Origin of the sequence: Serratia sp. JSRIV004, from assembly GCF_019968705.1 — a bacterium.
In the GTDB taxonomy this organism is placed as follows: domain Bacteria; phylum Pseudomonadota; class Gammaproteobacteria; order Enterobacterales; family Enterobacteriaceae; genus Chania; species Chania fonticola_B.
Genome location: NZ_CP074140.1, coordinates 4,879,951 through 4,937,621 on the forward strand (window position 1 = coordinate 4,879,951; position 57,671 = coordinate 4,937,621).

Consider the following 57,671-nt stretch of genomic DNA (forward strand, 5'->3'; position numbering starts at 1 on the left):
GGCGCCGTGCAGCTGTATATTCGGGAAGTCGAGCAAGGTATTTATCCCGACGAAGCGCACTCGTTCAACTGAGTGACCGGCCACGATTGATAGCTAACTAGCTTATCCCTCGGTACTTCACACCGAGGGGGCACCGAGGAGTTATGGAATGGTAATTATCGAAACCCTGCCACTGCTGCGCCAACAGATCCGCCGCTGGCGGCAAGAGGGCAAACGCGTTGCGCTGGTGCCCACCATGGGCAATCTGCATGAAGGCCATATGACGCTGGTGGAAGAAGCCCGCGCCCGTGCCGACGTGGTAGTAGTGAGCATTTTCGTTAACCCGCTGCAGTTCGAACGTGCAGACGATCTGGAGCGCTATCCGCGCACCTTGCAGGAAGACTGTGAAAAGCTCAATCGCCGTAATGTCGAGCTGATCTTCGCCCCTGCCCCGGCCGAAATTTACCCCAAAGGGCTGGAAGAACATACCAGCGTTGACGTACCGGTGATCTCCACCATGTTGGAAGGCGCCAGCCGTCCGGGCCACTTCCGCGGTGTCTCCACCATCGTCAGCAAACTGTTCAATCTGATCCAGCCGGATCTGGCCTGCTTTGGCGAGAAGGATTATCAGCAGTTGGCGTTGATCCGCAAGATGGTGGCGGATATGGGCTATGACATTGATATCGTTGGCGTGCCGACGGTGCGAGCTAAAGACGGGCTGGCGCTAAGCTCCCGCAACGGCTATCTCACCGCAGAAGAACGCAAGATCGCGCCACAGTTGAGCAAAATCATGAACGCCCTGGCAGAACAACTCGGCAACGGCGAACGCCACATCGAAGAGTTGCTGGCGCAGACGGCCGAAAAGCTGCGCGCAGCAGGTTTCACCCCAGACGAGCTGTTTATTCGCGATGCAGACACGCTGCAACCGCTGGACGTAGAAAGCCGCCGTGCCGTAGTGCTGATGGCCGCCTGGTTGGGCAAAGCCCGCCTGATCGATAATCAGCAGGTCGATCTGACGCAGTAAGCCCTTTATTGTACAGTCGTTGCCGTTTTTACCCGGTTGGCGGTAGACTGGCCGGGTTTTCGGTGACGAAAAATAGTGCAAGGAAGCAGTTCTTCTTCAGCCGCCTGAAAAGGCCGATATTCAGTTAGGTAACGCTATGATACGTACTATGTTGCAAGGCAAGCTGCATCGGGTGAAAGTGACTCAGGCTGACTTGCACTACGAAGGCTCCTGCGCCATTGACCAGGATTTTCTGGAAGCCGCCGGGATCCTGGAATATGAAGCGATCGATATTTACAACGTGGATAACGGCCAACGTTTCTCCACCTATGCCATCGCCGCCGAACGCGGTTCGCGCATTATTTCGGTCAACGGTGCGGCCGCCCGCTGTGCCTGCGTGGGTGACAAACTGATTATCTGTTCTTACGTGCAGATGAGCGATGCCGATGCCCGCCAGCACCACCCCAAAGTCGCCTACTTCGAAGGTGACAACCACTTGCAACGCAAGGCGAAAGCCGTCCCCGTTCAGGTTGCCTAAAAAATCGGGCGCTTTCAGCGCCCGTCTTCTCTCTATTCTGTTACCGTCACGCCCGGTAACGCACCTGACTTGTTGGCTATCCGCTCCGCCATGGTGGGGATGGAGTCGGTACGCAGGATATACAGCCGTTTTAAAGTATAAGGATTATCACCCGGTTTCACTTTCCCCTGCACCGTGGTCACGGCTAAATGCAGCCCGGCATCTTTTGCCGCCTGGATCGCCTTTTGGTTATAACCACCAAAGGGATAGGAAAGGTACAGCACATGCGGATTAAACTGCTCTAACGCCCGTCTTGAACGCTCAAAGTCGAATTCGATATTGTGCAGTGAACGGCTGAGCAGGATCGGCCGACGGTTGCCATCGGTACGATGTAGGAAATGGGTGTGTGACTGGATATCAAACACATCCTGGATCGCTTTCAGCTCTGAAATGCTCATAAACTGCAGCGAATCCGGGTTCCATTTCTGCGGATGACGTTTAATACGTGAAGAAATGATAAACGCCGTAGCGCGGAAACCGTAATCCTTCAGTACCGGATACGCATAGCGATAAACCGACTTCAACCCGTCATCAAAGGTCAGCACCACCACTTTGCCCGGCAGGTTGATTTGATTATTCAGGTAGGCTTCCAGCTGATACATCGAGATGGTGTCATAACCCGTCTGCTTCAAATAGGTCATCTGGTTGCTGAAGGCCACGTCCGAGGTGGTGGTTGAGGTATTACGGAAACGTTTGTTCTCTTCATTTTTCAGCAGGTGGTGATAGGTCAGCACCGGAATGCCGTTGTCGACTTCGCAGTCCAACTCACTGACAAATCCCAGACGATCGCCGATATTGACCTCGTACCAGGTATTATTCAGCCGATCTTTCAGCTTGCCGATAATCGGATAGCGCAGGTTCTCTTCCAGTACGCCAAAAATTTCACTTTTGTTATCCGCCGCCGTGTAGACGTTAATTGCGCGCTGGGTGATCAGATTCTGATTGGTCAGCGGTTTGTTCAGATCCCCCAGGTCGTCCTTCACCTTACGGGTTTTGCTGATGGCGCGAACGTCGTTTTTATCAATAAAGCCGGTGCCGTAGCCAAACTTAAGCTCGTAATATTCCGCATCCGCCGGGAACATCTGGATCAATTGCCCTTTTTTCACTTCACCGACCGGGATCACATGCTCACCGATCAACGAATAAACCTCGCTGTTACGCTGCACTTCCATGTATTGGGCTTGAACAGCGCTGTCTTCTGACAGTAAATCCGCCAACGCCGCCGGTGCCAACAACGACATAACAATGCCGAGTAGCCCTGCTGCTATCTTATGTTGAGGCTGCATGGTTTGTTCTGCTTACGAGTGCGTCATGAAAAAATGAAGAAAAAGTGGAGCGCCAGCATAGCACGATTTAAATCGCCGGGAGAAAGGGCTTATTGCCTTAATTCTATAGATTTAGATGATGTATGTGCTAAATCAATAAACTCCCTCCCCCGGCAACGGAGGAGGGAAATGACATCAGGAACGCAAGCCGCGGCCACGCTCAATCAGATACCAGGCCAGCCCGTAGAACACCACAATGAACGCCACCAGCACCAGCATGGTCAGCGCTAACGGCACGTCGGAAATGCCCAGGAAACCGAAGCGGAAACCGCTGATCATGTAGACGATCGGATTCAGTTTGGAGACCGCCTGCCAAAACGGCGGTAACAGCGTCAGCGAGTAAAATACCCCGCCCAGATAGGTCAGCGGCGTCAGCACAAAGGTCGGGATCAGGCTGATATCGTCAAAGGTGTTGGCAAAGACGGCATTAAGCAAACCGCCTAGCGAGAACAGGATCGCCGTCAACAACAGCGTCACCGCGATCACCCACCAGGAATGGACCACCAGCGGAACGAAGAACAGCGAGATCACCGTCACCAGGATCCCCACACAGATACCACGCGCCACGCCACCGCCAACATAACCGGCAATCACCACATGCGTCGGTACCGGTGCCACCAGCAGCTCTTCAATATTGCGCTGGAACTTGGCACTAAAGAATGATGCCGCCACGTTGGCGTAGGAGTTGGTAATCACCGCCATCATGATCAGGCCCGGCACGATAAACTGCATATAATCAAAACCGTGCATCTCACCAATACGCGACCCAATCAGGTTGCCAAAGATGATGAAATACAGGGTCATGGTGATCACTGGCGGTACCAGCGTCTGGATCCAGATGCGGGCGAAGCGGTTGATCTCTTTGGCCCAGATGCTTTTCAAGGCCACCCAATACAAATGCATCATGCTTGTTCTCCATTGCCGTTCACCAGGTTGACGAACAGCTCTTCCAGCCGGTTGGCCTTGTTACGCATACTCAGGACCTGGATCCCCTGCGCGCTCAGTTGGGTGAACAGACCGTTCAGACCTTGCTCACGCATCACTTCCACTTCCAGCGTGGAGGTGTCCGTCAAACGGCTGTTGTAACCCTCAAGATGGGGCAATGGGCTTTTCGCCGCCAGATCGAGGATAAAGGTTTCGGACTTCAGCTTGGCCAACAGCCCCTTCATCGAGGTGTTTTCTACCAGCTCACCGTTCTGGATGATGCCGATATTGCGGCACAGCATTTCTGCTTCCTCCAGATAGTGTGTGGTCAGGATAATGGTGGTGCCCTGGGCGTTCAGCTCTTTGAGGAAGCCCCACATCGAGCGACGCAACTCGATATCCACCCCGGCTGTCGGTTCGTCGAGGATCAGCAGTTTGGGCTGATGCATCAGCGCACGGGCAATCATCAGGCGGCGTTTCATCCCGCCAGACAGCATACGCGCCCGCTCGTTACGTTTACCCCAGAGATCGAGCTGATTGAGGTACTTTTCTGCCCGCGCCATCGCCTCGCGGCGTTCCACGCCATAATATCCCGCCTGGTTGACCACAATCTGCAGCACGGTTTCAAACGGGTTAAAGTTGAATTCCTGCGGCACCAGCCCGAGCTGGCGCTTGGCATTAACGATATCCTTATCGATATCGTAACCAAACACTCGCACCGTGCCCGCCGTCTTGTTGACCAGTGAGCTGATAATGCCGATGGTGGTGGATTTCCCGGCGCCGTTCGGCCCGAGCAGGGCATAAAAGTCCCCCGCCTCCACGTTCAGATTGATACCGCGCAATGCCTTGACGCCACCCGCATAGGTTTTGGTCAGCTGCGCTATTTCCAGTGCATAATTCATAAGTTATGAGAGTACCTTTTGATGGAGTTGGCTGCCGAACTTGTCTAAGAGGGAGTTTATCATCAGCGGCCCGATTACCGAGTTGAATCCGTGCGAATTCCAGAGGGCAGAAAATTGCTTAACTGTTCCGATTTCCAAATTGTGACGCTTGCCATATATTACATCAACGCAATTCGTTCATAACAGGCCAATAACCGCCATGCAAGAAATCGAAAGGCTTATCGCCAACAACCAAGCCTGGTCCGCTAATATCAACAAGGAAGATCCCGGCTTCTTTGAACGTTTGGCCCAAGCGCAAAAACCGCGATTCTTGTGGATCGGCTGCTCCGATAGCCGCGTGCCTGCCGAACGCCTGACCGGCCTGGAGCCGGGTGAGCTGTTCGTTCACCGTAACGTCGCCAATCTGGTGATCCATACCGATTTGAACTGCCTGTCAGTGGTGCAGTATGCCGTCGACGTGCTGGAGGTGGAACATATCATTATCTGTGGTCACCTGGGCTGCGGTGGGGTAGAAGCGGCTGTAGAGAACCCGGAACTGGGGTTGATCAACAACTGGCTGCTGCACATTCGCGATCTGTGGTACAAACACAGTTCCCTGCTCGGCGAGCTGGAACCAGAACAACGTCTGGATGTGCTGTGCGAGATCAACGTCATTGAACAGGTGTATAACCTGGGCCACTCAACCATCATGCAGTCTGCCTGGAAACGCGGCCAGAAAGTGATGATCCACGGGTGGGTGTACGGGATCCAGGACGGTCGTCTGCACGATCTGGAAGTCACCGCCACCAGCCGTGAGAGCCTGGAGATGGGCTACCGCAAAGCGATAGCCACACTCAAACAGGAGAAAGGCCTGTTCTAGCGCCTGATCGGGGTTCAGCGCCCAGCTGAACTCCGGCCGGATTATTCGTCCAGCATCACCACTTTGCCGATGTAAGGCAGATGGCGATAACGCTGGGCGTAATCGATGCCATAACCCACCACGAACTCGTCCGGGATCGGGAAGCCGACATATTCCACCGGCACTTCAACCTCACGGCGCTCAGGCTTGTCCAGCAGCGTACAAATCGCCAAAGACTTCGGCCCACGCAGCGCCAGGATCTCACGTACCTTGTTCAGAGTGTTGCCGGAATCGATGATGTCTTCGACGATCAATACGTCTTTACCACGGATGTCTTCATCCAGATCTTTGAGGATTTTCACGTCACGGGTGGTAGACATGCCGCTGCCGTAGCTGGAAGCGGTCATAAAATCGACCTCATGCGGCACCTCAATGGTGCGGCACAGATCGGCCATAAACATGAAAGAGCCACGCAGCAACCCGACCAGCACCATGTCACTGCCGCTATCGCGGTAGTCTTCGGTGATCTGGCGGCCAAGTTCAGCAATACGGGTCTTAACTTCCTGCTCGGAAATCATTACTTCTACAGTGTGTTTCATAGTTTTCAGGTCAGTTGCCGGAAGAAGGGCGCAGAGTTTAGCATAGCTGGCGGGCGGTGGCGACGCGAGTGCGTCACCACTTTACAGACTGCGGCGTGACAAGCCGCAGTCTGGGATAACTTAATCGGCTACGGTAAAGCCTAGCATCATGCCGGTATCTTCATGTTCCAGCAGGTGGCAGTGGGCCATATAAGCCTGATCGGCACTAGCCAGATGATTGAAGCGCACCAGCACTTCGCTGCGCCAACCTTCTACCAGCACCGTATCTTTCCAGCCTGCCCGGTGGGCCGCCGGTGGCTTGCCGTTTTCCGACAGAATGCGGAACTGGGTGCCATGGATATGGAACGGGTGCATCATCACGTCGCCCTCGCCGGAAATGGTCCATTTCTCGTATTTACCGCGCTTGGCTTCAAACGCCGGCTTGTGCATATCATAGGCTTTACCGTTGATGGTATTGGCATGGCTGAAATCAAACGGCTTGCTGCCATGATCCATTTTGCTATGGTCCATTCCCGCCATGTTGCCCTGATCCATGCCTTGCATCTTACTATGATCCATACCAGCCATGTTGCCAGTGGCATTGCCGTGATCCATGCTCATCCCGGCCATTGCCTGGTGACCATAGCGATCCATCAGAGCCTGCATCCCCAGCATATCCAGCTTAGGATCCATCATCAGTTGCAACCAGCGTTCCTGCACTCCGGCCAGCGATGGCAGCGCAGGCAATTTCACCAGGCTGTCCGGCATGGATTTCACGCCCTGCGCCAGCGATGGCTGAATATGCAATACCGGCAGCGGCTGATCGAACGGAGCCAGCGTCATACCCATTTGCTTCACCGGCAGGGTAACGATATCGAACGGCTTGCCATCGGAGGCATCAACCAGCACTTCAAAGCGCTCCCCCATCAGCATCGACAGTTCGGTCAGCTTAACCGGTTCGACCAGGAAGCCACCGTCACTGGCAATCACGTATAATGGCCGATTGTCGCTGGTGGACAGGTTAAGCGAGCGGGCGTTACAGCCGTTCAGGAAACGCAGACGCAGCCAGCCGCGTGGCGCGATGTGTTGCGGATAGCTGGCACCGTTGGTGAACATGCGGTCACCAAACCAGCCCACGGCCGCGCTCATGATGTCCAATTGATATTCGATTTGACCGTCTTTGCCCAGGCGCTTATCTTGCAGGATCACGGGAATATCGTCGGTTCCCCAGGTCTTCGGCAAGGGTAGCTGGCTGCTTTCTTCATCTTCCAACAGCACCAGTCCCCCCAGCCCCTTCATCACCTGCTCGCCGGTTTTGCCATGCGTATGGGGATGGAACCAGCAGGTAGACGCTGGCTGATCGGCAGTGAAACTCACCGTGCGGGTAGTACCAGGTTGGATCAAGGCTTGCGGGCCACCGTCGACATTACCGGGGATCTCTAAACCGTGCCAGTGCACCGTGCTGGCCTCTGGCAGTTTATTACTGATATCTACCGTCACCGGCTTACCCCGTTGCAAACGGACCGCTGGGCCAAGCAACGCACCGTTAATCCCCCAGGTGCGGGTAGCCACGTTAGGCAGCCAGTTCATCTCACCGGTTTGCAGCGCCAACGCGATCTTTCCTTGCGCATCTGGCGTCAAAATCGGTGGGATCGGCAAGGCTGGACGATCGGCCGCCCAGGCGGCACGGCTCCATAATGGCAAGGCGCTTGCGGCACCTATTGCGGCGGTCAGTTTGATAAAATCACGGCGTAACATCGCTGGTTCCCTTTTCTCAGTGATCGAAAGCTTAAGATCCGCAGCCTAAACCCTCCCCTTAGTGGAAGGTCAAGAGCTACTATTAAGGAGTGTTAAGCCCACATAATTAATTTGGTGCCTTTACAGCCAAGTGTGGTAACGTCAGCAGATATTGAACAGGTCTATTTCATGATGAAAAAAACAACGTTGTTAATGCTATTGCTGACTATGCTGGGCTTTTCCAATGCCAGCCTGGCGCTAAATGAATCCGAAGCGGAAGATCTTGCCGATCTGACCGCGGTGTTTGTCTATCTCAAAAACGATTGTGGCTACAATGATTTGCCTAACGCGCAAATCAAACGCGCCATCGTGTACTTCGCCCAGCAAAACCGTTGGGATTTGACTAACTATAATAGCTTTAATATGAAATCCCTGGGTGAAGACAGCTACCGCGATCTCAGCGGCATTGCTATTCCTACCCCCAACAAGTGCAAATCTCTGGCGCGCGACTCCTTGAGCCTGCTGGCCTACGCCAACTAACTTCCCCTGCTTTCTCTCAGCCTTGCCAACGATAGCTGGCAGGGTTTGCTATCGCCTATCTGTTGCCCTGCCGACAATGCTGTAATTTGCCACACGGAGGGTTTATGATGTTGCGCTCATTTTTCATGGTTGTTATTACGGAGTAACCCGCACATGACCCAGAAAGAGATTTGGTATGAAACGCTGCATGCCAACTTTGGCCAGTACTTCTCAGTAGAGCAGGTACTTTACCGTGAGAAAACCGAGCATCAGGATCTGGTGATATTTGAAAACCCGGTGCTGGGCCGCGTGATGGCTCTCGATGGCGTGGTACAGACTACCGAACGCGATGAGTTTATCTATCACGAAATGATGACCCACGTGCCGCTGCTGGCCCATGGCCAGGCCAGGAAAGTGCTGATTATCGGCGGTGGCGACGGGGCTATGCTGCGTGAAGTCTGCCGCCATCAGGGCGTTGAACAGATCACCATGGTTGAGATCGACGCGGGCGTGGTGGAGTTCTGCCGCCAATACTTACCGAATCACAACGCCGGTGCCTATGACGATCCCCGCTTCAAGCTGGTGATCGACGATGGCGTCAATTTCGTCAGCCAGAGCGACGAAAAATTCGACGTGATTATTTCTGACTGTACCGATCCGATCGGCCCCGGTGAAAGCCTGTTTACCTCGGCGTTCTATGAAGGTTGCGCACGCTGCCTCAACGAGGGTGGCATCTTCGTAGCTCAGAACGGCGTCTGCTTCCTGCAGCAGGACGAAGCGGTCAACAGCCACACCAAGCTCAGCCAGTATTTTAACGACGTCAGCTTCTATCAGGCGGCGATCCCAACCTATTACGGCGGCATCATGACCTTTGCCTGGGCCAGCCAGAATCCGGCTTTGCGCCAGCTGGATGTCACCACGCTGCAACAACGCTTTCATCAAAGTGGCTTAGACTGCCGCTACTACAATCCGGCAATTCACGCTGGCAGCTTTGCCCTGCCACAGTATTTGCTCAATGCACTGAACGTTTCACGTTAAGCGAGAAGATAGGGGCTAAATCTAATTGCAAAAGATCAAACTGCACGGCTTCAATAACCTGACCAAGAGCCTGAGTTTTTGTATTTACGATATTTGTTATGCCAAAACCGCAGACGACCGCGACGGCTATATCGCCTACATTGACGAACAGTACAATGCCAACCGCCTGACCGAGATCCTCAGTGAAACCTGCTCGATCATTGGCGCCAATATTCTCAACGTCGCCCGCCAGGACTACGATCCGCAAGGCGCCAGCGTCACCATCCTGATGAGTGAAGAGCCTGTTGATCCGAAAGACGTGGATACCTCTGAGCACCCGGGACCGCTGCCAAAGACGGTGGTGGCACATCTGGATAAAAGCCATATCTGCGTTCACACCTATCCGGAAAGCCACCCAGAAGGCGGCCTGTGTACCTTCCGGGCCGATATTGAAGTCTCTACCTGCGGCGTAATTTCACCGCTCAAAGCGCTGAACTATCTGATCCACCAGTTGGAATCCGATATCGTCACCATGGACTATCGCGTACGCGGTTTCACCCGCGATGTCGCCGGCGTGAAGCATTACATCGATCATGAGATCAATTCGATCCAGAACTTTATGTCCGAGGATATGAAGGCGCTGTACCACATGATGGATGTCAATGTGTATCAGGAGAACATCTTCCACACCAAGATGCTGCTGAAGGATTTCGATCTGAAGCACTATCTGTTCAACGCCAGGCCGGACGAACTGAGCGAGGCGGAGCGAAAAAGGATCACCGATCTGCTGTGGAAAGAGATGCAGGAGATCTACTACGGGCGCAATATTCCGCACCTGTGACTGCCCCCCGCCGTAAATTGGGCAAGGTTTACGGCGGACCTTGCTAAAGATACCTTATTAGCCTTGTGAAGCAAATCAGGGCAAATCCATGGAGTTTTGCTTCTTCGGTGACGATTTATCCACCCGCAACAACGCAAACCCATCCCAGCCCTTTTCGCCCACCGTTTGTAACGCGGTTGCTGTCAATTCTGGAAATTGTTTCACCACTTCAAGCGTCTGGCAGATCCCGTCAGCATGAACATCACGTTCAGTATCAATAATCGCACCACCGCGGATCACATTGTCCATGATGATCACACTGCCCGTCCGGCCAAGCCTGATGGACCATTGCAGATATAACAGCGCATTCTGTTTATCAGCATCGATGAAAACCAGGTCGAACGGAGCTTGTTCTTGTAACTCAGGCAACAGCTCTGCCGCCTCGCCAACCTTGATCGTCACCTTGCCGGACAAGCCAGCACGCGCAATATTTTCACGAGCAACAGCGGCATTTCTCTCTTCTTTCTCCAACGAGATCAAGCAACCATCAGGGGGTAACGCCTGTGCCATGAGCTGAGTGCTGAATCCACCCAAGGTCCCTATCTCCAGCACCCGCTGCGCCGCGCTGATCTGCACCATCAACAGCAAGAACTGCCCCTGTAGGGGAGAAACATCGTGCGGCGGCAATCCTTGCGCCGCGTTGGCCAGAAGCGTTTGCGCCAGATTTGGATCCTCGTTTAGTAACTGTCGCTTAAGGTATTCATCTACTTGCTGCCATTTTTGCTGCATCCTGTTTCTCCAGTAAACATTCCGGTAACAGTATAACGCAAAGGAAAATACTAGCCGCTTAACCCCAGATGGTCTCGCAAGGTGCGCCCAGTATAATGCTGGCGAAACAGCCCACGCCGACGCAACTCTGGTACCACCAGGTTGATAAAATCGCTCATTCCCCCTGGCAACCACGGTGCCATCACATTAAATCCATCGCTCGCGCCAGTACTAAACCACTCCTCCATTTCATCGACAATCTGCCGTGGCGTGCCAATCAGTTGCCAATGACCACGTGCGCCTGCCACATGCCGGTACAGTTGCCGTATAGAATAATTCTCCCGCGCAGCCAGTGATACCAGTAACTCACGTCGGCTTTGGCTGGCATTACTGGGTGGAATAACCGGTAATGGCCCATCGAGATCGTGACCGGAAAGATCGATGCCCCCCAATTGAACCTGCAATAATGCCAACCCGACCCGATCATCAATCAACGCCTGGAGTTGCTCAAACTTGTCCTGCGCTTCCTGCTGGCTACGGCCGACGAAGGGGAACATGCCCGTCATCACCAAAGGTAGCTGGGCGCGCCCAGCTTGTTGTGCCCTTTGTTTAACATCCTGGTAAAACATTCTAGCGGTTTGTAATTCATGCTGTGCCGAAAATATGACCTCACTGGTACGCGCCGCCAAGCTACGCCCGGCCTCGGATGCGCCAGCCTGTACGATCACTGGAGCACCACCAGGGCAAGCAGGTACGTTTAAAGGTCCCTTAACCTGGAAAAAATCCCCCTGGTGATTCAGTGGGCGCATTTTTGCCACGTCAAAAAACACCCCGCTTTGTTTGTCGAAACAAAAGGCATCATGGTCCCAGCTGCGCCACAATCCGGCCACAACATCAACAAACTCTTCTGCACGCAGGTAACGACGATCATGTTCTGGATGACTATCCAGACCAAAATTATCGGCTTCAAATGGGTTTTGAGAAGTCACCAGATTCCACCCCGCTCGTCCCTGGCTAAGATGGGCCAAAGAGGCAAATTGACGAGCTAGATTATAAGGATGGTGATAGGTGGTCGTTGCCGACGCAATCAAACCGATACGTTCCGTGCACGCACTCAATGCTGACAGCAAGGTTAACGGTTCAAACTGCCCCACGTAGCGATGTGCCCCACGGCTCAATTCTGCCCAGTCATCCCCTTTTACAGCCAGACTATCGGCAAGAAAAATGAAATCAAATGCCGCACTTTCCGCCATACGGGCAAACTCGGCGCAGTGCTGAAAATTGATACCTGCATTAGCCTGAACACTGGCATGTCGCCAAGCTGCAATATGGTAGCCGGTGGGATACCAGAAAGCCCCCAGTTTCATCATCGTATGGTGCTCAATCATCCTGCTTCTCCTCTAATATTACGCCAGGGCGCAATGCCTCCCTTGTCAGATAAGCCTGTAATTGTTCAACTTCCTCATCACTGAACAGGCCACAAACACCGAGCAGAAACGTGCCTGCTGGCGAGGTTAGCATCAGGAATTTTTTGTAACGTGTCAGGCCGATCGCTGCGCAACGTTGATCAATCAGTATCGCATTGACAGTCATGCCCCAACGTAATGCGCAGCGTATGGCCCAGGGACGATCCAGCAAACTGAGGACATTGAGTTGCCAACTCCCCTCTTCACAGGCCCGATCAATGGCCTCGCGAGCACGTTGCTGCCACAAGAGCGATGTCGCTCCACTATCGCCGTGAATATTTCGCGCCAGATGCTGCAACAGCAGTGGAGGGGATTGCTGGTAGCGGTGAAACCCTGCCAGCAGTTTTTCCACCTGCGGCAACAACCGTGCTTTCGCAAGCTCATCAAACAGTGCCTGCGGAGCTATGCCAGCCCCCATAAACAGGCAATGACCGTCATACAGATCGCGTAGCATGCACTCAGGACGTGTTGCCAATTCCATAAAGAAAACTTTCAGCATCGTGTTCACATCTGGCACACACAATGGTATCCCGGAAAATTGCTGTTGCACCGCATAAGGTTCCAGTTCATCCCAATCAATCAGGTGGTATTGGTCAACCGCAAACTGCCCAATGTGTAATTCCACTCCACCATCCTCCAGGCCTTGTTCGAAAATGAAACGAGCAATACCACACCATTGCGCAGTATCGGGGTGCTGATAGAAACGAGCCATAAAAGGGAGAGAAAAACCGCGGCGAAAGAGCTGCGTGGCAAAACGGCAAAACGCCGGGAAATCCCGGACGACAATGTCCAGATCCTTGGCAAAACGCTCGATGCGTTCCGGGTACAGTAGCTCGTGACCAAATCCTTTCATCAACATGGCACGAGGTTCATTGCTGTCAAACTGCAAAGCTCGGATTGCCTCTAGCCAGCTATTCCGTTCGCGCCGATGCGCCGCAAGGATCTCCGATAGTGCTGGCGTCAATGGTTGATCGCTGACATTGTGATAATAATCGGCCACCAGCGGCAGAATTTTGTGCCGTACCGCTGCCTCCAAGCATAGTTGCCACTGTTCTTGTGACAGCGTATTGCTCAGCACCTCCGCTTGAGAGCGATCAAATAAAAAAATCGTTAATAGCTTATCGGTATCCATCGGTTCCCTCGCTATCGGAATAAGATGTCATGCAATGTTGTAAACGAGCCATTCTTGCTGGTAATAATGGGACGCTCAGACGTAGCAAAGTGATCGCTGCATCTCCTCCCCGCCAGCAGAGATGATGCTTTCCTTTGACGCCTCTTGCTTCCAACGCTTCCCCCATTTCCGGCCCAAGAAACCAGTAAGGCAGGGCGCTACTGGCCGCGACCAAGGGCTGAGCATCAAATAGTTCGAGAACTTGCCGTTTATGGCGGGTAATCTGTGCTCGCAACTCGGCGGTGGAATCACCTAGCGCCAAAATGTTGGCGGCGATACGCAGCGACAATGAAGCATTGAGCAACGGTGGCAACGTCTGGCGCACCCGGGCCTGCAGCTCACTGGCGCACAGGCATAACCCCACGCGTAATCCCCCAAGCCCCCAGCCTTTTGACATCCCGCGCAGTACAATAAGATTGGGCATCTCACCAAGCAGAGTCACCGCGCTATAAGTCGGCGAACAATAATTGGCATTAGATTCATCGATCAACAGCAACATACCGCGCTGCGCCAATCTCTGGCACAGTTGCCGCAGTTTCACGAGATCGCCATAGTCATCATTCAGCAGCCCCGGACGCTCCAGAAACAACATATCAGCCCCAACGGCACACATTGCGGTACCAATGTCCTGCTCGCTTCCTGGCGCCATGTGATAAGGCTCCCGTCCTGCCTGACGCAGATACCAGGGATAATCCGGGTAAACATCACCGATAATCGCCACACGTCGCCCTTGCGATAAATATGCCAACGCGGCCAATAACGAAATGACCCCCGCACCACAAGACAGAGAAAAATCATCATGTGCCAGAGAAAAAAAATGTTTTACCGCCTGGCGTAACGTCATATCTCCCCAAGGATCGGTGACGGCATAGCGGTAGATCTCGGGTAGCCCTGTCTCAGTTTCCAAGTGCAAAGTCTGTTGGATGACAGCACTGATATCCGGCTGGATAAATGGCCGTTCATCCTGGGTCCAGGAGAGATTCAGTATTGTTGGCGTATCGTCCAGCGCGACCATGCTCTGATAGGAATCAATGGCTCTGGCAATCATAAGTCCTCCCATACCGCATAGGGGACTGACATTTCCTGAGCCTGCAGTGAGCCATGTTCATAGCGGTAGGAGGGGGGGGAGATAAAACGGTTCTGTTGCGCAATCAATAACAGGTTACCCATACGCGATGAACCTGAAGTTGAAAACAGGGATGTTCGCGGCATCACCAAGGCGATATCGCCAATAGCGCTGGCCAAACGTTGCTGCATCGCAGCTTCATGTTCCTGCTCAACATAAAACCAGCGTGTGCGTCCAGCGCCCCCCATCGTTGCGCCAAATTCACCACAAATCTGCTCTATCGACCGGGCAATGTCAGAATCATGCTGTGTCGGCACCAAGCCATGATCGGCATAGGCAATCACATCACACCCCTGCGCCACCAAACGCTCAGCCAAGGATGCTAACCCACAGAGGAATGCCTCTACCCGGTCGTCATAACCGTTAAGGTGAATATATTGATCGACGTCGATAAAACACCATAACAGGGTCGGTGCCGCACCGTTCAGTCTCTGCCCGACCGCGCCTTCCAGGCGCGCGATCATCTGTGCTGGCGGCACCAACGGCTGGTCCGTATAAAAAGCATGATTATCAACATGTGCAACGCCCGTCAGCAGCGCTCGCGTCCAGCTTCCCTGGATGGGCAACAGATCGCCGGCTATCGCCTGTGGGGTGAACCCATAGCGGTAACAATCGGTAAACAGATTAGCCGTGGGAGGCGTGATGGCATCCCCCTGATAATCACAGATGTTGATCAACGTTGCCTGCGCCGGATCAGGCCGAAACACGACGCCGGGAACACCATGCTGTTCTATGCTCTGCCCCGTCAAACTACTCAACCAGCAGCTTGCCGAGGTTGAAGGAAATATCGCCTGCCATGGTTCCTGATGGGCATAACGCCAGCACCCCTGTGCCAACTCGGAATAAATACCGTCGACAGCGAAGATCACTTGATGGCGTGGCTGCTTTTGCCGCTGTTGATAAGCCATACGTGCCGCAATACGTTTGCGAAATTGACGCAAGCTATTTACACTGTTTTCAATTGGTAACGTCATACCAAGGCGTCCCCTCAGCTTGCTTCACCGACTCTCTCAACGCCTGCAGTATTTGAGCTGCCCACCGATGGGCCACATTTAGCACCGCGCTGTTGGCTCGAGGACGAGCCGCAACGTTCTGAAAGAAACAGACCCCTTCGACAGGAGCACCAAGAAATGTCAGACGGGTTTCAATAGTGTTATCCAGGGTTCGTGGATGGAATGCTTCAGTCAGCATCAACCCCCCCGGAATAAACCGCTCTCCCTCCGGATCACGGTTTTCCCATAGTTGGATCAGTCCTTCGCGCAACATTGAAGGATAGAGTGGACTCTGCTGATAACGAGCGTCAAACGGGTGCAGACGAGCACAAGCTAAATGATCGATCTTCAGCCGTTGCCCACGGCCATGCAGTATGAAACCCTTTCCGGAACGCGCAGAACTAATGTGTACACCAACTGGGGCCAGCACGACTAGCCCCTGGCGAATAAGGGCCGCCATTTTCTGCATCGCTTCAACACCCGCACCATTTGACAAACGGTTGTAATAAGACATCCATAACGTCGAAAATTCGCGTTGAGAGGCGGGTGTTAAGCCACCAAAATCGGTGACAGCAGAAAATACGGCGCGTAAATCACGCCAAACACCATCACAGGCAGCCTTCAATGGATTAAATCGGTTACCTTGACGTGCCGCCGCCAGATCTAACTCTAACCAGCGTAGTACCTGGTGCTGCCGTTGCGACACGCTCCCTGTTGGCTGGCCGGTGAAAGGTTCGAAAATACACAGCCAGTCAAACCGATGTTCAGCCAGGTAGGGCGAGTGCCCCCATTTCACCTGTTGCGGCGGTAACGCACGGAATGCCGTCACTACCTGCTCAGCAGGCAGCTCCTGGTCAGTCAATGTCCGGTAAAAAGCCGTGGCCAGGCGCATCAGTGCAGGATCGTCGCTGTCTTGCCTGGCGCAAAACCTCTGAAACTCTACAACTGCCTGGTCAAATAACTGCTGGGCGGGTTGTAGTAACCGCTCAATATCCCGTTCAACTTGATGGGGGACGGTGGACAGGAATGATAGATATGCAGGGGTCACGGCCTCGATCAACCTCTGGCCCCAATCTTCGCCTAATAAAGTGCGGTAATAAACCAACGCCATCTCCAGCACCACCAGTGGAAATACATCACGCCGGAAATCGAGTTGCCGCTGGCAAGAACCGTCAGACAAGGTAGCGCTGCGCCCATGGTTCTTGCGCAGTAGCGTAATCGCGGACTCACTAAAAAACTGGGGCTGATGAAAGTGTTCCGGCAAGACTTTGGCATTAACCGGGCGGACAGAATACATTTTTCCACTTGGGCTAATTGCCTGGATCTGGGCGGGTTCATTACCACTGTGTAGATAACGCAGCTCACCATCATCGCCAGCAACAAAGCGGCCGCCGCGTCCTTCGGTCAGGTACAAACAGATATCAATAGCCGTCAGCCCCATACCAAGCAGCCCTATTCGACTGCCAGCATCGACAGTTTGCAGGCTGAATCGCTGTTCCAGTGGATAGGGATAGGAAATATACCGACTGTTGCGTGCGTAGCGTGCTTCATCCGTCCCTGGCCTAGGACGGCAAGGAGTATGGCCAGTAACGAATAAAACATGATCGGCCAGCAAGGCGTCCTGGTTGCTGGCAAACGACATTTTGAAACCGGAATAGTGACGGCGTACATAAGTCACTTCGTCATGATGCGCGATAACCTCGACTCCGGGTAATTGATTGAGCAGTTCGGCGTAAAGATTAAAATGATCGCGTAATGCCAAGCCATGCAGATATCGGTGTGGCACATCATGTGCGGCAAGATTGAAACGCTCATCTCCCGTTTGCTGATAACGTTGTTGACACCATTGATGAAAAGTCAATCTTAGCGGCAGAGGCAGCAGTACCGAGGCAGCCTGGACGGACTCATCCGCCGCAAAGGCTATTTGATCAACGCACCGGTTGAGATAACTGCTCGATGGCTGCTCATCACTATGTGCGACGCCAGCGCCTGCCCTGCCATGCGACTCAAACACATGGATGTGCAATGAGCCTGAAACCGGTTCTCTGCGTAGCAAAGCCAATAAGCGTTCCAGGGCATAAACCGATCTCGGGCCACCACCCACTATCGCCACCACATAGTTATTCACCGGTTATCTCCTGCCTGCGCTATTCAGCTTTTCGGTTTTTTGTGCCAATGCAGACCTTGGATAGTCATGGCATCGTTATCGTTGGCAACATCGAGCAGAGATTGAGCCCAAAGACGCAGGCGTTTACGGTTATCCCCTTTCTTAAAGTTGAGCATGAAATCCATGTCTTGATAGTCTTTGAATTTCTCGCCAAAGAATGCCGGGAACGAAGAATAATGCACGGTAATAGCATCCATGCCGGTCTGTTTGGCTATGTCGAGGAACTCCGGTTTCATATAGCCGGCGATGCTGATACGACCATGACTCAACGTTTGGCGTAGCGATTTCAGCATACCAATCAGAGCAGGATGGTTGTGGCGATCGTAGCCGCTACCCCGGCTGGCACCAATGGTCAGACTGCTGAGATCGTTCATCCCCACCAGAAAATGTTCAATGCCAAGTTTCTCGATGTCCGATGCGTGCCAAAACGCCGCTGGTGTTTCCATCATGCAGGAAATTTTGTTAGGGAAAGCAAAGCGGCGGGCATAATCCATGCCGAACTCTATTTCAGCCATCTCACAAACGTAGGGAAAGATGATATGCAAATTCGGGTGTTGTTTTGCCAACTGGGTAATGACATCGAATTCAATTTCGAAAGTATTGGTCAATTCCATCGCCCTGCGCATACCGCGCAAACCAATGGTTGGAAACTCTTCCAACACATATTCGTCATATCCTTCCAGCATGTTGATTTCATTGGCTGGCGCATCAATAAAGCGATACCAAACGTCCTTGTCTGGAAACACCTTTAACACGTTCTCGATATAATCAATCATCAATTGGCGCCCATCCGGGGCGGTAAGATACTTGCCCGCGCGACGGAAAATATACTCGCCACGCAGCAACCCAATCGCAGAGACCTCCTGATAAATACGTGGATCAATCAGCTCGCCACTTAAAGAGACTTCAATCTCCATGACATTGTCCTCACTCAATAAAATTAGCTATTTTTAACCGGTAGAAAGGCGGCACCCGCCGATGGAGCGGCTAAATAACGCTCCACCCCGGCACATAGGGCTTGGAAAACCTGTTCAGGGGGCTGACGGCCATCAACCCTGGTCCAATCCTGTTCGCGAGCATGGCGTGACAAAATGGAATAAACCTTGTTCATCTGTTCGAGGAAACGTTCATCACTGCATTCAAGTTGGTTACCACACTCGTAAGGCGCGTGCGTATCACCGTTGTCACGCCGCCAAGCGATAATCACGTTAGGTTCAACATCGAGAAACAACGTAAGATCGGGGGACGGGAAAGGAGCAATCAGCTGCGATAGCCAAGTCTCGCTCAACCCCAGAGCCATTTCCGTCGCGACGTGTTTTTGCCAACCACCATCAAGCAACACGATTTCATCCGCGGCTGGCGGCTGGTGGCAAAGCTGGATGGCGAAAAGGTTAAACAGAAAAAGTGCCCGGCTCTCACCACGCATTTCAGGCAATATTTCATACATCAAGGTACGGTAGCTACACCCAAAATACCGAGCTTCAGGGTACTTTTCAGCTTGCAGGGCATCACGTTTGGCTAGTGTACGCACCGGCAATCCTGTCGTTTTCTCCAACCAGGGGATCAGCCATTTTAACTGCGTTGATTTTCCTGCCCCGTCACATCCGAGAAGATTGATCAGCATGGCGGATCCTGTACAAAGAGACGAAACTCCCCTACTGCAAGGCGGCAGGGGGCCATTGCATTACTCGACAGAACGTAATATTTCCTCAGATTGTTCATCCAGGCTTTGCCCACATGAATCCTTGAGCATTTTCTGGAATTTATGGCGCAATGCCAACGGCACCATACGCTCGACATAAAACCCCAGTTGTTCGTCAAGCTGGTATTCAACCGGATCCTTGGCGGCCAGTTCCGACAACCCGCGCGCCATCTGCTCAGGGAAACCCGGATAGCTGGATTGCAGGGTATAAATCACGCTGTAATAGAGATTACGGCCCAGAGAGAAACACGGATAACGTGCCTCATAGTTGTCTAAAGAGTATTTAGGGAAACAACCATCGATAATACGTTTCGGGCACATCCATAATGGCATGACCAACGTCATATCACCGATCTTGCGTGCCGGGCTGGAAGCAGGTTTCAAGCCTGTTGAAATACGGAACAGGTTCTCGCACAAGACATCTTCCAGATTAAGCCCCGTGCTAATGAAGCGGGTGCCCAGTTCGCGGGCATAACGTGTCAATGAGAGGCGAATCAATAACGTGCCAAGAAACTCGAAGTCATCCCCCGCAAAGGTGCGCTCAAAACGGTCGATCAGACTTTCGCCGTCTGCTGGAATACCGAGCAGAGATTTGACCTCGTCCTCTTTGATAATTTTCAAGTCCAACTGATAGTTACGGCACAGCTCCACGGCACGTGGCACACCTTTATCCCAATCAGGGATACCCATAATGATCACCGGGTGGACATTGACGTAGTCACGAATCAGGCTCAGGCCGTGCAATAGTGAGTTACTGTCGCCACCACCGCTAACCCCCACAACCAGATCGGCCCCTTGAGGCAAATGCTGTTTGATGGTTTCTGCCACCCGTGCAGCGATAATATCGCAGCACTCATCAGGTGATAGTTTTTTGAGGTAGCTCTGCGCGCTGGCATCGCTATTTTTCAGATTCTGATAGATATACTCTGTTGACTCTGAGTTCTGATCGGTACTGTTAACAATTTGGAATTTCTCTGGGGAGAATTTGAAGGGGTTTACATTACGGTTAAAATAAAGCAGAAGCTGGTCAGCATCAAACTCTGCCATGGTTTTTTCCAACCCGGAACATAAATGCATAGCCTCTTCGCCGTCACGGCGCTGATAAATAGAGACCGCAGACCAGGGCACGTTATTTCTGCCTAAAACATCAATCAGGCGCTCATCAGGGCGACTGGAAAGTAACTGACGGCCATGCGCGGTCACGACGGCAATTTCAGGGCCCACAGAATTTAACGTTGACTTTGCAGACATAGCTTCACCTTAGGATTCATCCTGATTTTTATAAATTATAAAATCTCACCGTTCATTGAGATAAGGCCACATAGGGTATGTGGCCCTAAAGTGGTTATTGCGCGCCAGTCTCGCAGCTCGCACCACAAATGGTTTCAATACCATGACGTGAAGCGGGAATAAATGCACGCTCAGCACGCATTGATTCCAGTTCACTAACAGAAATGTCAGCATACTTTACATCAGCGCTATTGCTGATTAGGTTAATGATTTCATTCTTCAAATTGAAGTTACTGCTTGGGTTTTGTTTAAGTGCATTTTTCATACTTACATCCTCAATAAAAATTGATATTCGCTAAGTATATTACATGTGAAAAACTCAAATAAAACGACATGCAACCAAGCCAGTTTTAAAGCACTTGGAATTTTTGTCAAACCACCCTCCATAATAAAAATCGCTTCACAAAGGCTTACCCCACTTAAAAACAAAAAAGATAAACACCTGTTATAAAAGGATAAAACACGCACAATAAAATGGACGAAATATAAAATAATTATTTTTCAATTAGATACAATCAAGAATGCAAAATGAGAACAAAAACCGTCGTATTAAGACAGGCAACCTATTGAATAAAAAGCATTAACTCTCGTTATATAGGTAAATTCCCGCATTATTTTTTAATTATGTAATGAATAAAAAATAAACTTTATATTCCAAAAAAGTATAAAAATAGTTAAGATAATGTTAAGTTTGGATATTTGAATAATTTCAAACTTAAATTATTAACCTGAAAAATCATATCCAAACTTTAAGGTAATTATTTTTTATATCTTAAAATCAATATGTTATAAAAAAATCAATGCGCAATACTTTGTTTTTATTTAACTTTAACACTTAAGTTTATCAAAACAATTTCGCAACTTTTCATTGACAGAACATGACACTGTGATAAGACTCTATCCGTTGCCAATTTTTTATCCTGAAAGATTGCGCAGCAATCCCGAAAATAGATAATCACTTTAATGGAGAAATTTACATGAAAGCGAAAAAATTGAAGAAAGTACGCCGCGCCAACGCAGCTCTGTAATCGTGGTAGGTTCAATGGTGCATGCGCATGCACCATTGAACCTTACAACCTTGCTTCCATTAATCCTAACTCCATTCAAAGGTATCTTCGATGATTTCTTTACCTGACTATGTTCATATAAAAGAAAACAAAAGGGATCGAGTCCTTCAGCTGTCAGTTTTCTTGCAAACTCATGAGCTTATTTTCGACGATGATGAAAAGTATCGCAATGCAGTTACTCAACTGAATAAATTGATAACAGGACCTGTTCAACTAACTCAGGCTTGCAATCAAGAAAACGCTCAGTTCTATGAGTACCTACTCGAAAACAACCTGGCTTTTGAACTCCCTGAACAAGATATCACGACCAATGATACAGGTTGTTCTGGCAGTGAGTTCTACAACCGTTTATACAACTTGGTCAATAATCAATGGCTACTCCAACGGGGTGAAACACCACTGGCACAAGCCATGTTGGAACCCGAAAAACATCGCATCCTCTTGCTCGGTTGGACATTGGAATACTTTCACGTCACCCGACTAGCCGTCTCTTCTCTGATTGGTTTCCTAGCCGATCCACTGCCAGCTGCACTCCAGCAGTTAGCACAAGAATTTGTAAAGGAAGAATTGTTTCACGAACGTATTATGGCCAAGGCATTTAGCGATACGCCTTGGCAGGAGAAGCAACTGTATGCTTCATCTCCCCTGCCTTCTACTTTGGCCTATATGGATTTTCTGAAGGATATGGCACTTCGCAGACCTCATTCATTCTTCGCCAGCCTGTTCTTCTATGAAGGCGATGATGATGATCTGATGGCGTTCTCTGAGTGCATTCCCGATACTCCAGAGTTTCACAAAATCCGTGATAGTCATCTCAGCCATGCCCGCATCAATATGCAAGGAGAACATGCTGATTTCACTCAGCACTATTTCAATTTGATCCCCTTATTATCTCATCAGCAACAGCAGGAGATAGTGGACGATATGGCTTACCTCTGCTTCCTCTACTATGACATGCAAGATGAAATCTTTGCCTGCTATCAACATGAAGATGACTTGGAGAAGCGCCTATGTGCCAATCAATGATGTTTAAACTGGTCAGTATGGGCGTAGCCATCAGTGGGGAGCCTTTGGTTGATCTGCGCAACCTTTGGAAAAAAATGACGTTGCAGGAAGGCATTAAGGACGAACTCAGCCATCCACAGCGCGCCTTGGTCACTCGCGGACGTATTCTGATGCTGGAAGGGCAGGAACGCTTTTTTTCCTTTTTACTGTCATGTAGCAAGCATGTGCCAGCCACGCCGCTCAGCAGGGAACTCACTGAACTGCTCTGTACCACACCCTTGCCGATCTATCTGGAGGATCAAGCATTTATCCGTCATTTTTATCGGATGGAGCCGGCATAATGACGCTACTTTTACTCATTACCGCCCTCAAAGCCATCGCTGAGAAAATTATCTACTTCGTGCTGCCGCTTTGGGCGTTCCAATTAACACAGTCAAACGATCTGATGAGCCATGTACGGTTGTTTGAATATCTTCCCTTTCTGGTCCTGGGCTTTATTATTGGTACCCTCGTCGATCGTATTGGTAGCCGAAAAGGTTTTATCGGCGGAACCCTAGGGCAAATAGTCGTGGTCATGCTGTTGGCATTGAATGGTGTCAGCTCGCAACATCTGCTATTTTTATTGGTATTCATGCTCATGGGAATGACCTATTTTGCCAACAATTCTCTGATCGTCCAATCAAAAGTAGCGTTACCAGAAAATCGACTCATTATATATAACAAATACAATAACATGGTGACCAATGTCTTCGACAGTGCTGGTCCAGCCATTATCGGCGGTATGTTGTTATTACTCACTTACACGCAAACACTGAGTTTATCCTATGCCTTGCTGTTTATTGCCTTATTACTGAGCGTGTTCAGTTTTCGCCGCACCCCGCCAGCGGAAAACAAACCCTTTATTCCCGATATCATTTACGGTTTCAAGGCGCTGTATGGATTACGTAATTTATGGATCCTGTCTTGGTGGACATCGTTTGCCAACGCGATTGTCGTCGTTTCTGAAATTGCCGTGATGTATTACGCCAAATCGCAGCTCAACCTTTCTGATTTTCAAGTCGGCCTATTATTTGCCGCGGGGGGTATCGGCGCAATCATGGGTTCCTGGTGTTCCGATCGGGTTGAAAAACGCGTTGGCGTGATCCAGGTACTGGTCTATTCCATCCCACTCATTGGTCTGGCCTATGTACTGATCAGCATACATCTCAATATCGTAACGCTAGGCATCCTGCTGTTCTGCGAATCCTTTTTGTTCTCCATCTATATCGTCTGTGTCCGTACTTACAGACTGGTGGTGGCTCCAGCGAAAGATCTGGGCAAAATCAATGGCATTACTGGCAGTATTTTCAAAATGTTTATCCCTTTCTCTCTGGCCGCTTATGGAGCCTGGGGAAATACGATAACGACCAACGAAGTGCTGCGCATCATGGGAGGATTGTTCCTGATCGGCTCTATCCTGCTATCAGCATCCAATATGTTGAAAATGAAAGAAAAGCTTTCAGATAACTACTGATATTGGGGGATGCGTATGTTCACTGCCCAACAGGTGGCCTGGGTGCTGCAACACAGCAGCACCTCACGCCTTATGCAACCCATTGATGCTCTTGGAAAGTTTGACCGTTATCAAGCGTCACTAGGCATTGAACAAGCGGCAAAATGGGTCGCGGAGGCGGCACAGCAACGGGACTTGCGACAGGTAGAAACGCTACATTTTCCTGCTGATGGCAAACAACATTGGTGGCACTTTACTGCTCCACTGGCTTGGACCCCACTACAAGCCTGGTTGCACGTACCGGCAGCCGATAATTTGTTGATTGACCATCAACAGCACGCGTTTGCCATTGCCACATATTCCTGTGCCGTAAACCAGCAGCACTTCACACTGGCGACGCCCGAAGAAAGCGAATGGCAAGGCAAGGTCCTGGTCATTCCCAGCGAGCAATATCGCCAACAAGATTGGCCATTGCTCCTGGCTCAGGCGGGGGCTGCTGGTTTTATCACCGATGCCCCTGCCTGCCACGATCGGCAAACAAACGTTAGTTTCCGTGGCCGAATTGAACTACCTCCGGGCAGCTCCCTGTTTGCTTTTAGCGCTACGCCAGAAGAAATGAGGCATTTGGAAACAGCGGCCCGCCGCCATTGCTGCGCGCAAGCAGAAATCTGCCTGGATCACACCGCCGCCATGCCAGTGGTGACGGCTTGCCTGCCTGGGTGCGATACCACGCATGAAATATGGCTAACCGCCCACCTTTGCCATTCGCGAGCGGGTGCCAACGACAACGCATCAGGGATCAGTGCCCTGTTGGAAACGGCAGCACTCATCAGCCAACTACAAAAAAACGATGCCTCGCCACCTCTTCGTTACACTCTTCGATTCATCTGGGGGCCTGAGTTCCTGGGTGTGGCTGCATTGCAACATCATTATCGTCACCGCCCTGCACCACTCGCGGTAATCAATCTCGATATGGTCGGAGAAAATCAAACTCTGTGCTGCTCACCACTTTGTATCGAACACCCTCCTCAGCGCCTGTCCTCATCTTTGGGCTTACTTGCTGAAGAGTGTGCCGCCGAGGCTTTTTTACAGACTGCGGATAGTGGCGGGAAATGGCTCAGTATTCCTTTCCACGGATTTTCCGACCATGCGCTGTTTATGAATCACAGCGATCACAGTCGCAATAGCCCAGCAATCCAAATCTGTCATATCGGCGATCGCTTCAACCACACTGCTGGCGATACTTCGGACAAGGTATCACCAGTAGAAATGAAACGTACTCTGGCCATCGTGGTACCGCTGTTGCTGAAACTGCAGCAACAGCGGCCGGAATATATTGCCCCTAAACCACCGGCCACACGGCCTATAGATGATGGCCTCTATGGTCATTGGCCTGGCCCATTGAATTTACGCGGATTGATTCAAGCTCTCCCCCCTGCACTAAGGTATCCATTAGAAAGACACCTGGCGCAAGATAAGCGTTATCTCGCCGCGCTTCATCATTGCGTCTTGAATGCAGATGGCCGTTCCTGGCCGCAAATTGTCGAGGCCACCAATAAAGAACTGGGGTTTATTTTGCCAGCAAACGTAGATGAGAGTTTTCGCAACGCACTGCTTGCATCTTCCTGGTTCACTACTAACGCCAAGCAAGCTGGCATCGATGAGGAGAGATAACCGATGGAAGACGCTGAAATCCTGTTCGAACGTTACATGACGCTGTTAGGGATCGCGGTACCAATACCGTATCGTGCGGGTGCCATACGCTGTACGCACGAAATCCGCGAGGCCGTCGCCCTGCTCGCCGTAGTGAAACATGCCGAGGCGGAACCCGCAAACGGCTTCGATGCGTTGAAAACCGTTGATTGTTATAAGGCGTGCCATGAGTGAATTTCTGCACACTTTGCCCCTGGCCGAGTTGGCCCGGCGCCTGCGCAATAGTCAAATCAGTGCGGTGCAATTAACTGACTATTTTCTGGAACGCATTGCGCGTTTTAACCCGCATATAAAAGCATTTATTCAGGTAGACCCGACGCGGGCACGCCGCGACGCACTGCGTGCCGACGACGAATTGGCTAACGGGCATGACCGGGGACCACTACACGGGATCCCTTACGCACTGAAAGATATTTTCGATGTTGCTGGTGTAGCAACGACCTGTCACTCGAAAATCATGCAGCACCACATTGCGCCACACAGCTGTACAATAGAGAAGAAACTGAAAGCAGGTAGCGGGGTCTATCTCGGCAAACTGGCCACACACGAATTTGCCCTTGGCGGCCCCAGTCTTGAGCTCCCCTTTCCCCCAGCACGTAATCCGTGGAACCCTGCACATTTCACCGGAGCCTCATCATCAGGGGCTGGCGCAGCGATTGCTGCAGGACTGGTTCCAGTAGCCATAGGTTCAGATACTAGTGGTTCCATCCGAGGCCCAGCCTGCATGTGTGGCGTTACCGGTTTCAAACCGACCTTTGGCCTGGTATCCAGATATGGGGTATTTCCTCTCTCATGGTCGCTCGATCACTGTGGCCCACTAACACGCTATGCTGCCGACTGCGCATACGTCATGCAAGTCATCGCAGGTCAAGATCCCCATGACCCTACAGGTTGTAATGTCACCTTTGATTTTGTTAATCCACCCGCGATCAACTGGCGTAATTTCCGCGTCGCTTGGCCGCGCCACCTATTGACGGACAGCCCATATACACACCCGGAATTACTCGCAGCAATGGATAATAGCGTGGCGTTACTGCGCGATGCCGGTGCCACCGTTGAAGAAATTCAATTTAAGGATTACCACTTATTCAACGCCTGCGGCAGGATCATCATGACTGCCGAATCCTTTGCTATTCACCAGCAAAGTCTGCGCGAAAGGCCGGAGGATTTCGGGCGGTTCACCTATCAACGCGTGCTACCTGGCGCGACAATTTCAGCAGCAGAGCTATTGGATGCACAACGCTTACGCAGCGAACTGACAGGATGGCTGAACACCCGCATATTCCCACATTATCAGTTGCTGATATTCCCCAGTACGCTACGGCCGGCACCTGCCTTCAGCGAGTTTGGCACCGATTGGCCACCACCAGCCAACGTGGTACCCACGCAAACCATTCCGTTTAACGTTACCGGTAACCCTGCGTTAAATCTCCCCATTGGCCTGGCCTCTTGCGGTTTGCCCTTGGGAATGCAACTGGTTGGCCCGTTGTTTGATGATAGAACCCTGCTTGCTACCGGCAGTGCATTGGAAACATTACTCACCATGCCGATACTGGCGGAAAGCAGCTTGATCAACGATGCGGCCACTTATCATCCAGCATGAAGCGAGAATCGCGTTTCGCAACGCATTAGGCCCTGAGCCAACACGTCATCGTATGGACCGGTCTCCAATAAAAATCGCACAAGGCTAAGGAAATACTGTACGTAGGGGACACCACTCCACACAAATAGCGGCGATTTGCATAATAGCCAGTCAGCCTCTTTTCGCGTATGGCAATAGACAGGGTTTTGTTTCACCGCTTGATGAAGAGCGGCCTTACTCCCCATCACGGGGACCAGCAGGGGGAAAAGAGCAAACACTGACTGTTTGATCGCCTCAAGAGCCCAAGCTCGAGTACTGAGATTAGGAGTAAGCCGTGAACATAATGTCCATTCTTCACGGAAAGCGGGCAATTCCGTATCCCAGAAAGGCAGGCCATAATCACCGGCAGGATGTTCCGCGACCAAATGATGACGGCAGTGCCCAAGTTCATGACTCAGCTCAAGAGCCTCATTGGCGGTCAAATGGCGCAGATCGTTCGCTCGAAGGCTGAGCGCGGCACTACGAGTGTCACCTTCCCACTGCAAATCGGCAAAGCTATCATCACCGACTTGCACCTCCACCTGCATTCCATCAATACTGACAATCGCTTGGTTTTTACTGCAACGAATGCATGCGACGGCCAGTACATCACAAACCTTCGCTAGCGAGGTTGCCCCCGTCAGGCAAGGCTGAAGAAACTCATGGCGCATAAAATGCGGCTGTGCGGGATCGAAATTCAGATCGTGCCACTCCAGCCCCATCGCAATATGCCTCGTCAACGAAATAATATCTGCTGCCAGCCCCTGCCGATCAACCCGAATACCAAAATAGGCAAGTCGGCGAGCGCTTTCGGCATACAGGGGGTCAATACATGGAGCTACCCGATCTCTTGACGCTGTATCGTAAGCATCTAGCGCATCCAGGTATCGATCCTCAAGCGGATCTTCCCGTACATTAGCCATAACATAAAGCCAGGAAAGACGCTGTGGCAGAGCAATATCTCCAGCCGTCGCCCTCAGTGTTTCCTCATCTATCGTTTCACTAAATAGTTGTTCAACCTGAGCTCTATTGATATCCATAACGTTCCATGCTGAGTGTCAAATGCCAAAATAAGGTCGTGCTCAACCGCCGCGTTCGGCTAACCGGCGCCGCACGATAACCTCTTTACAGCTTAGCACTACGGCTTGAAAGTGCATGGACCAACATGGGAATTGGCGAGGGTCCTGAATCAAACCACGTTACGCCAAATGCAAACCACAAGGTAGATCGGCTAGTTGCCGCTGAGCCGTCTCTGGCAAGGCCTTGTCGGTGACAATATCCGTCAGGCTGGCAAGCGGGGTCACACAGAGACATCGTATTTACTGCTATCTGCCAGCAGCACCCGCTGGCGGGCATTAGCCATCAGATCCTGCTTCAGGCCCGCCTTCTCTTCGGTGGGCGTGGTAATACCTTTCTCAATGCTCCACGAGTTACAGCTGACAAACGCAATATCCGGGTAGATCCCACGCAGCATCCTGCGCCCGTCTGGATAATCAGTAGTTGAGCATAAACGAGCGGTAGGCTTTCAGCACCGTCAGAAAGTCTTCGATGCCACATAAAGAGAGGCTCTCTTCGTCGTAGTAGTTCATCCCCTCTTCCATTTCGTCGCCTTCGAACTCCAACTGGTTGGCGCGGATCATCACCTCTTCACCGTCCATCAGCAACGTGTATTCGTGGCCTTCCAACTGCCATTGACGCTCACTGCCCTTGACCCCTGCCGCACCGGCTTCGATACGGTCCAGCAGGTTAAAATCACCGTTGAGCTCTTCGTTAATCCAATGGCCGATGGCCTCATGCCCCATCGAAAATCTGACTACCACCTGACCGGTTACGTCACGCAGAAATTCGTAATCCATAGCATGCCCTCCTGAGCGGTGTATAAGACTGAGTTTAACCTTAAATTCGCAGCTAACTCAGTGAGCGCTCGCAAAGTTGTTCAATAATTCGTGGCGCAATATAACGGTCCGCCCTCCACTTGGGAAGCGGGAAGGCTCTTGGTGCCTGCTATGGACGGGCAATTGTTGTTATCATGACACTTCTTAGCCCTTACCCAAGCCTGAGCCGATGATCGACAGCGAAATCACCCTGAAAAAATTGGAAATCTTTCTGGCGTTTATGGAGAAGGAAAACATCGGCCGAGCCGCAGAACAGCTTGGCTTGAGCAGCGTTAGCGTGCATCGTGCGTTACATACCCTGGAAGAGGGCTTTCGCTGCCCGCTGTTTATTCATAAAGGGCGCAACCTGCTGCCCCTGCCCGCAGCACTTACGCTGGCAGAATACGCACGCGATATCGTGGATCTCACCTACAAAGGTATCGAAGAAACTCGGTTGAAGGCGGGGTTTGGCCAGCAACGCATGCGTATCGGCACGCTCTACTCACTGACGCTGGAAACCATTCCACGGTTGATCATGGGGCTGAAGGTGCGCCGCCCGGCCATGGAGATCAGCCTGACGATGGGATCGAATGAGGATCTGCTGGCCCAGTTGGAGAACCAATTGCTGGATGCCATCCTGATTTCGGTTTCCGACAGCCAAATCGATCCGCTGCGCTTTGAGATCCTGCCGCTGTTTGAGGATGATATCTATCTTGCCGCACCGGCAGCCTCGGCGCTAAACAGCGATGGCACGGCAGACTTGCAAGACTTTCGCAGCCAGAAGTTTGTCTCCCTGACCGAAGGCTTCGCCACCTACCACGGCTTTAGCGAAGCGTTTCAGATTGCCGGTTTTGAACCGGAAATCGTCACCCGGGTGAATGATATTTTCTCAATGCTCAGCCTGGTGCAGGCCGGGGTGGGCTACACGCTGGTGCCTGGGCGGATGAAGAAGATGTATGAACACACGTTGAAATTACTGCCGCTGTGCGAACAGTACCAGATGCGCCAAACCATCGCGCTGGTGTTCAATCGTAACCAGCAGCAGGATCCGAACCTGCTGGCATTGACGGCGGAAGGCCGCATGTACGCTCGCGGTGAAGGGCCGGTTTAATCGCGCCGATATTTGGCGACAATGCCGCAGACCGCGTTCAGGCCCAGTTGGCAGCGGGACAGCGCTTCCCCCTGCTCCATCACTTTTTTGGTCAAGCCGGTTAATACCGCGCCCGGCGGCATTTCGATCGCCAGACGGACTTCCCGTTCGTAGGCCGCCACCATCGCCTCATGCCAGCGCACGGTGCGGGCCATATTGAAGGCCAGATCGTCAGCAATTCGCTCCGGTTGCCATAACACGCGCCCGGTACTGCCGCTGAGATACGCAACCTGCGGCCGATTGATGGTTACCTGCTTCATAGCCTGCGCCAGCTTTTCCGCCGGTTGTGCCAACAGGGCACAGTGGGAAGGGACACTCACCGCCAAACGCTGGGTTTTCGCCGCACCGGCGGTTTTTGCCAACGCCATGACCTGCGCCATAGCGGCTTCGCTACCCGCGATAACCAATTGGTCTTCGGCATTGATATTGGCCAGATAGGCCGGTAATTCAGCGCTATTGACCTCTGCTATCAGCCTTTCCACCTGCCGCAACGGCAAACCGACAATCGCCGCCAGGCCATATCCCGCAGGGTAAGCCTCCTCCATTAGCTGGCCGCGCAACGCCACCAGCCGGACGGCATCGGGAAATGCCAAGGCCCCGGCGATCACCGCGGCCGGAAAAGCGCCGATGGATAGCCCACTGACAAAATCAGCCTCGACCCCGTGTTGCTGTAATTCCCGCGCGTAAGCCACACCGGCTATCAGCAGGCACAGCTGCACTGCCCGGGTTTTCTGTAAGGCTTCGGCGCTGTCCAACGCCAGTACATCCTGGTCAAGAACAGCGCAGGCCTCGCTTAACAACCGCTGGGTTGTTTCATTGGCCGGCAGTTGGTGCAGCATTTGAGGCACCTGCGGCCCCTGACCGGGAAAGGTAAATAAAATCTTCATCAAGCCTCCTGAGAGCTGGCCCATGGATCCGTCGTCAACAACGGCCCCTCAGCGGTTTTCAGCATCGCTCGCCCATCCCGCAGCCATTCGCTCAGGGCAAAGCCACCGAGCGGTGTTTCTATTTGGGCATCGGCGCGGCAAGGCAGCGTCTGCAACCATTGCGCCAGTCGCTGCAACTCATCAAGGCTGGCAGGCTGCGGGCAGCGAACCAACAGATCCAGATCGCTGTCGGCATGCATCACCGGGATTTCGGTCGCCAGCGCGTAACCGCAGCTGCCGGTCACGCCCCAGACCCACGGCCAAGACCGCTGAGCCAGCATTATGAGCGCCTGCACTGGAGGCTGGGAAACAAAGCTCGAGTGCAACAATGCCAGCGGCTCACTCACCAAAGACTCCGGCGTCACTACGCGCCGGATAGCCTCTGCGCTAACCCAAGCTGCGGCGCGCTGGCTGCGTTTCATCCCCCGGATCCCCACCGGGATCCGCCCGCTATCCTGAACATCGCGCCGTACTACCAACGGTAATGAAGTGCGCCACTGCTGGCCAACCCACTCCGGCAACGCCTGATCGGCACTGAGGGCAGCACGGTCACTAATCCAAATCAGGTCATGCGGGCGAATCATCGGCTTCTCCAGTTACATCCCTGAGGTCAGGGTGATAAACAGCGGTAAGGTAATGATACACAACACGGAACTGATCAGTAACGTGGCTTCGGCATCCGGCGACTGCACGCCAAAACGGTTACCAAAGACGATACCGAAGAAACCGGCAGAAAGGGCGATCATCAAAATAGCGGTAATGGCTACACTGCCGTGCAGGCCCAAGGCCAGCACCAGCCCCCAGGCAATAAACGGTTGGATTAACAGTTTGGTCACGCTCGACAGCAGCACCGGGCCGTTGATCTGCAACTTACGGGCAGACAGGATCACCCCGGTCAGGAACAGAGCCGTCGCCGTGGCCGACAGGCCAAGCGGTTTGATCGCGGCCAGCACCATTTCAGGCATATGCACGCCTACCGCCGACAGCACCACCCCAAGCAGCGGCCCCCAGACGATCGGTTTTTTCACCGAGCGCCACATCAGCACCGGCAACATGCCCAGGCTGGAACCCTGAACCCCGCCGGCCGCACGGGCCTTTTCACGCTCTAGGATCAGCAGGCAGAACGGCGTCATCAGTACCGAACCACAGGCGATAGCCACCGCCACGGACAGCGAGGTTCCCGGCGTTTCCCCCAGCACGCTACCGAGGATCGGCAGGCCAAGCGCGGCATAGTTGGGCAATGCCACGGTGAGCGTCAGCACCGCGGCATCCTGCGGAGACTTATGGAAGATCCCGGTGCAGGTAAAATAGATCGCCGCATAGGTGATCCACATCGCCAGCACCAACACCACGATCAGCGGCGATTGCTCGACGATCCCCGCCCAAGGCGTTTGTACGGTGGCACCGAACAGGGCCGCTGGCAGTGCAAAATCCATCACGAAGATGTTGAGTAATGAAACGTTCTGGTTATCGACCATTTTTGCCTTACCGGCAAAAAAGCCCAGCAGCATAATGACAAAAATCGGCGCCAAGGCATGAATAATTACGTATGTCATAAATCACCTGTTAAAAAGAAAAAATCAGTCAGATCAGGTGCGATGGTATTAGTTATATTGTTATATGCAGGTGAAGCTTTATGCCGGGTCGGAACGCATCATATGCGCCCTCCCGGCGGGTAGTATTTTGTTCCTGAACTCTGACGTAAAAATGGCTAGCGTGGCATTACCACTCTGCGCGCATACGTTCACGCACCAGCGAAGAGCTATGGCGGTTGTCTGCTCCCAGGCGGTTAGTTAATCCAACCCCTTCACGGCGAGTTTTGGCGATCGCCTGGATCAGTGCGTGGCGTACCAGATTAAGTTCCTGCTCACTGGCCTGCAGCGGGTCACGGATATCCAGTAACTGTTCCAGCAGGCCCAGCGAGCTGTAATGCTCGATGTCATAAGCCATCGGTGGAATGGTTGCTGCCAGTTTCTCCAGCGCCTCTACGGAACGTAACGTGATGCGCGCCGCAGACTCTTTGCCCATCGCATGGATCATCACGCCTGCATCGTTGAAGGCGATCAAGCGGTTGGCCTGATAGCCGTGCGCCAGAAACGCGCCAGACATGGCTTTCCCGACGATCAAACCAATCACCGGATGGCCTGCCAGCCGAGCCTTGGCATAAGCCCCAGCTGCACCGGCCAAGGCTTGGTGAATACCAAAGGCCTCTTCCCGGCGCCCGTAGGCCTGGCTCGGCACATCGATCACCGCCACGATGGCGCGCTTTTGTACTTTACCCACGTCAGCCGCGACTGCTTCACTGACTACCTGGGCTAACGTCCAACCTTCCAGCAATCCTACTTCGCCGCGTGCAGCGCGTGGGTAATGGTTATTTGCATCCGGCACCACGGCGATAAAACGCACCGGTTGTCCCTCTAGTTCAGCGTCCGCAACCCGGATCGAGGCGCACTGCCCCTGACGCTGCTCGGCCCCCGCCGTCAGCAAAGAGAACCAATATTCTCCACGGCTTGATGATGACGTACTCATACCCGATCCTCCGCAGCAAACAGTTGAGCAATGACCGCCGAATCCGCCTGCTGGCGGGTGTCGAACTGCGACAGTTTCGGCAAGTAGTAGTGATAATTGTCTGAGCGGTGCTGAACAGGCACGCCGCGTTGCAGACAACCTTTCATCGCCGCCTTGACCGCATGCAGCGCATCCGGGACTTCTTCATCGACAAAGCCGCTGCGATAGCGCACGTCGCCACCGGTCATGCTCCAGATAAAAGGCCGATCGCGGGAATCGTATTCTTCAATACCGGCTTCCTGTTCAATGACCTGTGGGCCGTTTAAGCCCAGGCGCGCTTCACGGGTGACGATTAGATAGCTGCATAAAGCCGCCGCTATCGACATCCCGCCAAAGCAGCCCACAGTACCGGCAATTATACCCACCACCGGGGTGTAGCGGCGCAGATCGACAATCGCCGCATGAATATCCGCGATCGCTGCCAGCCCCAGGTTGGCCTCCTGCAAACGCACGCCACCGGTTTCCAGCAACAAGACTGCCTGAGTCGCAATGCCGTTGCGGTTATCTTCTGCTGCCAGTTCCAGGGCCGCGGCCATCTTGGCACCGGAAACCTCCCCCATGCTGCCACCTTGGAACGCCCCTTCTACCGCCACCACCACTGCCGGTTTACCGTCAATGGTGCCTTTAGCAACCACCATGCCGTCATCGGCCTGGGTGACTATGCCCTGCGGCTCCAGCCAGGGAGAAGTAATACGCTCAAATGGCCCCAACAGCTCACGGAAACTGCCACTGTCCAGCAAATTGCGGGCGCGCTCCCGGGCGCTGAGTTCGATAAAGCTGAGATCATCACGCATGGGCGGCCTCCTCAAATACCTGTTCAATACGCAGCCGAGCCACTCCCGGCGTAGCACCGAAATCGTTAATCTCTAACCGCCCGGCAGGTAAATCGCGCAATGACGCCAAGCGCTCAAACAGGTGCTGCCAGCGCTGCCGGCTACCGTCTACGGAGGTTTTGATTGCCACCGTCAGCGTGCCGTCAGCCGCAGGCTCAAACAGAGCCTCCATGTCACCGGAGCCCACGACGCCGGTTAGTGCCTTACCCGGCAGCGTAATGCTGGCCGGATAACTCAAATCGATATGTTCCATAACATCCTCTGGATTGATTATTCAGCGGGCCGTAGCCCGATCGAGGAACAGAGCCGCAGCCAGTAAATCGGCCGCGCCACCGGGTGAAGCGTTGCTCGCCAATAGCCGTTGCTCCAATTTGGCCAACGCCGCCTGCCCTGCCGGATGTTGATACCCTCCGGCATGCAGTACCTCGGCTGCCCCTTGCTGCATCGCTTTTAGCGCCGTTAACCCACCGCGCGACAGCACGCAGGTATCGCTCAGGGTGGTCATGATGGCCATCAAGGCATCAATCTGCGCGGCTGGCTCACTGGCCCCCTGGTTCCTGCTGTACCACAGCTGCGGTAGCGCACGTTGCATCACATGCGGGAAACCTTGCTGGGCCTCCTCCCGCGCGCCGGGTACCTGATAACGTTGAGTGGCTCGCAAGCCTTTGCTGAACACCTTCGGGCTAGCATGATCCGGCAACTGCGCCAACTGAGCGGCTAATGTGCAACTGCTGGATGGCGTTGCGTTCCCCCCTTGCATGGCTACCGCCGTCACCAGCAGGCCCATCGCCCAGATTGCCCCGCGATGTGTATTAACACCGGCAGTGGCAGCCATCATCCGCTGTTCGCCTTCCCGGCCAATCCGGCCCACTTCCTGACGCAACGCACTATCTGCCGGACGCTGCCAACCGGCAATCGCCAGCCGGTGGAAGACCGGCGTCAGACTGTGGGCGGAACGCACCATCAACGCCAATGTCAGATCCTGATGCGCACCGGAACCCCGTGCATCCACCAGACCTGGTTTCGGGCTGAGGCGCGCCTCATCCACTAGCGCCTGCGTGGCAAACTCCGCCAACCGCGCGGCAGCCAAATCCGCATCAGAAGCGAGTAAACAGGAGGAAAGTTTCATTACCAGCTCCGGAATTTCGCTGGCGGGTTATACAGGCCGCCGGACCACTCGACCAGATCCGCTACGCTGCCTGCGGCCAGCAAAGAACGCGTTGCATCGGTGCGGCGAATGTCGAGATCTTCCGGGAACACCACTTTGCCTTCGCGGCGCAGCTCGGCCACGCGTTTGGCGTCCACACCCAGCCCGATATCGGTGATACCGGCCACCGCTGCCACCATGGCGCGGCGCTCTTCCAGCGAACGTGCACGATACAGATAAGCGATGCCCTCTTCGGTCAGCACATGGGTGACGTCATCGCCGTAAATCATCACCGGTGCCAGCGGCATGCCAGACTCTTGCGCCACATCGACAGCATCGAGTTTTTCTACGAAGGTCGGTTTGGCCCCCGCCTGGAAGGTTTCCACCATTTGCACCACCAGCTTGCGGCCACGAGCCAACGGATCCGGCTCTTCGATCATATCCAGCCAGGCAGGCGTAGCGTGGCGACGACCGTGTGGATCGTGCCCCATGTTCGGTGCGCCGCCAAAACCGGATAGGCGACCACGTGTCACGGTAGAAGAGTGGGCCATACCGTCGATCTGTAAGGTTGAACCGATAAACATATCTACGGCGTACTGACCGGCCATCTGGCAGAACGCACGGTTGGAGCGCATGGAACCGTCGCTACCGGTAAAGAAAATATCCGGGCGGGCGGCGATATAATTCTCCATCCCCAGCTCACCGCCAAAACAGTGTACGGTCTCCACCCAGCCGCTTTCAATTGCCGGGATCAGGGTTGGATGCGGGTTCAGGGTCCAGTGTTTACAGATTTTGCCCTTCAGACCCAGTTGCTCGCCATAGGTAGGTAGCAGCAATTCAATGGCGGCGGTGTTGAAACCGATACCGTGGTTCAGCGATTGCACCTGATGTTTGGCGTAGATGCCTTTGATTGCCATCATCCCCATCAACACGTGCACCGGTTTGATCAGGCGCGGATCGCGGGTAAACAGCGGCTCAATAAAGAACGGCTTGTCTGCCACCACGACAAAATCGATCCAGGAGCCGGGGATATCAACTCTCGGCAGGTCAGTTTCATCATCAACCAGTTCATTGACCTGAGCGATGACGATGCCGTCTTTAAACGCAGTGGCCTCCACCAGTGCCGGGGTATCTTCGGTACTTGGCCCGGTGTACAGATTGCCATGACGATCGGCCTTGAACCCGGCCACTAGCGCCACGTTCGGCACCAGATCCACATACAGGCGGGAATAGAGTTCTATATAGGTGTGGATGGCACCGATTTCGAGCTGCCCATCTTCCAACAGTTGGGAAATGCGCAGGCTCTGGGTACCAGAGAAAGCAAAATCGAGCTTGCGGGCGATGCCCTTTTCAAAAATATCCAGATGCTCGGCGCGGCCAACGCTTGGCATGATCATATGCAGATCGTGGACCTTGGCGGGGTTGACCTCGGCGAGCATACGGGAGAGAAAATCGGCCTGTTTCTGGTTATTGCCTTCCAGCACCACCCGATCGCCAGAAACCAGCAGTTTTTCCAGCACGCTGGTCAGATCGGCGGTGGGGATCACTTTGCCCTGCGACTGCCCTTGCACACTCGCGATACGGCGTTTTTTTTCCTGCCGCCGGGTATCCCAAACGCGCGTGGGGCTTTGATGAAGCGACATACCTCAACCTCCTGGGTTTACTTGGTTCTGTTCAGTACGGTTAGAGTAAGAGTCTAGGAGAACGCCATCAATCAAGCAGGGGGATGGTTTATTAGCCTGAGAGTAATAATTTCATCAAATCAATATTAATCAATCAGTTAATATCAATAAAAACCGGGGTCGATCACAAAAAAACGGGGAACCCAAAGGCTCCCCGTGATGATGCTAACTCAGTACCGAATTACACCGCGGTTTGGAAGATCACACCGTCGGCTTTTTCCGTGTACTGGGTCAACTGGTCGAAGTTCAGGTAGCGATAAGTATCCGCCGCCGTCTTGTCGACCTGTGCCATATAGGTCTGATACTCATCAGGCGTTGGCAGACGGCCCAGCAGTGATGCCACTGCCGCCAGCTCTGCGGAAGCCAGATAAACGTTGGCTCCAGTACCCAGACGGTTCGGGAAGTTACGGGTTGAGGTGGAAACCACGGTCGCACCGTCCGCTACGCGTGCCTGGTTACCCATGCACAGTGAACAGCCAGGGATCTCGATACGCGCCCCGCTCTTGCCAAAGACGCTGTAGTAGCCTTCTTCAGTCAATTGCGCTGCGTCCATCTTGGTTGGCGGAGCCACCCACAGACGGGTTGGCAGTTGGCCTTTATGCTGATCCAACAGTTTACCTGCCGCACGGAAGTGGCCGATGTTGGTCATGCAAGAACCGATAAACACTTCGTCGATCTTGCTGTTGGCCACGTCGGACAGCAGGCGCGCGTCGTCCGGATCGTTCGGCGCACACAGGATTGGCTCCTTGATATCAGCCAGATCGATTTCGATCACTGCGGCATATTCCGCATCCGCATCGCCTTCCAGCAACTGCGGATCCGCCAGCCATTTTTCCATCCCCTGAATACGGCGCTCCAGGGTACGGCGATCGCCATAACCTTCGGAGATCATCCACTTCAGCAGCACGATGTTGGAGCTCAGATATTCGGCAATCGGTGCCTTGTCCAGCTTGATGGTACAACCGGCAGCGGAACGTTCTGCAGAGGCATCGGTCAGCTCAAACGCCTGTTCGACCTTCAGTTCCGGCAGACCTTCGATCTCCAGAATGCGGCCAGAGAAAATGTTCTTCTTACCCTTCTTCTCTACGGTCAACAGGCCCTGCTGGATCGCGTAGTAAGGGATAGCATGCACCAAATCACGCAAGGTAATACCAGGCTGCATTTTGCCTTTAAAGCGCACCAGCACCGACTCAGGCATATCCAGCGGCATCACGCCGGTCGCGGCAGCAAAGGCTACCAGACCAGAACCGGCCGGGAAGGAAATGCCGATCGGGAAGCGGGTGTGGGAATCGCCACCGGTACCAACGGTATCCGGCAGCAACATACGGTTCAGCCAGGAGTGGATCACACCATCACCAGGGCGCAGCGAAACGCCGCCACGGTTCATGATGAAGTCTGGCAGCGTATGGTGAGTCGTGACGTCTACCGGTTTCGGGTACGCGGCAGTGTGACAGAACGACTGCATCACCAGATCGGCAGAGAAGCCCAGGCAAGCCAGATCTTTCAGCTCGTCACGGGTCATTGGGCCAGTGGTATCTTGTGAACCTACCGAGGTCATCTTAGGTTCGCAGTATTCGCCAGGGCGAACACCAGCAACGCCACAGGCACGGCCCACCATTTTCTGCGCCAGCGAGAAGCCCTTGCTGCTAGCCGCTACCGGCTTGGCAATACGGAACACTTCGCTGTGCGGTAGGCCCAGCGCTTCACGCGCCTTGGTGGTCAGGCCACGGCCGATAATCAGTGGGATGCGGCCACCGGCACGCACTTCATCCAGCAACACATCGGTTTTCAGCTCGAAGCTGGCAACCAGTTCGCCGGTCTCATGGTTACGCACTTCGCCTTTATACGGGAAGATGTCGATCACATCGCCCATGTTCAGGTTGGAGACGTCCACTTCGATCGGCAACGCGCCTGCATCTTCCATGGTGTTAAAGAAGATTGGCGCAATCTTGCCGCCCAGCACCACACCGCCGCCACGCTTGTTCGGCACGTAGGGGATGTCGTCACCCATAAACCACAGCACCGAGTTGGTGGCAGATTTACGGGAAGACCCCGTACCGACCACGTCACCGACGTAGGCCAGCGGGAAACCTTTCTTGTTCAGCTCTTCAATCTGCTTGATTGGGCCAACGCTACCCGGTTGATCCGGGAAAATACCTTCACGTTCGCTTTTGAGCATCGCCAGCGCATGCAGTGGGATATCTGGACGTGACCAGGCATCTGGAGCGGGTGACAGATCGTCGGTATTGGTTTCGCCAGTCACTTTGAACACGGTCACGGTGATCTTTTCCGCCAACGGTGAGCGTGACAGATACCATTCGGCATCGGCCCAGGACTGCATGATTTGTTTGGCGTGTGGGTTACCGGCTTTGGCTTTCTCTTCTACGTCGTAGAAGTTATCAAACATCAGCAGCGTATGGGAAAGCGCCTTGGCAGCAATCGGTGCCAGCTTTTCGTTATCCAACGCCTCGATCAGCGGATGAATGTTGTAACCGCCCTGCATGGTGCCTAGCAGTTCAATGGCTTTTTCGGGGGTAACCAGGGGGGAAGTGGCTTCGCCTTTGGCAACGGCTGCCAGAAAACCTGCTTTGACATAGGCGGCTTCGTCGACGCCCGGTGGTACACGGTTAATCAGCAGGTCTAACAGAAATTCTTCTTCGCCTTTTGGCGGATTTTTTAATGATTCAACCAGCGCTGCCATTTGTGTCGCATCTAATGGCTTAGGGACGATGCCCTCTGCAGCACGCTCGGCCACGTGCTTACGGTATTCTTCTAGCACGACTTTCTCCTCGCTCTCATTGTCATTTATTGTGCCTGGCGTTTTATATTCAAACCGGGTTTAGCGCACGGCGATATTTGACGGGGCACTGCTGTCGATATCCTGGACTGTAAGTAAGGTACAGTGCCCGGTTCCGCCCAGCCAGCATATCAGGATTTGAATCGGTTGTTAATTCGTTCACATAAAAGCAACATTAAATCTTTGCTGAATCGTTGACCGCAGCGTAATCGGCTGCAAAGCAGGCGGGACGGGCTCGGGTTCGATACGGCACAACAGCAATCTCAGCCCAATGAGCACAACATAACGTCCATACTTTTACAATGGTTATCGATAGAGTTGGGAGAAATTGGCGGGCGTTGGGCACAAAAAAACCGCCATAAAGACGGTTCTTTTGTATCCGTGCAGTGTTAGCAGGCACCGAACGGATTTCTTACATCGTTAAGAACGATACAAGCGCTATCGAGCAAGGCCATTGTGCGTAAATTTGGTTAAAAAATCAACCGATCTGATGCAAAAAAACGCTGTTTTATGTACTCTGATTTTGGGTCTGTTCTGCCGGTTTAGCAGCCGGTCATCGGGCTTGAGAACAGTGCTGCAACTACTGCGATACAGGCGCTATCGAGCGCTTGTTCCACTGGGGCTTTCCCGGTGAAGTCGCGGTGGTCGTGGTTCCACAAGGAACGCGCAATGAAAGGGAGAACACTCATTATCCTGCTCATTGTACTGGGTTCGGTGTTTGGCGTCAGCAAAGGCGGCTGGTCAGTTTCCAGCAACCAACTGATCTTCAACGTCGTATTCCAGAACAAGTAAGCTACTGGCCGCTCTTTTGAGCGGCCTTTTATTGGCATTTATTCCAAAAAAACGGCCCCTTTACAGGAGCCGCTTATCAACCTTACCAACCGCTGAAATTACTTCTTCTTGGCTTTCGGGTTTGGCAGATCGGTGATGCTGCCTTCGTAGATCTCTGCTGCCAGACCTACGGATTCGTGCAGGGTTGGGTGAGCATGGATAGTCAACGCGATATCTTCTGCGTCACAACCCATCTCGATCGCCAGACCGATTTCACCCAACAGCTCGCCGCCGTTGGTGCCGACAATCGCGCCACCAATGATACGGTGCGTTTCTTTGTCGAAGATCAGTTTGGTCATACCGTCTGCACAGTCAGAAGCGATAGCACGGCCTGAAGCTGCCCACGGGAAGGTGGACGTTTCGTAGCTGATGCCTTTCTCTTTGGCTTCTTTCTCGGTCATCCCTACCCATGCCACTTCTGGCTCGGTGTAAGCGATCGATGGGATCACTTTCGGGTCGAAGTAGTGCTTCATACCAGCGATAACTTCAGCAGCTACGTGGCCTTCATGCACGCCTTTGTGCGCCAGCATCGGTTGACCGACGATGTCACCAATCGCGAAGATGTGCGGCACGTTGGTACGCAGCTGTTTGTCGACGTGGATAAAGCCACGGTCGTCAACTTCTACACCGGCTTGGCCAGCATCCAGCAGTTTACCGTTCGGCACACGGCCGATCGCTACCAGCACCGCGTCGTAACGCTGTGGTTCTGCAGGGGCTTTTTTACCTTCCATCGTGACATAGATGCCGTCTTCTTTGGCTTCTACCGCGGTCACTTTGGTTTCCAGCATCAGGTTGAACTGCTTGCTGATACGCTTGGTAAAGACTTTAACCACGTCTTTATCTGCAGCCGGGATCACCTGGTCGAACATTTCAACCACGTCGATCTGTGAACCCAGAGCATGGTATACGGTGCCCATTTCCAGGCCGATGATACCGCCGCCCATCACCAGCATGCGCTCTGGAACGGTTTTCAGCGCCAGTGCATCGGTGGAATCCCACACGCGTGGATCTTCATGAGGAATAAATGGCAGTTGGATCGGACGGGAGCCTGCGGCGATGATGGCATTGTCGAAGTTGATGGTGGTAGCACCATTCTCGCCTTCAACCACTAGCGTGTTGGCGCCGGTGAATTTACCCAGGCCGTTGACCACTTTCACTTTGCGGCCTTTAGCCATGCCAGCCAGACCACCGGTCAGCTGATTGATGACTTTCTCTTTCCAGACGCGCACTTTGTCGATGTCGGTTTTCGGCTCGCCGAAAACGATGCCGTGTTCGGCCAACGCTTTGGCTTCTTCGATCACTTTGGCAACGTGCAACAGTGCTTTGGAAGGAATACAGCCCACGTTCAGGCAAACACCGCCCAGAGTGGAGTAACGCTCAACCAGAATGGTTTCCAGACCTAAGTCAGCGCAACGAAAAGCAGCAGAGTAACCCGCAGGGCCCGCCCCAAGTACCACGACCTGAGTTTTAATTTCAGTACTCATCATGACCTCTTAATTGTTTGTCCGGCGGGTCAGACGTCATTTTTATTGCTAGTCGATCTCATAACGCCCTTCATCCACCGGGACGCATACACCGCGAGCAGTTTACAGAATTGTTAATAATCTGCAAAGCGTGTTCGAGTGACCCGTGTCCCAACAATTCTGTCGAGTCATGCAAAACCCGACAAAACTGCTACTGAATTACTAAGGGCGCAGCATGCTGCGCCCTTTTTTCATTACATCACCAGACGGCGAATGTCGGCCAGCATGTTGTTGATGATGGTGATAAAGCGCGCACCGTCAGCACCGTCAATCACACGGTGGTCGAAGGAGAGCGACATTGGCATCATCAGGCGCGGCGTGAACTCTTTACCGTTCCAGACCGGCTCCATCGCAGACTTGGAGACACCCAGGATAGCCACTTCCGGCGCGTTAACAATCGGCGCGAAGTGAGTAGTCCCGATACCGCCCAGGCTGGAGATGGTGAAGCAACCGCCCTGCATTTCGCCTGCGGTCAACTTACCGTCACGCGCTTTTTTGGAGATCGCCATCAGTTCACGGGACAGCTCAGTGATGCTCTTCTTGTTCACATCCTTGAATACCGGAACCACCAGGCCATTTGGCGTATCTACCGCCACGCCGATGTTGATGTATTTCTTCAGCGTCAGCTTCTGGCCATCTTCGGACAGTGAGCTGTTGAAGCGTGGCATCTGCTCCAGGGCAGCGGCAACGGCTTTCATGATGAACACCACCGGGGTGAACTTCACGTCCAGCTTACGCTTGGCAGCTTCGTCGTTCTGCTGCTTGCGGAACGCTTCCAGATCGGTGATATCGGTTTTGTCGAAGTGAGTCACGTGCGGGATCATCACCCAGTTGCGGCTCAGGTTGGCACCAGAGATTTTCTGGATGCGGCCCAGTTCAACTTCTTCGATCTCACCAAACTTGCTGAAGTCCACTTTCGGCCAAGGCAACATGCCTGGCAGGCCACCACCGGTAGCGGCAGGAGCGGCTTCGGCGCGTTTGACCGCGTCTTTCACGTAAGCCTGAACGTCTTCGCGCAGGATACGGCCTTTACGACCTGTGCCCTTCACTTTTGCCAGGTTAACACCGAACTCACGCGCCAAGCGGCGGATGACTGGGGTCGCGTGAACGTAGGCGTCGTTTTCAGCGAACTCGCCTTTACCGGCGGCGGCGGCAGGTGCAGCCGCTTTGGCTTCCTGCTTGACCGGAGCCGGAGCAGCTTCTGCTTTCTGGGCCGGAGCAGCGGCAGGTGCTGGTGCAGCGCCTTCCACTTCGAACACCATGATCAGAGAACCGGTTTTCACTTTGTCGCCGGTAGCGATTTTGATTTCTTTCACGGTGCCCGCGAACGGAGCCGGAACTTCCATAGAAGCCTTGTCACCTTCAACGGTGATCAGTGACTGCTCAGCGGCAACTTTATCGCCCACTTTCACCATCACTTCGGTCACTTCTACTTCGTCGCCGCCAATGTCTGGCACTTCGACGTTTTTCGCCGCGCTTGCCGCAGGGGCAGCAGCCGGAGCCGCCTGGGTAGCCGCAGCAGCAGGGGCAGCAGAAGCCGCGCCAGCCACTTCGAAGACCATAATCAGGGAACCGGTTTTCACTTTGTCACCGGTGTTGATTTTGATCTCTTTCACGGTACCAGCGAACGGTGCAGGCACTTCCATAGAGGCCTTGTCGCCTTCTACGGTGATCAGAGACTGCTCGGCAGTCACGGTATCGCCAACCTTCACCAGGATCTCGGTGACTTCAACTTCATCAGCCCCGATGTCCGGTACTTCAACGTCTTTGGCTGCGGCAGCAGCAGGAGCCGCGGCCGGTTTTTCTTCTGCCTTGGCGGCTGGTGCGGCAGCGGCCGCACCTTCTGCTTCAAAGATCATCAGCAGTTTGCCAGTCTCGGTTTTATCACCGACGGCCACTTTGATCTCTTTGACCACGCCAGCCTGCGGCGAAGGCACTTCCATGGAGGCTTTGTCGCCTTCCACGGTGATCAGCGATTGTTCAACTTCAACCTTATCGCCAACCTTCACCAGGATCTCGGTGATTTCAACTTCATCTGCACCGATGTCCGGCACTTTGATTTCGATAGACATTGTTCAGTACCTCTTATGCCAGACGCGGGTTAACTTTTTCTGGGTTGATGTCGAATTTCTTAATCGCATCAGCGACCACAGAAGCTTCAATGTCACCGCGTTTAGCCAGTTCACCCAGAGCAGCAACCACCACGTAGGAAGCATCAACTTCGAAGTGGTGACGCAGGTTTTCGCGGCTGTCTGAACGACCGAAGCCGTCAGTACCCAGTACGCGATAATCGCTGGCTGGTACGAAAGTACGAACCTGCTCTGCGAACAGCTTCATGTAGTCGGTAGACGCTACCGCTGGCGCCTCATTCATCACCTGAGCGATGTAAGGCACACGTGGGGTTTCGGTTGGGTGCAGCATGTTCCAACGCTCACAGTCCTGACCATCACGCGCCAGTTCGGTGAAGGAAGTTACGCTGTAGGTGTCAGAACCCACGCCGTAGTCTTTCGCCAGGATCTGCGCAGCTTCACGCACATGACGCAGGATCGCACCGGAGCCCAACAGCTGTACTTTACCTTTGCTACCTTCCAGAGTTTCCAGCTTGTAGATACCTTTACGGATACCCTCTTCTGCGCCCTGTGGCATGGCTGGCATGTGGTAGTTTTCGTTCAGCGTGGTCAGGTAGTAGTAGACGTTTTCTTGCGCGTCACCGTACATACGCACCAGGCCGTCATGCATGATCACTGCCACTTCATACGCGTAAGCCGGATCGTAGGAGATACAGTTAGGGATGGTCAGAGACTGAATATGGCTGTGGCCATCTTCGTGCTGCAGACCTTCACCGTTCAGGGTAGTACGCCCTGAAGTCCCGCCGATCAGGAAGCCACGCGCCTGTTGGTCACCCGCTGCCCAGCACAGGTCGCCGATACGTTGGAAACCGAACATGGAGTAGTAGATGTAGAACGGGATCATTGGCAGATCGTTGGTGCTGTAGGAAGTCGCTGCGGCCAACCAGGAAGAGGCTGCGCCCAGTTCGTTGATACCTTCCTGCAGGATCTGGCCTTTCTCGTCTTCTTTGTAGTACGCCACCTGCTCACGGTCCTGCGGGGTGTACTGCTGGCCGTTCGGGCTGTAGATACCGATCTGACGGAACAGACCTTCCATACCGAAGGTACGAGCTTCGTCGGCGATGATTGGCACCAGGCGATCTTTGATCGACTTGTTCTTCAACATCACGTTCAAGGCACGCACAAAGGCGATGGTGGTAGAAATCTCTTTGTTCTGCTCTTCCAGCAGTGAGCTGAAATCTTCCAGAGCTGGCATTTCCAGCTTCTCGGTGAAGTTAGGCAGACGAGTTGGTACATAGCCTTGCAGCGCCTGACGGCGTTCGTGCAGATACTTGTACTCTTCGGAGTCTTTCTCGAAGGTGATGTATGGCAGTTTTTCGATGTCAGCATCGGCCACTGGCACGTTGAAACGATCGCGGAAGTGGTGAACCCCTTCCATGTTCATTTTCTTCACCTGGTGAGCGATGTTTTTACCTTCCGCGGTTTCACCCATGCCGTAACCTTTGATGGTATGGGCCAGGATCACGGTTGGTTTGCCTTGGGTATCCTGCGCTTTTTTCAGTGCAGCAAAGACTTTCTTCGGATCGTGACCACCACGGTTCAGCGCCCAGATTTCGTCGTCGGTCATATCTTTGACCAGCGCGGCGGTTTCCGGGAAGCGGCCGAAGAAGTGCTCACGCACGTAAGCACCGTCTTTGGATTTGAAGGTCTGGTAGTCGCCGTCCAGGGTTTCGTTCATCAGTTGGATCAGCTTGCCGCTGGTGTCTTTACGCAGCAGTTCATCCCAACGACCGCCCCAGATCACTTTCAGCACCTGCCAGCCAGCACCTGCGAAGATACCTTCCAGCTCGTTGATGATCTTGCCGTTACCGGTAACCGGGCCATCCAGACGCTGCAGGTTGCAGTTGATGACGAAGACCAGGTTGTCCAGCTTCTCACGGGTTGCGATGGTGATCGCACCTTTGGATTCTGGTTCGTCCATCTCGCCGTCGCCCAGGAAGGCATAAACGGTCTGGCCAGAGGTATCTTTCAGACCACGGTGTTCCAGATACTTGAGGAACTTGGCCTGATAGATGGCGCTGATTGGGCCCAGACCCATGGAGACGGTCGGGAACTGCCAGAATTCAGGCATCAGTTTTGGATGCGGGTAAGAGGACAGGCCTTTACCGTGCACTTCCTGACGGAAGTTGTTCATTTGATCTTCGGTCAGGCGGCCTTCAAGGAAGGCACGTGCATAAACGCCCGGAGAGATGTGGCCCTGGAAGTAAACCAGATCGCCGCCGTCTTTCTCGTTGCGAGCACGGAAGAAGTGGTTAAAGCAGACTTCATAGAAGGTCGCAGAAGATTGGAAGGAAGCCATGTGGCCGCCCAGATCCAGATCTTTCTTGGAAGCACGCAACACGGTCATCACGGCGTTCCAACGGATGGCAGAACGAATACGACGCTCCAGATCCAGGTTGCCCGGGTATGCCGGTTCGTCTTCTACCGCGATGGTGTTGACGTAGTTGTTAGCCGCAGCACCCGCTGCAACGCTAACACCGCCCTTACGGGCTTCTCCCAGCACCTGATCAATCAGGAACTGAGCGCGTTCAACACCCTCTTCACGGATGACCGATTCGATCGCCTGCAGCCAGTCGCGGGTTTCGATCGGATCCACGTCATTGTTTAAACGTTCTGACATGGTGGTATTCCTTATCTGTCTAATGGTTTGTTTGGAGCCTGTCTTCGTGCGTTCTGTCATAAAACGCACGAAGACAGGCTCATCAGTTTGGTTGCCGCTTAAGTACTTAATTAAGCACTCCGAGCTTTATCTCTACAAGCTGGTGTGCCTTGAAGAGAACCACTCTTAATCCTTGCGTTGCTGGAGACGCCGCAGCGATCGATCACGCCGGGTGTGTTCTCTGCTGAGATCCAGCAAAATTTCCTCGATAAACGCCAAATGGCGGTGCGAGGCTTCACGGGCCTTTTCAGGTTCGCGTGCCACAATCGCCTCAAAGATCCCGGCGCGATGGCTACTCACTGTTGCCAACATCTCACGGCGCGAGTAGAGCAATTCAAAGTTCTGACGAACGTTCTGTTCCAGCATCGGGCCCATACAGCGCAGCAGATGGAGTAACACAACGTTGTGGGCAGCCTCGGTCACGGCAATTTGGTATTGCATGACCGCGTCGGCTTCGGCGTCTAGATCGCCACTGTCCTGAGCTTGCTGGATCACATGATGGCAGTCGCGGATGCGCGCCAGATCTTCGTCAGTCCCACGCAACGCCGCATAATAGGCAGCGATACCTTCGAGAGCATGACGGGTTTCGAGCAGGTCGAATTGTGATTCAGGATGATCGGCCAGCAGCTCAGCCAGCGGATCGCTGAAGCTCTGCCACAGATTAGTTTGTACAAAGGTGCCGCCTCCCTGGCGACGCAGGAGCAGCCCTTTAGCTTCCAGACGCTGAATTGCCTCTCTCAGAGAAGGACGGGAAACATCAAACTGTTTCGCCAACTCGCGCTCTGGAGGCAGCTTTTCGCCTGGACGTAGCGTACCCTCGAGGATCAGGTATTCGAGCTGCTGCTCGATAACATCTGACAACTTGGGTTGGCGGATTTTGCTGTAGGCCATGGGTGATTTCTTCTCTGCGAAGTGCCCGGAGTCAATTGGTAATACCAATTTCAAAAACGTGACGGTAAAGTAACAAAGTATTCACCTGCTGTCCATATGGGCCTTGATCGAAATCATGAATGCCGCACATTTTAACACTTCAATCCATAAGCCTTTGCAAACCGGCAACTCAGCGTTGGTAATACCATTTACGAGGTAGCCGCCGAATTTAACTTTTGTGAAACCTCTGGTTAGAACAATGCCCAGGTTATATGGCAAGGAGATTAAGGGTTATTTTCGCTTTACAACCGCTTACCGAGCCCCGCATCGTTAACAAAAAAACAACAACAAGGGCGATTATTTTTGCCAATTCTGTGAGTTATTGCTTATTTCGTGCACGCAATCCCCCCGCTCGTCACACAACCCGCATTTTGTTGCCTAAACTGCTGCAATCTTAATCATTCAAACAACAAAGCAGGTGCAAACTTTCGCACATACCATTATTCTCTGCCAAACGGTAGCGACGCCGTGGAATTTATAGCTATAACGTCGTAAACAAAAAACAACACACATCGTAATCATTACTTTACGGTAATGAGCATTATGTCAGCACAGAGGGTTTCATTGATGGATGGTCAACAGCATGGCGACCAGCTGAAGCGCGGCCTGAAAAACCGCCATATCCAGCTGATCGCCTTAGGTGGCGCAATAGGTACCGGCCTGTTCCTCGGTATCGCTCAAACAATAAAAATGGCCGGCCCGTCGGTCATCCTTGGTTATGCAATTGGCGGTTTTATTGCCTTCCTGATCATGCGTCAACTGGGTGAAATGGTGGTAGAGGAGCCGGTGGCCGGATCGTTTAGCCACTTCGCCTATAAATACTGGGGGAACTTCGCCGGTTTCGCCTCCGGCTGGAACTACTGGGTGCTGTACGTGCTGGTTGCCATGGCAGAACTGACCGCGGTAGGTATTTACGTGCAGTACTGGTGGCCGGGTATCCCAACCTGGATCTCCGCTGCCGTGTTCTTCCTGGCCATCAACGCCATCAACCTGTCGAGTGTGAAGGTCTATGGTGAAATGGAGTTCTGGTTCGCCATCATCAAAGTGGTCGCTATCATTGGCATGATCGCCTTTGGTGCCTACCTGCTGTTCAGCGGCCTGGGCGGCCCGGAAGCCAGCGTCACCAACCTGTGGGCGCAGGGCGGTTTCTTCCCGAATGGCACCATGGGGCTGCTCATGGCGATGGCGGTGATCATGTTCTCCTTCGGTGGATTGGAACTGGTGGGTATTACCGCCGCCGAAGCCGATAACCCGGAAAAAAGCATCCCGAAAGCCACCAACCAGGTGATCTACCGCATCCTGCTGTTCTATATCGGCTCGCTGACTATTCTGCTGTCACTCTATCCGTGGGGAAAAGTAGTCGAAGGTGGCAGCCCGTTCGTGCTGATCTTCCATGCGCTGAACAGCAATATGGTCGCAACGGTGCTTAATATCGTGGTCCTGACGGCTGCGCTGTCGGTCTACAACAGCTGCGTCTATTGCAACAGCCGCATGCTGTACGGCTTGGCCAAACAAGGTAATGGCCCGAAAGCCCTGCTGAAAGTGGATAGCCGCGGTGTGCCGGTAGTTGCCATCGGTTTCTCTGCGTTGGCAACTGCGCTGTGCGTGTTGATCAACTACCTGATCCCAGGCCGTGCCTTTGAATTACTGATGGCGCTGGTGGTGTCTGCCCTGGTGATCAACTGGGCGATGATCAGCCTGGCCCACCTGAAATTCCGCAAGGCGAAAAACCATGAAGGCGTCGAGCCGAAGTTCAAGGCCTTCTGGTATCCGTTCAGCAACTATCTGTGCCTGGCCTTTTTGGCCGGTATTCTGGTGATCATGTATCTGACACCAGGGATCCAGATTTCCGTGCTGCTGATCCCGGTATGGCTCGTCATTCTCGGCATCGGTTACTTCATCAAGCAGCGTGGCCAACGTGCTGTAAGCGCCACCAATACCCACTGATATCATTGTTGACGCTCAATAGGCCCGCACGCGGGCCTATTGTTTTTCTTCATCATTAATGGGCTTTACGCAGTGCCTTCACCTGCTCGGCGGTGATATCCACCGGCAGCCCGCCCCAGGTGACACGCAGGTAATTCACCAGTTCGGCAATTTGCGCATCGTCCAGACGATCGGCAAAGCCCGGCATGCTCTGCATACTTTCGTTACCGGGGAACTGCTGTGCTGGTAGCCCATCCAGCACCGACACGATCAGGTTCTTGCCGTCCGGTTGGCGCAGCGTGGCGTTATCACGCATCGCTACCGCAACATGCGGTATACCTGCACCATCACGCTCATGGCAGGCGGAACACTGGTCGAGATAGGTGATACGCCCGGCATCACTGCCCTGCCCGATTTTAACGGCAACAGGCTGCGGTGGCTTATCGCCCATCAGGTAGGTCACCAACGCCCGATGATCTTCCGGCGTCAGATGACGAGTGCTGAGATCGACCACCATGTGCATTTCGCTAAACGCCGAGCCCTGCGGCGCTAATCCGGTGCTGAGGAAACGGCTCAGATCCTCTGGTGTCCAACCGCGCTGAGCCAAAGCCTGTGGCGTGATATCCGGCGCGATAAACCGTCCCAGATCGCCACCCTGCATTGGCTTGTTCACTTCCATCTGCCCCAGCATGCCCCGTGGCGTATGGCATTCGCCACAGTGGCCAAGTACGTCAGACAGGTAACGCCCCCGCTGCCATTCGGCGGAGCTCCCCTGCGAACTGGCGGGTAGCGGATCGCTGTTGCGGAACAGTAAATTCCAACCGATGAGCGCCATCCGCTGGTTGAACGGGAACGGCATATCGTTGGCTGGAATGGCTACGTCCACCGCCGGGCGCGACATCAGATAGGCATAAATAGCATCCGCATCTTCGCGCGAAATGCCTTTGTAGGAGGTATAAGGCATCGCCGGATACAGATGGCGGCCACCCGGAGCCACCCCCTGCGTCAACGCCAGGAAGAAGTCATCCTTGGTCCAGCGGCCAATACCCTGATCGGCAGAAGGCGTCAGGTTGCTACCATAAATGGTGCCGAATGGAGTATCCAGCGGATAGCCTCCCGCCAGCGGTGCCCCACCAGCGGCAGTATGGCAGGCAGCACAGTCGGCAGCCTGCGTCAGATAACGCCCACGGGCAATTTGTTCGCTGCTGGCGGTAACCTGCTGGACTGGGCCGTCGTAGCTGCGGTTTTCTCGCCACCACAGCACGGCGATGACAATCGCCGCTATCAGCACAATCAACAATGCGAGACGTTTTTTCATTACGCCGTCTCCTTCAGCAAGCCTGGGGTTTTCAACACCACGTCACGCACCGCCTCGTAATAACGGACATAGCCGGTGCAACGGCAGATATGGTTTTCCAACGCCTGCTCAATCGCGCCTTCCAACCGATCGCGCGGAATTGGCTCACGCTTGAGCTTCTCGACAAAGATGGTGGCCGCATTGACAAAGCCCGGCGTGCAATAGCCACACTGGAAGCTGTAGTGATCGAGGAACGACTGCTGGATCGGCGAGAGTTCAACCACTTCGCCCTGATTATCCACCTGCGCAACGCCTTCGATGGTGCGTACCTGCTTGCCATTGAAAAAGTGAGCACCGGTGATACAGGTACGGATTTCTTCGCTGGTGCCGCTTGGATGGTCGAGGATCGCCACGCAGGCGTGGCAGATACCCTGCCCGCAGCCGAGACGTGAGCCGGTCAGATCGAGATATTCATGCAGAAAATCGATCATCATCAGCCCTTCAGGTACCTCGATGGGACCATATTGTTTGCCGTTAATGGTCAGGGTAATGGGTTGGGTTTTAATGCTCATGGTAACACCTCAAGAATATTTTCGGCACGAACAGGCAAATCACGGAACCGATGACCGGTGGCGTGGGCAATGGCGTTAACCAATGCGGCAACCACAGGGATCATGACCACTTCCGCCATCCCTTTCGGCGGATCGGTTTCCGAGAGCGCAGGAAGGATGTCACCGGTCTGTTTCCAGACAGCCACATCGCTGGCACGCGGCAAATGGTAACGGTTAAAGTTCCAGGTGCCGTTACCCGGCCCATCTTCGTACAGCGGTAAATACTCATGCAGCGCATGGCCGATCCCCATCGCCAAACCGCCCTGTAGCTGGCCGGAAACCAGCTCAGGCACGATCAGGTTGCCACACTCCATAATCGAATGATGATTTAGCAGTTCAACCTTGCCGGTAGCGATATCTACCGCCACTTCTACCAGCGTACCCACAGCGCTGTAATAGGTCACAGCTGCGTTATTACGTTGGGTTGGCGGGTAATAAACCTGCTCACGTGCCAGAGTGCTGAATTCGCCGTTGCCAATGCGTAGCGACAAACCGTCGACAGGCAGGCGCTCGCTGTGATTATTCAGCTTGAAGTCCGCTTCAGCCCACTGCCAGCGGTTGAAGACGTGCACCACTGCGCCAGTCAGGTTGCCCATCTGATAGGCTTTCTTCGCCAACAGCTCAAACGGTAATATCTGCATACCGGCCGCTGTCAGCCCCCCCTCGACCCAGCGAGCATCTTCTTTACGCACCACCAGCGGTGCCGCCTGGCCGCCACCAATGCCAGACTGCCAGATAGATAGCGCGGCAGGCCACAGCCCCTGTTCAAACACCAACCGGGCCGCTTCGCGCGTGCTGTGCGAGAAATAGTAAGCGGAGTTGCTGGCGCTGGAAGGTGAGCAGTAGCTTGGCGTCCAGTTCGGATTGGTTTGCAGCTTGTCCTGCTCATCCTGCGACATCGTGTAGGGATCGCCGCTGGTCACCATCGGCAACAGGGACCAATCGGTCACCGAGAAATGAGCCTCATCCGCCGGTTTACCCAGCCATTGTGCACATAGCACCGACTGCGACGTTGACATGCCGGTGCCCATTTCTGCCCCGCTGTGATACAGCGAGATACGCCCGTCCTCGCTGAACTCCACGCGAGCAAAGGAAGTTTCGGCTCCAGTGCCAAAGTCTTTCTGCACGCACCCAAAACCCACGCCATAACGCTTACCGGGATATTGGCTCTCAAACTCGGCCTTGCGTTCGGCGCGTTTGCGCCACATCTCATGCTGTGAGGCTTTTACCAGCACTTCATCGGCGCGAATGGCTCCTGCCGGGATCGCCCCCTGGGTATTTTTCATGCCGGACTTAAGCACGTTGCGCAAACGAAATTCGATCGGATCGAGCTTCAGCTCTTGTGCCAATTCATCCATCATCATCTCGGTAGCGGCCATGCTTTGCAATGTGCCGTAGCCACGTGCGGAACCCGCATCAATGGCACGAGAGGCCAACCCGACAGAGGAAAGATCGCTTTTCGGGAAGTAGTAAATCGACTGTGCCGCCGTCGCGCCAACCATCACCACCGATGGCGTAAAGTTACAGCGCCCACCACCGTCGGCGGTCATCGCCCCTTGGAAGGCCTGCAATATGCCCGTCTGCTTGTCTACCGCAATGCGGTAATCCATATCGAAGGCATGGCGCTTGATCGAGGTCTGGAACTGCTCATAACGGTCATTAGCCAGCCGTACCGGTAGCCCGTCACCGTACAGCGCGGCAACCGCACCGTAATACGGGAAGTTATAGTGATCTTTTGAGCCGTAGCCCACGGTGTAACAAGGGTGCAGGATCAGCTGTTTGACCGGCTGATGACGTTTGGCCAACATACGTGGCATTTCGTCCGCCACCTCCTGCGGGGACTGGGTCGGGATCACCAGATGCAAGGTCTGGCTGGCGGTATCAAACCAGCCGTTGGCGTTGTCTGGCTCCAAGGCCGAAGTATCAACAGATTGTGTGGTATAGCGGCGTGACATTACCAACCAGTCCTGCGGTGGGGTTTGCAACTGGTCGGCAATCATCCCGGCGTAATACATGCCTTCCTGATCCAGCTTGCCGCCCTCACGCCCTTCCGGCCACACCGGCAAATGTCTGCGCATTGACAGCGGGAAGATAGGGGTGTCTTTCAGGCTGGAGAAGCGATCGTCATCGAATGGCTGTTCGCCCCCGACGCGCACGTAGCGGAAGCTGCCCCAAGGATCGCGCTGTAACGGGCCGGTTTCAGTACCATACTGGATCACTTCTTCTCGGAATTTCAGCTTGTCTTTGGCAAAGCGGAAACGAGCAAAATCATGATAAATCAGGATTGCCACCGCATGGCCGAGATAGGCTGGGGTTTTCCCTGTAGGCAGCAGCATGTCATCGCCATAAAACGCCGGGAAGGCCAAACCGTCACGCTCAAGATCTTCCGCCGTTACTATCCGATCCGGTTGCAGATCGTCACCCAGCAAGGAGAGATCGATGCCAGTAAACAGACGATCGGCTTTAGTGGCGCGCAGAATAAAGGCATGAGCCTGCTGCTGCGGCCAATGCGGCATATCAACGGCACGAATATCACGGGCAAACACTTTCTGGCCCATGACCTTGGAGCGGCCATCTATACGGTAGCGAATGCGTTTAGTCTGCGCATCCCAGTTGGGCGATTGCAGGATCTTTTGCTCAAACAACGCGGCATAGGCGCGGCTGTAAAGAGGCGCGAGGTAGACGGACACCCCCGCTATCACGGCACCTTTGATAAAGCGGCGTCGTGACGGGTTGAAATTGCTCATAAAATATCCTTTACGTTCTTATTTACCCCTGGTATCCAGATGCGGGCATTAGCGCCGTACCCCGAAGGATGGAGGTAAGTCGTTTTTTATCGGTTTTGTTGCGCAACCGCGGGTAACCTTGCCGAAGACGTTATAATCATAAGCTTATAACCAAAATTATGTGAGCATTAACATTTTGTTTTCATAAAATGAAACACTTGGAAATATATAATGCCTCTATAGTGTGGCTGATTTGCGCAAACGCGGGCAGAAAAGATGACGACAGGTATCGTAATTACCGCCGCCGGGCGGGGTGAGCGTTTTATTCAGGCCGGTGGCAGTGGCAACAAACTGAATGCCCTATTGCAGGGTAAAACGGTGTTTGAACATACGCTGCAACAGGCGCTAGCCTCCGGCTTACCGGTGCAGGTCGTCACCCGGCCAGAAAACCTGCCGGTGCAACAGGTGTGTGCCGCGCATCAGGTTCCCTGCACCTTACTGGCCAGCGGTGGTCTGGGTGAGTCAATTGCTGCCGGAGTAGCCGCAACGGCAGACTGGGACGGCTGGCTGATCCATTTGGCGGATATGCCTTTTGTTTCAACGCAGATCTTTGTACAGGTTGCCGCAGCCCTTAGCCAACACGACATCGTACGCCCCTGTTTCCAACAACAGCCCGGGCACCCGGTGGGTTTCACCGCCATTTTGCGCAAACAACTGTGTGCGTTACGTGGCGATAATGGTGCGCGGGAACTGCTAAGCAGTCACGGGCAGGTCTACCTGCTCCATCTCGATAAACCGAGCATCGTGCAAGATATCGATCTCCCTTCTCAGCTAGTGGCCAACGAGTCCGTTAATTAATGCAGCATCTTGATATCACCGTAGTCAGCCAAGCCATCAACTGGCTGGAACAGCAGCCGGTATGGCTGTGTACCGTATTGAACACTTATGGCTCATCACCACGTTCACCTGGCGCGTTGATGGTGGCGACCCGCGACGGACACTATTGTGGATCGTTATCCGGTGGCTGCGTGGAAGAGGACTTTTTGCGCCGTCTGGCGGAGGGAGAATATCAAGCCGCCAGCCAGGTGATCCGCTACGGCGCTGGCGGGCTAACCCCCAGCGTGGCGCTGCCCTGCGGTGGCGTGCTGGACGTATTGATCGAGCATCTGCCCGCAGGCCCTGCCAGCATTAGCTACTTGCGCAATATCGCCGAGGCATTGGCTGGCCATCATGCCCTGATCAAACACCTGACCTTGCCCAATGCCTGTAGCGCACTGAAAACCACCAGCTTTGCCAGCGCAACCCAGGTCGTGCGCAACCAACAGGAGATCCAGTTGCACATCGCCGCCGCTCCTCGGTTGCTGATTGCCGGGCTTTCCAGCGTGGCGCTGTATTGCGCCGACTTTGCCAGCGCACTCGGCTTTGAAGTGTTGGTATGCGAAAACCGCCCGGAAGCGTTGGAAAACTTCGCCACGCAGCTCAAACCGCATATCACCTTGCTGCGCCAGTTCCCGGCCAAATTCATTGAGGCAGGCGGTTGCCACGCCAACACCGCGATTGTGGCGCTGACCCACGATCCGCGTATGGATGATTTAACCCTGATGGAGGCGATCTACACCCCGGCGTTTTACATCGGCGCGATGGGTTCCCAACGGAACAGCGATCGCCGCCGCCAGCGACTGCAACAGATCGCCGAATTCAGCCCGCAGGAACTCGGCCGCATCCATGCGCCGATCGGCCTGCCGCTCGGCAGTAAAACCCCGGCGGAGATCGCACTGGCTGTGATGGCCGATATCGTGCAGCAGAAGAATCACCCCTCACCCCAACCCTCTCCCACAGGGAGAGGGAGCTGATAGCCCCTGCTCTTTTGGAAGCGTTCAGATAATCTCAACAACCTCGATCGCCCCCTCATCCGAGGTAAATCACAACAATTTCAATCACACTCGATCGGTCCCCTTGTATGTTTAAGGTACTTTAATTACCCGCCCAAAGGCGGGTAGACTTTAACCGAGTTGTACCTGACGCTACAGCCCGATTCCCCTCTGGGACAACAAGCCCGTGGGAGAGCTTATGGCGTGGCGTCAGTTTTCCTGTTAACCCGAACAGCTGCCAGGGCGGCATCAGCCAGCCCGTATCTTACAAGGCCGGGAGACTTGAAATGACTGAACATGCAACCGTCGGTATCGACATTGCCAAAGACACTTTTGACGTATACATCGACCCAACTCGGCAGCTTCTGCATCTGGATAACACACCGGAAGGC

Annotated in this window: 53 protein-coding genes and 1 pseudogene (2 of these 54 only partly in view); 19 read left to right on the forward strand and 35 right to left on the reverse strand. The window is 53.7% G+C overall.

Annotated elements, in window-relative coordinates:
* The 3 genes from panB to panD all read left to right on the forward strand — a co-directional run.
* Window positions 1-72, forward strand: partial view of a 3-methyl-2-oxobutanoate hydroxymethyltransferase gene (gene panB / locus KGP21_RS23210; RefSeq protein WP_021806252.1) — the 3' portion only. Its footprint begins 723 nt before the window's first position; the window shows 72 of its 795 coding nt (coding positions 724-795); its start codon lies beyond the left edge, outside the window; it ends in the stop codon at window positions 70-72.
* A 76-nt stretch (window positions 73-148) separates the two neighbouring features.
* Window positions 149-1,003: a pantoate--beta-alanine ligase gene (panC, locus tag KGP21_RS23215; RefSeq protein ID WP_021806253.1), complete on the forward strand. Its 855-nt coding sequence runs from the start codon at window positions 149-151 to the stop codon at window positions 1,001-1,003.
* A 136-nt stretch (window positions 1,004-1,139) separates the two neighbouring features.
* Complete coding sequence (gene panD, locus KGP21_RS23220; RefSeq protein ID WP_024484346.1) at window positions 1,140-1,520, forward strand: aspartate 1-decarboxylase; 381 nt, start codon at window positions 1,140-1,142, stop codon at window positions 1,518-1,520.
* 32 nt (window positions 1,521-1,552) lie between these two features.
* Here panD and KGP21_RS23225 read toward each other — a convergent pair whose 3' ends face one another.
* The 3 genes from KGP21_RS23225 to KGP21_RS23235 form a co-directional block, all read right to left on the reverse strand.
* Window positions 1,553-2,845, reverse strand: a complete 1,293-nt coding sequence (locus KGP21_RS23225) for a polysaccharide deacetylase family protein (protein ID WP_021806254.1) — start codon at window positions 2,843-2,845, stop codon at window positions 1,553-1,555.
* A 174-nt stretch (window positions 2,846-3,019) separates the two neighbouring features.
* Complete coding sequence (locus KGP21_RS23230) at window positions 3,020-3,790, reverse strand: ABC transporter permease (RefSeq protein ID WP_021179732.1); 771 nt, start codon at window positions 3,788-3,790, stop codon at window positions 3,020-3,022.
* Window positions 3,787-4,710 (reverse strand): ABC transporter ATP-binding protein, encoded by a 924-nt coding sequence (locus KGP21_RS23235; protein ID WP_021806255.1) that lies wholly within the window; start codon window positions 4,708-4,710, stop codon window positions 3,787-3,789. Before KGP21_RS23235 ends, KGP21_RS23230 begins: the two co-directional genes overlap by 4 nt.
* Before the next feature lie 199 nt (window positions 4,711-4,909).
* On the opposite strand from KGP21_RS23235, the gene can reads away from it, so the two are divergent.
* Entirely contained in the window at window positions 4,910-5,569 is a 660-nt protein-coding gene (gene can, locus KGP21_RS23240; protein WP_024484342.1) for a carbonate dehydratase, read from the forward strand.
* Between the two features lie 41 nt (window positions 5,570-5,610).
* On the opposite strand, the gene hpt is transcribed toward can, so the two are convergent.
* Window positions 5,611-6,147 carry a hypoxanthine phosphoribosyltransferase gene (gene hpt, locus KGP21_RS23245; RefSeq protein ID WP_071681992.1) on the reverse strand — a complete coding sequence of 179 codons (537 nt, stop codon included), beginning with the start codon at window positions 6,145-6,147 and terminating at the stop codon, window positions 5,611-5,613.
* 120 nt (window positions 6,148-6,267) lie between these two features.
* Entirely contained in the window at window positions 6,268-7,884 is a 1,617-nt protein-coding gene (gene cueO, locus KGP21_RS23250) for a multicopper oxidase CueO (RefSeq protein WP_209522794.1), read from the reverse strand.
* A gap of 171 nt (window positions 7,885-8,055) precedes the next feature.
* Here cueO and KGP21_RS23255 point away from each other — a divergent pair, with 171 nt between their 5' ends.
* The 3 genes from KGP21_RS23255 (at window position 8,056) to speD (ending at window position 10,240) form a co-directional block, all read left to right on the forward strand.
* Window positions 8,056-8,403: a YacC family pilotin-like protein gene (locus KGP21_RS23255; RefSeq protein WP_037375824.1), complete on the forward strand. Its 348-nt coding sequence runs from the start codon at window positions 8,056-8,058 to the stop codon at window positions 8,401-8,403.
* A 153-nt stretch (window positions 8,404-8,556) separates the two neighbouring features.
* A complete protein-coding gene (gene speE / locus KGP21_RS23260) occupies window positions 8,557-9,420 on the forward strand; it encodes a polyamine aminopropyltransferase (RefSeq protein WP_021806257.1) in 864 nt (287 codons plus the stop codon).
* 25 nt (window positions 9,421-9,445) lie between these two features.
* A complete protein-coding gene (speD, locus tag KGP21_RS23265; protein WP_021179725.1) occupies window positions 9,446-10,240 on the forward strand; it encodes an adenosylmethionine decarboxylase in 795 nt (264 codons plus the stop codon).
* A 75-nt stretch (window positions 10,241-10,315) separates the two neighbouring features.
* On the opposite strand, the gene KGP21_RS23270 is transcribed toward speD, so the two are convergent.
* From KGP21_RS23270 to KGP21_RS23315, 10 genes are all read right to left on the reverse strand, one after another.
* Entirely contained in the window at window positions 10,316-11,008 is a 693-nt protein-coding gene (locus KGP21_RS23270) for an O-methyltransferase (protein WP_094981449.1), read from the reverse strand.
* A 50-nt stretch (window positions 11,009-11,058) separates the two neighbouring features.
* The gene (locus tag KGP21_RS23275; RefSeq protein ID WP_181817536.1) at window positions 11,059-12,375 is read right to left on the reverse strand and encodes an LLM class flavin-dependent oxidoreductase; all 1,317 of its coding nucleotides are present in this window, start codon (window positions 12,373-12,375) and stop codon (window positions 11,059-11,061) included.
* Window positions 12,368-13,585, reverse strand: coding sequence for a nucleotidyltransferase family protein (locus KGP21_RS23280; RefSeq protein WP_115159310.1), 1,218 nt, complete (start codon window positions 13,583-13,585; stop codon window positions 12,368-12,370). Before KGP21_RS23280 ends, KGP21_RS23275 begins: the two co-directional genes overlap by 8 nt.
* Window positions 13,572-14,672 (reverse strand): aminotransferase class I/II-fold pyridoxal phosphate-dependent enzyme, encoded by a 1,101-nt coding sequence (locus KGP21_RS23285; protein WP_172413915.1) that lies wholly within the window; start codon window positions 14,670-14,672, stop codon window positions 13,572-13,574. The genes KGP21_RS23280 and KGP21_RS23285 overlap by 14 nt, the downstream gene beginning before the upstream one ends.
* Window positions 14,669-15,724 (reverse strand): hypothetical protein, encoded by a 1,056-nt coding sequence (locus KGP21_RS23290; RefSeq protein WP_094981446.1) that lies wholly within the window; start codon window positions 15,722-15,724, stop codon window positions 14,669-14,671. Before KGP21_RS23290 ends, KGP21_RS23285 begins: the two co-directional genes overlap by 4 nt.
* Window positions 15,708-17,870 (reverse strand): FAD/NAD(P)-binding protein, encoded by a 2,163-nt coding sequence (locus tag KGP21_RS23295; protein ID WP_223536354.1) that lies wholly within the window; start codon window positions 17,868-17,870, stop codon window positions 15,708-15,710. The genes KGP21_RS23290 and KGP21_RS23295 overlap by 17 nt, the downstream gene beginning before the upstream one ends.
* Window positions 17,871-17,893: 23 nt before the next feature.
* Window positions 17,894-18,826 carry a putative PEP-binding protein gene (locus KGP21_RS23300; RefSeq protein ID WP_021179718.1) on the reverse strand — a complete coding sequence of 311 codons (933 nt, stop codon included), beginning with the start codon at window positions 18,824-18,826 and terminating at the stop codon, window positions 17,894-17,896.
* Between the two features lie 23 nt (window positions 18,827-18,849).
* Entirely contained in the window at window positions 18,850-19,533 is a 684-nt protein-coding gene (locus KGP21_RS23305) for a Thymidylate kinase-like protein (protein WP_021179717.1), read from the reverse strand.
* A 60-nt stretch (window positions 19,534-19,593) separates the two neighbouring features.
* Window positions 19,594-20,862, reverse strand: coding sequence for a hypothetical protein (locus KGP21_RS23310; protein ID WP_115159313.1), 1,269 nt, complete (start codon window positions 20,860-20,862; stop codon window positions 19,594-19,596).
* Window positions 20,863-20,956: 94 nt separating this feature from the next.
* On the reverse strand, window positions 20,957-21,166 hold the full coding sequence (locus tag KGP21_RS23315; RefSeq protein ID WP_094981443.1) for a hypothetical protein: 210 nt from the start codon (window positions 21,164-21,166) through the stop codon (window positions 20,957-20,959).
* Window positions 21,167-22,019: 853 nt separating this feature from the next.
* On the opposite strand from KGP21_RS23315, the gene KGP21_RS23320 reads away from it, so the two are divergent.
* Genes KGP21_RS23320 through KGP21_RS23345 form a run of 6 tightly spaced genes read left to right on the forward strand, consistent with a single transcriptional unit; the run spans window position 22,020 to window position 27,781 of the window.
* Window positions 22,020-22,994: a hypothetical protein gene (locus KGP21_RS23320; protein ID WP_094981442.1), complete on the forward strand. Its 975-nt coding sequence runs from the start codon at window positions 22,020-22,022 to the stop codon at window positions 22,992-22,994.
* Window positions 22,991-23,314 carry a hypothetical protein gene (locus KGP21_RS23325; protein WP_021179713.1) on the forward strand — a complete coding sequence of 108 codons (324 nt, stop codon included), beginning with the start codon at window positions 22,991-22,993 and terminating at the stop codon, window positions 23,312-23,314. Before KGP21_RS23320 ends, KGP21_RS23325 begins: the two co-directional genes overlap by 4 nt.
* Window positions 23,314-24,486, forward strand: coding sequence for an MFS transporter (locus KGP21_RS23330; protein WP_094981441.1), 1,173 nt, complete (start codon window positions 23,314-23,316; stop codon window positions 24,484-24,486). Before KGP21_RS23325 ends, KGP21_RS23330 begins: the two co-directional genes overlap by 1 nt.
* A gap of 42 nt (window positions 24,487-24,528) precedes the next feature.
* Window positions 24,529-26,139 carry a DUF4910 domain-containing protein gene (locus KGP21_RS23335; protein WP_223500320.1) on the forward strand — a complete coding sequence of 537 codons (1,611 nt, stop codon included), beginning with the start codon at window positions 24,529-24,531 and terminating at the stop codon, window positions 26,137-26,139.
* Between the two features lie 3 nt (window positions 26,140-26,142).
* Window positions 26,143-26,352 (forward strand): hypothetical protein, encoded by a 210-nt coding sequence (locus KGP21_RS23340; RefSeq protein WP_021179710.1) that lies wholly within the window; start codon window positions 26,143-26,145, stop codon window positions 26,350-26,352.
* Window positions 26,345-27,781, forward strand: a complete 1,437-nt coding sequence (locus tag KGP21_RS23345) for an amidase (protein WP_223500321.1) — start codon at window positions 26,345-26,347, stop codon at window positions 27,779-27,781. The genes KGP21_RS23340 and KGP21_RS23345 overlap by 8 nt, the downstream gene beginning before the upstream one ends.
* On the opposite strand, the gene KGP21_RS23350 is transcribed toward KGP21_RS23345, so the two are convergent.
* From KGP21_RS23350 to yacL, 3 genes and pseudogenes are all read right to left on the reverse strand, one after another.
* Window positions 27,769-28,839: a hypothetical protein gene (locus KGP21_RS23350; RefSeq protein ID WP_094981438.1), complete on the reverse strand. Its 1,071-nt coding sequence runs from the start codon at window positions 28,837-28,839 to the stop codon at window positions 27,769-27,771. The two genes, KGP21_RS23345 and KGP21_RS23350, sit on opposite strands and share 13 nt — an antisense overlap.
* A 159-nt stretch (window positions 28,840-28,998) precedes the next feature.
* Window positions 28,999-29,282 (reverse strand): annotated as a pseudogene (locus KGP21_RS23355) (DeoR/GlpR transcriptional regulator); the annotation flags it as partial.
* A gap of 10 nt (window positions 29,283-29,292) precedes the next feature.
* Window positions 29,293-29,655 (reverse strand): protein YacL, encoded by a 363-nt coding sequence (gene yacL, locus KGP21_RS23360; protein ID WP_223500322.1) that lies wholly within the window; start codon window positions 29,653-29,655, stop codon window positions 29,293-29,295.
* A gap of 208 nt (window positions 29,656-29,863) precedes the next feature.
* Between yacL and KGP21_RS23365 the strand changes: the two genes are divergently transcribed.
* Window positions 29,864-30,784 (forward strand): LysR family transcriptional regulator, encoded by a 921-nt coding sequence (locus KGP21_RS23365; protein WP_024484333.1) that lies wholly within the window; start codon window positions 29,864-29,866, stop codon window positions 30,782-30,784.
* Here KGP21_RS23365 and mdcH read toward each other — a convergent pair.
* The 10 genes from mdcH to KGP21_RS23415 all read right to left on the reverse strand — a co-directional run bounded on the left by mdcH (window position 30,781) and on the right by KGP21_RS23415 (window position 41,465).
* On the reverse strand, window positions 30,781-31,710 hold the full coding sequence (gene mdcH / locus KGP21_RS23370; protein ID WP_021806263.1) for a malonate decarboxylase subunit epsilon: 930 nt from the start codon (window positions 31,708-31,710) through the stop codon (window positions 30,781-30,783). The genes KGP21_RS23365 and mdcH overlap by 4 nt on opposite strands.
* Window positions 31,710-32,333, reverse strand: coding sequence for a malonate decarboxylase holo-ACP synthase (locus tag KGP21_RS23375; protein ID WP_223500324.1), 624 nt, complete (start codon window positions 32,331-32,333; stop codon window positions 31,710-31,712). Before KGP21_RS23375 ends, mdcH begins: the two co-directional genes overlap by 1 nt.
* A 12-nt stretch (window positions 32,334-32,345) precedes the next feature.
* Window positions 32,346-33,305: an AEC family transporter gene (locus KGP21_RS23380; protein WP_021179701.1), complete on the reverse strand. Its 960-nt coding sequence runs from the start codon at window positions 33,303-33,305 to the stop codon at window positions 32,346-32,348.
* 166 nt (window positions 33,306-33,471) lie between these two features.
* Complete coding sequence (gene mdcE / locus KGP21_RS23385) at window positions 33,472-34,278, reverse strand: biotin-independent malonate decarboxylase subunit gamma (protein ID WP_021806266.1); 807 nt, start codon at window positions 34,276-34,278, stop codon at window positions 33,472-33,474.
* Window positions 34,275-35,111, reverse strand: coding sequence for a biotin-independent malonate decarboxylase subunit beta (locus tag KGP21_RS23390; RefSeq protein WP_021806267.1), 837 nt, complete (start codon window positions 35,109-35,111; stop codon window positions 34,275-34,277). The genes mdcE and KGP21_RS23390 overlap by 4 nt, the downstream gene beginning before the upstream one ends.
* Window positions 35,104-35,403 (reverse strand): malonate decarboxylase subunit delta, encoded by a 300-nt coding sequence (locus KGP21_RS23395; RefSeq protein ID WP_021806268.1) that lies wholly within the window; start codon window positions 35,401-35,403, stop codon window positions 35,104-35,106. Before KGP21_RS23395 ends, KGP21_RS23390 begins: the two co-directional genes overlap by 8 nt.
* Window positions 35,404-35,424: 21 nt before the next feature.
* Complete coding sequence (locus KGP21_RS23400) at window positions 35,425-36,279, reverse strand: triphosphoribosyl-dephospho-CoA synthase (RefSeq protein WP_223536357.1); 855 nt, start codon at window positions 36,277-36,279, stop codon at window positions 35,425-35,427.
* Window positions 36,279-37,940 (reverse strand): malonate decarboxylase subunit alpha, encoded by a 1,662-nt coding sequence (gene mdcA / locus KGP21_RS23405; protein ID WP_071682010.1) that lies wholly within the window; start codon window positions 37,938-37,940, stop codon window positions 36,279-36,281. Before mdcA ends, KGP21_RS23400 begins: the two co-directional genes overlap by 1 nt.
* 220 nt (window positions 37,941-38,160) lie before the next feature.
* Window positions 38,161-40,758 carry a bifunctional aconitate hydratase 2/2-methylisocitrate dehydratase gene (gene acnB, locus KGP21_RS23410; protein WP_021179695.1) on the reverse strand — a complete coding sequence of 866 codons (2,598 nt, stop codon included), beginning with the start codon at window positions 40,756-40,758 and terminating at the stop codon, window positions 38,161-38,163.
* A gap of 560 nt (window positions 40,759-41,318) precedes the next feature.
* Complete coding sequence (locus tag KGP21_RS23415; protein WP_021179694.1) at window positions 41,319-41,465, reverse strand: hypothetical protein; 147 nt, start codon at window positions 41,463-41,465, stop codon at window positions 41,319-41,321.
* On the opposite strand from KGP21_RS23415, the gene KGP21_RS29650 reads away from it, so the two are divergent.
* Window positions 41,446-41,568 carry a hypothetical protein gene (locus tag KGP21_RS29650; protein WP_021179693.1) on the forward strand — a complete coding sequence of 41 codons (123 nt, stop codon included), beginning with the start codon at window positions 41,446-41,448 and terminating at the stop codon, window positions 41,566-41,568. The two genes, KGP21_RS23415 and KGP21_RS29650, sit on opposite strands and share 20 nt — an antisense overlap.
* Window positions 41,569-41,666: 98 nt before the next feature.
* Here the strand turns inward: KGP21_RS29650 and lpdA are convergent, their stop codons facing one another.
* The 4 genes from lpdA to pdhR all read right to left on the reverse strand — a co-directional run bounded on the left by lpdA (window position 41,667) and on the right by pdhR (window position 48,809).
* Window positions 41,667-43,091 (reverse strand): dihydrolipoyl dehydrogenase, encoded by a 1,425-nt coding sequence (lpdA, locus tag KGP21_RS23420; protein WP_021806270.1) that lies wholly within the window; start codon window positions 43,089-43,091, stop codon window positions 41,667-41,669.
* A 233-nt stretch (window positions 43,092-43,324) separates the two neighbouring features.
* A complete protein-coding gene (gene aceF / locus KGP21_RS23425) occupies window positions 43,325-45,202 on the reverse strand; it encodes a pyruvate dehydrogenase complex dihydrolipoyllysine-residue acetyltransferase (protein ID WP_223498339.1) in 1,878 nt (625 codons plus the stop codon).
* A gap of 13 nt (window positions 45,203-45,215) precedes the next feature.
* Window positions 45,216-47,879, reverse strand: coding sequence for a pyruvate dehydrogenase (acetyl-transferring), homodimeric type (gene aceE / locus KGP21_RS23430; RefSeq protein WP_021179690.1), 2,664 nt, complete (start codon window positions 47,877-47,879; stop codon window positions 45,216-45,218).
* A 165-nt stretch (window positions 47,880-48,044) separates the two neighbouring features.
* Window positions 48,045-48,809: a pyruvate dehydrogenase complex transcriptional repressor PdhR gene (gene pdhR / locus KGP21_RS23435; RefSeq protein ID WP_021179689.1), complete on the reverse strand. Its 765-nt coding sequence runs from the start codon at window positions 48,807-48,809 to the stop codon at window positions 48,045-48,047.
* Between the two features lie 606 nt (window positions 48,810-49,415).
* Here pdhR and KGP21_RS23440 point away from each other — a divergent pair.
* Window positions 49,416-50,795 carry an amino acid permease gene (locus tag KGP21_RS23440; RefSeq protein WP_021806272.1) on the forward strand — a complete coding sequence of 460 codons (1,380 nt, stop codon included), beginning with the start codon at window positions 49,416-49,418 and terminating at the stop codon, window positions 50,793-50,795.
* Window positions 50,796-50,850: 55 nt separating this feature from the next.
* Here KGP21_RS23440 and KGP21_RS23445 read toward each other — a convergent pair whose 3' ends face one another.
* From KGP21_RS23445 to KGP21_RS23455, 3 genes are read right to left on the reverse strand one after another with little or no spacing between them, the layout of a single operon-like run.
* Window positions 50,851-52,092 carry a cytochrome c gene (locus tag KGP21_RS23445; protein WP_223536360.1) on the reverse strand — a complete coding sequence of 414 codons (1,242 nt, stop codon included), beginning with the start codon at window positions 52,090-52,092 and terminating at the stop codon, window positions 50,851-50,853.
* Complete coding sequence (locus KGP21_RS23450) at window positions 52,092-52,643, reverse strand: (2Fe-2S)-binding protein (RefSeq protein WP_021806274.1); 552 nt, start codon at window positions 52,641-52,643, stop codon at window positions 52,092-52,094. Before KGP21_RS23450 ends, KGP21_RS23445 begins: the two co-directional genes overlap by 1 nt.
* Window positions 52,640-55,429, reverse strand: coding sequence for a xanthine dehydrogenase family protein molybdopterin-binding subunit (locus tag KGP21_RS23455; RefSeq protein ID WP_223536363.1), 2,790 nt, complete (start codon window positions 55,427-55,429; stop codon window positions 52,640-52,642). Before KGP21_RS23455 ends, KGP21_RS23450 begins: the two co-directional genes overlap by 4 nt.
* Window positions 55,430-55,684: 255 nt before the next feature.
* Between KGP21_RS23455 and KGP21_RS23460 the strand changes: the two genes are divergently transcribed.
* The 3 genes from KGP21_RS23460 to KGP21_RS23470 form a co-directional block, all read left to right on the forward strand.
* The gene (locus tag KGP21_RS23460; protein WP_021806276.1) at window positions 55,685-56,266 is read left to right on the forward strand and encodes an NTP transferase domain-containing protein; all 582 of its coding nucleotides are present in this window, start codon (window positions 55,685-55,687) and stop codon (window positions 56,264-56,266) included.
* Window positions 56,266-57,261 (forward strand): XdhC family protein, encoded by a 996-nt coding sequence (locus tag KGP21_RS23465; protein ID WP_223536367.1) that lies wholly within the window; start codon window positions 56,266-56,268, stop codon window positions 57,259-57,261. The genes KGP21_RS23460 and KGP21_RS23465 overlap by 1 nt, the downstream gene beginning before the upstream one ends.
* Before the next feature lie 305 nt (window positions 57,262-57,566).
* Window positions 57,567-57,671 carry the 5' end (the start) of an IS110 family transposase gene (locus KGP21_RS23470; RefSeq protein WP_059199132.1) on the forward strand. Its footprint extends 831 nt past the window's final position, so only the first 105 of its 936 coding nucleotides appear in the window; the start codon lies at window positions 57,567-57,569; its stop codon lies beyond the right edge, outside the window.

Bases quoted from the DNA above. Each gene is read 5' to 3' on its own strand.
- aceF (WP_223498339.1), bottom strand. From the start codon at position 45,202: ATGTCTATCGAAATCAAAGTGCCGGACATCGGTGCAGATGAAGTTGAA.
- speE (WP_021806257.1), top strand. From the start codon at position 8,557: ATGACCCAGAAAGAGATTTGGTATGAAACGCTGCATGCCAACTTTGGC.
- KGP21_RS23415 (WP_021179694.1), bottom strand. From the start codon at position 41,465: ATGAGTGTTCTCCCTTTCATTGCGCGTTCCTTGTGGAACCACGACCAC.
- KGP21_RS23440 (WP_021806272.1), top strand. From the start codon at position 49,416: ATGGATGGTCAACAGCATGGCGACCAGCTGAAGCGCGGCCTGAAAAAC.
- mdcH (WP_021806263.1), bottom strand. From the start codon at position 31,710: ATGAAGATTTTATTTACCTTTCCCGGTCAGGGGCCGCAGGTGCCTCAA.
- aceE (WP_021179690.1), bottom strand. From the start codon at position 47,879: ATGTCAGAACGTTTAAACAATGACGTGGATCCGATCGAAACCCGCGAC.
- can (WP_024484342.1), top strand. From the start codon at position 4,910: ATGCAAGAAATCGAAAGGCTTATCGCCAACAACCAAGCCTGGTCCGCT.
- mdcA (WP_071682010.1), bottom strand. From the start codon at position 37,940: ATGTCGCTTCATCAAAGCCCCACGCGCGTTTGGGATACCCGGCGGCAG.
- lpdA (WP_021806270.1), bottom strand. From the start codon at position 43,091: ATGAGTACTGAAATTAAAACTCAGGTCGTGGTACTTGGGGCGGGCCCT.
- KGP21_RS23290 (WP_094981446.1), bottom strand. From the start codon at position 15,724: ATGACGTTACCAATTGAAAACAGTGTAAATAGCTTGCGTCAATTTCGC.
- KGP21_RS23365 (WP_024484333.1), top strand. From the start codon at position 29,864: ATGATCGACAGCGAAATCACCCTGAAAAAATTGGAAATCTTTCTGGCG.
- KGP21_RS23330 (WP_094981441.1), top strand. From the start codon at position 23,314: ATGACGCTACTTTTACTCATTACCGCCCTCAAAGCCATCGCTGAGAAA.
- hpt (WP_071681992.1), bottom strand. From the start codon at position 6,147: ATGAAACACACTGTAGAAGTAATGATTTCCGAGCAGGAAGTTAAGACC.
- yacL (WP_223500322.1), bottom strand. From the start codon at position 29,655: ATGGATTACGAATTTCTGCGTGACGTAACCGGTCAGGTGGTAGTCAGA.
- KGP21_RS23305 (WP_021179717.1), bottom strand. From the start codon at position 19,533: ATGCTGATCAATCTTCTCGGATGTGACGGGGCAGGAAAATCAACGCAG.
- KGP21_RS23325 (WP_021179713.1), top strand. From the start codon at position 22,991: ATGATGTTTAAACTGGTCAGTATGGGCGTAGCCATCAGTGGGGAGCCT.
- KGP21_RS23375 (WP_223500324.1), bottom strand. From the start codon at position 32,333: ATGATTCGCCCGCATGACCTGATTTGGATTAGTGACCGTGCTGCCCTC.
- KGP21_RS23315 (WP_094981443.1), bottom strand. From the start codon at position 21,166: ATGAAAAATGCACTTAAACAAAACCCAAGCAGTAACTTCAATTTGAAG.
- KGP21_RS23445 (WP_223536360.1), bottom strand. From the start codon at position 52,092: ATGAAAAAACGTCTCGCATTGTTGATTGTGCTGATAGCGGCGATTGTC.
- panC (WP_021806253.1), top strand. From the start codon at position 149: ATGGTAATTATCGAAACCCTGCCACTGCTGCGCCAACAGATCCGCCGC.
- cueO (WP_209522794.1), bottom strand. From the start codon at position 7,884: ATGTTACGCCGTGATTTTATCAAACTGACCGCCGCAATAGGTGCCGCA.
- KGP21_RS23310 (WP_115159313.1), bottom strand. From the start codon at position 20,862: ATGTCTGCAAAGTCAACGTTAAATTCTGTGGGCCCTGAAATTGCCGTC.
- KGP21_RS23320 (WP_094981442.1), top strand. From the start codon at position 22,020: ATGATTTCTTTACCTGACTATGTTCATATAAAAGAAAACAAAAGGGAT.
- KGP21_RS23390 (WP_021806267.1), bottom strand. From the start codon at position 35,111: ATGCGTGATGATCTCAGCTTTATCGAACTCAGCGCCCGGGAGCGCGCC.
- KGP21_RS23235 (WP_021806255.1), bottom strand. From the start codon at position 4,710: ATGAATTATGCACTGGAAATAGCGCAGCTGACCAAAACCTATGCGGGT.
- KGP21_RS23340 (WP_021179710.1), top strand. From the start codon at position 26,143: ATGGAAGACGCTGAAATCCTGTTCGAACGTTACATGACGCTGTTAGGG.
- KGP21_RS23270 (WP_094981449.1), bottom strand. From the start codon at position 11,008: ATGCAGCAAAAATGGCAGCAAGTAGATGAATACCTTAAGCGACAGTTA.
- KGP21_RS23450 (WP_021806274.1), bottom strand. From the start codon at position 52,643: ATGAGCATTAAAACCCAACCCATTACCCTGACCATTAACGGCAAACAA.
- KGP21_RS23255 (WP_037375824.1), top strand. From the start codon at position 8,056: ATGAAAAAAACAACGTTGTTAATGCTATTGCTGACTATGCTGGGCTTT.
- KGP21_RS23460 (WP_021806276.1), top strand. From the start codon at position 55,685: ATGACGACAGGTATCGTAATTACCGCCGCCGGGCGGGGTGAGCGTTTT.
- KGP21_RS23300 (WP_021179718.1), bottom strand. From the start codon at position 18,826: ATGGAGATTGAAGTCTCTTTAAGTGGCGAGCTGATTGATCCACGTATT.
- KGP21_RS23380 (WP_021179701.1), bottom strand. From the start codon at position 33,305: ATGACATACGTAATTATTCATGCCTTGGCGCCGATTTTTGTCATTATG.
- KGP21_RS23400 (WP_223536357.1), bottom strand. From the start codon at position 36,279: ATGAAACTTTCCTCCTGTTTACTCGCTTCTGATGCGGATTTGGCTGCC.
- KGP21_RS23225 (WP_021806254.1), bottom strand. From the start codon at position 2,845: ATGCAGCCTCAACATAAGATAGCAGCAGGGCTACTCGGCATTGTTATG.
- panD (WP_024484346.1), top strand. From the start codon at position 1,140: ATGATACGTACTATGTTGCAAGGCAAGCTGCATCGGGTGAAAGTGACT.
- KGP21_RS29650 (WP_021179693.1), top strand. From the start codon at position 41,446: ATGAAAGGGAGAACACTCATTATCCTGCTCATTGTACTGGGTTCGGTG.
- mdcE (WP_021806266.1), bottom strand. From the start codon at position 34,278: ATGAGTACGTCATCATCAAGCCGTGGAGAATATTGGTTCTCTTTGCTG.
- KGP21_RS23345 (WP_223500321.1), top strand. From the start codon at position 26,345: ATGAGTGAATTTCTGCACACTTTGCCCCTGGCCGAGTTGGCCCGGCGC.
- KGP21_RS23455 (WP_223536363.1), bottom strand. From the start codon at position 55,429: ATGAGCAATTTCAACCCGTCACGACGCCGCTTTATCAAAGGTGCCGTG.
- KGP21_RS23280 (WP_115159310.1), bottom strand. From the start codon at position 13,585: ATGGATACCGATAAGCTATTAACGATTTTTTTATTTGATCGCTCTCAA.
- KGP21_RS23350 (WP_094981438.1), bottom strand. From the start codon at position 28,839: ATGGATATCAATAGAGCTCAGGTTGAACAACTATTTAGTGAAACGATA.
- pdhR (WP_021179689.1), bottom strand. From the start codon at position 48,809: ATGGCCTACAGCAAAATCCGCCAACCCAAGTTGTCAGATGTTATCGAG.
- KGP21_RS23230 (WP_021179732.1), bottom strand. From the start codon at position 3,790: ATGATGCATTTGTATTGGGTGGCCTTGAAAAGCATCTGGGCCAAAGAG.
- KGP21_RS23465 (WP_223536367.1), top strand. From the start codon at position 56,266: ATGCAGCATCTTGATATCACCGTAGTCAGCCAAGCCATCAACTGGCTG.
- KGP21_RS23275 (WP_181817536.1), bottom strand. From the start codon at position 12,375: ATGATTGAGCACCATACGATGATGAAACTGGGGGCTTTCTGGTATCCC.
- KGP21_RS23285 (WP_172413915.1), bottom strand. From the start codon at position 14,672: ATGATTGCCAGAGCCATTGATTCCTATCAGAGCATGGTCGCGCTGGAC.
- KGP21_RS23395 (WP_021806268.1), bottom strand. From the start codon at position 35,403: ATGGAACATATCGATTTGAGTTATCCGGCCAGCATTACGCTGCCGGGT.